Origin of the sequence: Streptomyces bambusae, assembly GCF_020532645.1 — a bacterium.
In the GTDB taxonomy this organism is placed as follows: domain Bacteria; phylum Actinomycetota; class Actinomycetes; order Streptomycetales; family Streptomycetaceae; genus Streptomyces; species Streptomyces bambusae.
On sequence record NZ_JAJAUZ010000006.1, the window covers coordinates 56,800 to 112,693 of the forward strand.

Here is a 55,894-nt window from a genome sequence, read left to right on the forward strand (position 1 = left end):
TCCTCGTCAAGGACGCCCCCGCGGCCCGACTGGCCGATGCCGTACGACGGGTCCTGGCGGGCGAGCGGGTCATCGACCCGACCCTGGCGGCAGCCGCCCTGGCCGAAGGCGCGAACCCCCTGACCGACCGCGAACGCGAAGTCCTGCGCGCCGCGGCCGGCGGCGCCACCAACGCCGAACTCGCCGCCGCCCTCCACCTCTCCCAGGGCACGGTCCGCAACTACCTCTCCACAGCCATCCGGAAACTCTCCGCCCGCAACCGCACGGAAGCGGCCCGGTCGGCCCGGGACAAGGGCTGGCTGTAACGCCCGGGCGGCCGGTGTGGGAGACGCCCGCTGCCGGGGCGATCCGGCAAGGTGGGTGTCTGCCGGAGAAGGAGGAGCAGGCATGGGGATTCGGCGGATGGACAACGTGGGGATCGTCGTCGAGGACATGGACGGCGCCGTCGCGTTCTTCGTGGAACTCGGGATGGAAGTGGAGGGAAGGACCGAGGTCCAAGGGCTCTTCGCCGACCGGTGCACCGGGCTCGACGGGGTGCGCTGCGACATCGCGATGCTGCGAACCCCGGACGGCCACAGCCGGATCGAGCTGGCGAAATACCACACCCCCGCGGTGATCGACGACGGTCGGCGGAACCGGCCGCACAACGTCCTGGGCACGCACCGCGTCATGTTCGCCGTCGACGACATCGAGGACACCGTCGCCCGCCTGCGCCCCCACGGCGCGGAACTCGTCGGCGAGATCGCCCGCTACGAGGACAGCTACCTCCTCTGCTACCTCCGTGGCCCGGCCGGCATCATCGTGGGGCTCGCCGAGGAACTGGGCCGGTGAGGGCCGCTTCAGGACCGGGTGGGCGCCCGGTGAGGAAGTCAGCCACCGTCGTGGTGAACGTCGACGGGTCGTCCAGCCAGGGGTAGTGGCCGGCGTTCGGCTGGACGGTGAGCTGTGTGCTGGAGAAGAGGGGGGACGCGTCCGCGGCCGACCGGGCGGTGGGCCACAGGTCCAGTTCGCCCGCGAGGAGCAGGACGGGGCAGGGCAGGGCGGCCAGGCGCTGCCGGAGGTCCTCGGTGTCGGGTGTGTAGTCCTTGTAGTAGTGCTCGCTGACCGGCAGTGAACGCTGGGCGGGGTCGGCGGCGGCGTGCGCACGGGCGGCATCGTCCCAGCGGCCGTACATCAGCGGCTCGAAGGCGAACCGGTACGGCGCGGCCTCGGAGGAGGTGCGCGCGGACCTCATGTGCCGGTGCGCGGCAACGGCGTCGGCGTGCCAGGGCTCGCCCGCACGGGCGGCGATCACCTCGGCCGCGCCGGTGTCGGAGGGCAGCCCGACGGCGGCGAACGAGGGGGTGACCAGGGTCAGGCTGTCCAGCCGGTCGGGGTGGGCCGCGGCGTAGAGCATGGCGAGGCTCCCGCCGGCGGAGTGGCCCAGCAGGTCGAGGCGTTCCAGGCCGAGGTGGCGGCGGAGCGCCTCGACGTCGGCCACCAGGCGGTCGACCCGGCAGGTGGCCGGGTCGGCAGGCATCGCGGAGGCGCCGGTGCCGCGCGTGTCGGGCAGGATCAGGGTGCGGTGGGCGGACAGGCCGCCGAGATCGCCGAGGTAGTCGGCGGCCCGGCCGGGGCCGCCGGGGAGGCAGAGCAGCGGCGGCCCGGCGCCGAGCGTGCGGAAGGCGAGCGCGGTGCCGTCGTACGAGGTGAAGGTCTCCATGGCGGACAGCCTGCGGGGCCGCGGCCGGGTCCGGCTATCGTTCAGCCACGGCTAAACGATCGGGGGACGGACATGCCGGTGGAGATCCGCCTCTCGGCGGCCGAGGTGGCGCGGGTCCGGCTCGCGGTGTCGCCCCTCGCGGAGACGGTGTTCGGCGTACGGGCGGCGCTCGGCGCCGGCGGGCACGAGGTGCACCGGCCGTGGGTGGGCGAGGCGCAGCCGGTGCTGGCGGCGGAACCGGAGCTGCCGTTGCTGCGGACGCTGCTGGAAGGCTGCCTGCCGTCGTTCCTGTTCCCGGTGCCGCAGGAGCGCCTGCCCGCTTTCGACGCCGAGCTGGCGGACCTGCGGGCGACGGACCCGGCGTACGTCGCGGCGGAGTGCGCCGCGCTGGGCGTCCGGGCCGGGCAACTGCCGGAGCCGGCGGAGCTGGTGGAACGGGTGGCCGGTGCCCTGGCGCGCTGTCACGCCCGGCTGGTGGCCCCGCACTGGGGCCGGATGCGGGCCGTGCTGGAGGCGGACCTTGCGCGGCGGGCGGTGGCGCTGGTCGACAGCGGGGTGGCGGGCCTCTTCGCGCAGCTGCACCGCGATGTGGTGTGGCGGGAGGGCGAGTTGGTGGTGCACGGGCGCCGCCGTGCGGGTGCGGTGTGGACGGTCGAAGCGGGCGGGCACGGGCTGGTGCTGATGCCGTCCGTGTTCGGCTGGCCGGACGTCGTCGTCGACCACTCGCCGCGCACCGCCGCCTCCATCCGCTACCCGGCGTCCGGCGTCGGGCTGCTCTGGGAGCAGCCCCGTCCGACGCCCGCAGGGCTCGCCGCCGTCCTCGGCCGCACCCGCGCCGCACTGCTGGCCGAACTCGGCGAGCCGCTCGGCACCCCCGACCTCGCCGCCCGCCTGGGGGTCACCGCGAGCGCCGTCTCCCAGCACCTGGGCGCGCTGCGCGGTGCGGGCCTGGTGACGACCCGCCGCACGGGCCGGTCGGCCGTACACCTGCGGACCCGTACGGGCACGCTGCTCATGGACGAGGGAGCCGATCCGGTGGGCGCGGCCTAGAGTGCCGGCCGTGCTGACGGCCTTCAACGACATCGCGATCAACAACAACGCGATCAACAACAACGTGAACAGACCTGGCGGCACCCGCCCGACGTGCCCTTTCGGTGCCTCCGGGGTTCCTCTATGACTCCTCCTTCGGACCACGACAAACGCACGGGACCGGCGGAGACTCATGAGGCAAGGCGGCCCCACGGGCCCCTTCGACCACCCCACCTCATGAACAGGCACCGGCATGACCTCACCGCCCCCGCCCTCCCCGGCAGCCGAAACGGAAACCCTCGCGATCACCGAAGAGGGGGTGGTCCGGGCCGCCACGGCGAAGCAGCGAGCCGTCGAGCTGGGCAAGGCGGCAGTGCTGATCCGGGAGATCGAGAAGTGGCAGCAGCAGGGGATTCCGGAGCTGGTCACCAGCACCATCCCCTCGCTCCAGGAGGCTGCCGAGGCCTTCCAGTCGATCGTCTGGGAAGAGAAGCGGAAGGTCATGGAGACCCGGCGGCAGGCCGAACAGCGCATCGCCGACGCCGAATCTCCGGCTCCCGAGACCGGAGCGGACCAGCCCACTGGTGCGGAACCGGACGGGCAGCGCGCATTCGACGACGAACTCTCCCGCCGTCTCTGGGAGCTGAGCGAGCTCCAGGCGCAGGAGCAGAAGGCAGGGCAGCGGGTCGCAGCCGCCGCCGAGCAGCTCGTTCTGGTGCAGGAGATCGTCGACACCGCGCAGTACATCCTGAAGTACTACGCCGAGCGCGACGGGGCGTCGGCGGTCGCCGAAGTCCTGTCGAAGGTGCAGGGCACGGAGAAGATCCTGGACGCCGTCATCGGCATCGGACCGCACCCGACGCACAAGGGAATGCTGGTCCGGAAGGCGTGCCTGGAGGGCTATGCGACCGCACGTGAGGTCCGTTCTCTCCTCTCCGGGGGATGGCTGGGCAAGTCCCCGGAGCTCCAGAACGAGTTCACCCTCCGGCTGGCCGTGCTCGAGGAAAGCCTGGAGAGGTTCCGGGCTTGCCAGGAACTGATCGAAAGCGGGGACCTGCGGTCCGCCGCCCTGCCGCTCGTGGAACAGACCCTCCAGACCGTGCGGGAAGAGGTCGTTCCTGCGGAATCCCGGTGGAACGACCTGGTCGACGGTGCCAGGAGGACCGCGGCCGAGATCGAGCAGGACGTCAAGAAGCTCGTCGCCAAGGTCTCCGCAGGCACTCCGCCCCCGCCCCCAGCTCGCGCGGAGACGATCTCGTTGGACCCCGACGAAAAGTACCTCCTCAAAACACTGGCCGAGCACCTGCTGGAAGAGACGCTGACCGACGACAAGTACAACGCCATGGTGCGGAGCGTGGGGCTCGACTCCCTCATGGTCGACGGATCAGGGCACAAGCGGGCCAGCGTCGAAGTGGCCCTCGCCCGGGTGGGCATCGCGGCCGGGGCCAAGGCCGAACAGGTGGGTGCGGAAATCGACAGGACCATCGGCGACGCCAAGATCGCACTCGCCGAGGTGCGTCGCCAGGCCGGCACCGGGTTCTCCAACTTCGGGAAGATCTTCAAGGAGACGCTCGACGACCTCGCCGACAAGGTGAAGGAGAAGAAGTAGGGACAGCCGCCGGGCAGCGGGGTCCCGAGGCGCGCTCCCAGGACGTCCCGGGCCGGGCGTCGCGGATCATGGAGTCCGGCTCCTGACCCGCACCGCCCCCCTGGAGGAGAAATGAACCGTCGCGTCCTGACCGCAGCGCTGGAGGTCCCGCTGCCGCCCGAAGAGGCTTTCCGGCTCTTCACCGCGCGAGGCGAGCGTGACTGGGTGCCCGGCTGGGAACCCGTCTTCCCCGTCGACACGCCGGACGACTCCGCCCCGGGAACCGTCTGGCTCACCTCCACCCCCGAAGAGGAGACCACCTGGCTGGTCACCGCTCGCGACTTCCCGCACACGGTTTCCTACGGCCGGATCACGCCGGGCGTCCGCGCCGGCACGGTCACCGTCGCCCTCGCGGCAACCGTGTCGGGCAGTGCGGTGACGGTCACCTACGACATGACCCCCCTCACCCCGGCCGCTGCCGACGCCCTCGACGCGTTCGCCGCCGACTACCCGTCCTTCATCGACTCCTGGGAACAGCTCATCACTGCCCACCTGACCTGACGCGACCCGCCCGGGGACCGGAACGCGGTCGGGCCGGTGGCGGCCGTCATCGGTCTGCACCGGCACCAGAGGCCGCCGTGGTCACGGGAGGAAGCGGATCCAGTGGCTCGCCGTCGCGGCGAGGCCGCTCATGCCGACGCCCCAGGTGAGCAGCGTGAGCGACACCCGCACGCGCAAGTGCCGGCCGGCACCGACCCGAAGGCCCGTGCGGTTCAGGTGGAGGTGCCAGTCGTGTCGGGCTGTGACGGTGCCGTGCTGCGTCTTGGTCATGTCCGTTCTCCGCTCCGGTCCGACCGGCGTGCCGGCCTGGTGGTCAACTTCCGCAATGGTGGCCGCCGTTGGGTTGTCCATGCAGTGCGGTCGTGTCCTCGCCGCTAAGGTCGGGACAAGCCCTGGTTGTCCCGGTGTTGTCCCGACTGCAGCCGAGGGCGGGCATCGGACCTGACGGGGGATGATCTTTGGCGAACACGCAGCGCGGCCGGCCGTGGAGCGACCTCGGTGCCGACGCGGACGTCACCGAGGAAGCAGCCCGGCTGGCCCGGTTCCTACGTGAGCGGGTGACCGCGGCAGGGGTCGGCCTCCGTTCGCTGGAAGGAAGGATCCCGTACTCCCGGTCCCAGATCAGCCGCGTCCTGGCAGCGAAGGCCCTTCCGGACGGAGCCTTCGTCGACGCACTGCTCGCGGCGACCGCCGCCAAGGACGCCCGGACGCACGAGATGCACCGCCAACGGGCCGCGGCGCTCCTGGCCGCGGTGCGTGCCCCCCGGCAGGCGGCTCCACCGCCTTCGCCGGAAGTGGTGGCCGAAGTCGCCGCCGTGCAGGCCGGGCACCTCCAGACCTACGAGCGGCTGACGCAAACCCTCGACCAGCGGAACGAGTTGCGCGAGGCCCTCACCAGGTCGGAGAAGATCGTCTTCGTTCTGACGGCCATGCTCCAGTTCCAGAACCAGCACATCGAGACGCTCACCCGGGAACGGGACGGCCTCCTCGGCAGCCGGGCCGCCGAGGCCGCCGGAATCCAGGAAAGACTGGACCTCGCCCGTGACCAGGAAACGCGGACCCGCGAGGAGTTGCTGCGCGCACAGCACCGACACCAGCGAGCCGAAGCCCTGCTCCGCCGGACACGGGCCGAAGTCGGACACCTCAGAGGCGAGTTGCGGCGCGGCGACGCAGAAGCGACCGCCACCGATGGGGACAGCGCCGACGAACCACTGCCCGTTCCGGTTCCGCTGCCGCCGGGCGTGGCGTCCCTCGGTGACTCGCCGGCCGGAGCCGACCTGGCCGGAGCGCTCGACCGGGCGGCGGCGCTCGGCGAGGAGGACAACGAGATCCTCGATCGGGCAGAGCACCGCCTCGCCCACTCCCCGGCCTCGCCAGGTGCGCGCGCCATGCCGGGACGCCGCCGCAGGCCGGTGGTCCAGGGCGTGGCCGCCGTCGTGATCGCGCTTTCGGCGGGCCTGGCGCTGAGCACGTACCTGGCACCGGCCGACGACGACGGCAAGGAGGGGCCCGCGGCGAAGCCGAGTGCTTCTGCCGCGCCCCAGCCCTCTTCCCGTCCGTCCCCGGGCTGGCTGAAACCCGCGCGCACCATCGTGACCCTGCCCATGGAACTCTGGACGCCGGCGGACGGCACAGGGCAACGCACGGCAGAAGTCCGCCGGCAGATTCCCCGCATCGATACGGCACTGGCCGGCCGGCTGCCCGCCGTCGTGCGCATTTTCACGAGCTCGCCCGCAGACTCGCGCAGGGAGGCCCAGGCCATGTCCCAGGAAGTGGCGCGGCTGCTGCGCAAGGAGATGCCCGTCATGGGTATGGCACAGTTCAGCCACGCCTGGCAGGGCGGCCCGGCCGGCAGGGTGAGGCTGGAGATCTACACACTGGAGGCCGAACTGGCTGCGCTGGGCGGTCCTGCGCGCGGCGGCGTCACCTGAACCGGGTGAGGTGCGCCCGGACCCAGTCGTCGTACGTGAGGGGGGTGCGGCCGATGAGCTCGGGGACGGTCGGGTGCTGGTCGAGGGTCCAGCGGACGAGTTCGTCGTAGCGGTCGGCGTAGGCCTCCAGGGCGAAGAGGGTCACGTCGATCGCCCCGTCGGGCCAGCCGAGGGCCCGCCAGCGGGCCCGGCCCTCGTCCGGGGACAGGTCGACCGTCGCGATGTCGCGGCCGAGGGCGGCGGCGAGGGTGCGGATGCGTTCCTTCGTGGCCAGGGGGAGTCCGACGGCTTCCAGGATGCGGCCGTTGTGCTCGTCGCCGGTCAGGGCCGCGGCGGCGACGGCGGCGAGGTCCTCCTCGTGGATGAACGGGTAGTGACCCCGCTCGGCGAAGGCCTCCCGTACGACGCCCTCGGCGCGGACGGTGCCGAACCAGTCCGACCCCGTCGCCGGGTACGTGCCCTCGACGGCGGCGCCCATCACGGCCGACGGCCGGATGTGCGTCCAGGGGATGCCCGAGGCCTCGACGGCCTTTTCGATCGCCAGCCAGTACCAGGTCTCGGGCGGGTTGGCCGCCTCGTACTCCGGGCCGTGCGAGGACAGGAGGACCACCTTGCGGGCGCCGCCGTCGCGGGCGAGGGCGAGCGCGTCGGGGACCGAAGACGGCCGGGCGCCGGCGAAGAAGACGGAGTCGACGCCGTCGAAGGCCCGCGCGCACTCCAGGGGCCGGGTGACCGAGCCCGCCACGACCTCGGCCCCGGCGGGCCAGCCGTCGCCCACCTCCGGCTCGGCCAGGACCCGTACCGGCCGGCCCGCTGCGACGAGGAGGCGCGCCAGGTGCCGGCCGACGATCCCCGTCGGGCTGTTGCCCTCGTCCTTGCGGGGAGCGACGGCGGTCAGCAGACAGACCCCACCGGCTTCGGGGGCCGTCCCCACACCGTACCGCCCGTGCTCGTACCCGTATCCGTGCATGGCAAGACCCTTCCACATGTCAGCGGAGATCTTGCGCCTGCCCCTGTGCCGGGACGAGGTTGCGGATCGATGGCCAGAGCCTAGCGGACGACCGGTGATGCGGTCCCGTGAATGTGACCAACCGATCGACCGATCAACGGCCCGCGTCCTAGCATCGATCGGAGGTCACTTCGACGGCGGGAGACGCGGTGCAGCACGAGGTACGCGAGGGCGATGCAGTCCGGCAGGAAGGCACCGTCCGAATCTTCGGGTGGTACGGCGACGAGTCCCTCGCCGCCCCCGCCGCCGTGTTCGCCGAGGAGTTCTACGCGACGGCCGGCGACCTGGGATTCAACGTCGAGCCCGACCCGTTCGACGACGATCTCCTGCCGTTCGGCACGGCGGGCGACTACGCCGCGCAGCACACGGTGCCGGACAAGGGCGTGGCCGACCAGGATCCGGTCGCGCTCACCGTGGCCCTCTTCGTCGCCCTGGAACTGGGCAGTTGGGCCGTCGGCAAGGTCGCCAACGGGGTCTGGGGCAAGCTCGCGCCTGCCTTCGGCCGCCTGCGCGATGCCGTCGCAGGCCGCCCGCGTACCGAGGCCGCGTCACCGTCGCGGCTGGTGGTGCGCACGGTCTACGCCGCGGACCAGGTCGTCGTCGAACTGGCCGTCGATCTCGCCGACGTCGACGCCGACCGCCTGGGCAGCCACCTCGTCGAGGCCCACCACCGGGCCGTCGCGGCTGCCGCCGCGGGCGACGGTGGCGTACGGGTGATCAGGTTCGAGGCGACGCCGGCAGGGCTGTCGGGCCCGGCGGAACTGCCGGCCGCCGACCCGCACCCGTGATCGGCTGGGGCGAGAAGGCCGAACGTCCGCCGGAGGACGACGGGCTGTTGCGGCGCTTCTGCGGGACGCTGTCCCCGCGCTACGCCCGTGACCTGCTCGCCGCCCACCCGCAGCTGCTGATCATGCTCGGCGGCAAGGCCTACAAGACGATTCTGCGGGAGATACCCGGGTTCGACCCGGACGAAGGCCCGCGATGGAGACAACGGCTGGACGTCCTGTACGCCGCGGCGACAGCCGGACCGGACACCGCGTTCGGTGCTTTCGTCGCGCCCGGCCCGGACAATGGCGAACGGCTGCGAAGAGCACAGCAAGCGGTACGTGCCGTCCGCTCCGCCAAGGAGTTCGCCGCCGCCCTCTACGCGTATCCGGAGCTGCTCTGCGACACCATCCACCGCCGGCTGGTCTGGGAGGCGGAGCAGACGGAGGCAGAGCTGCGGCAGGGGCCGGAGGCGTCGGCCTTCCTGGTGCACCGCTGCATGCGGGTGGGAGTGGCGGCCGGGACGGCGCAGGGCGATGCCCAGCACCGGATCGAACTGGTGCCCACGGTGGCGCTGCCCCACATCGGCTGCGACACCGTTGCCGAGGCCCGGGAACTCATGGACGTCGTAGGCGACTTCATCGGACCCGAGTGCGGGCTCGCCGAACGCGTCCGCCTGCTCGCCGAGCACCCGGTGCTCCTCACTGAGGAGGCGGTGCGGCTGATCGACATCGTCGGCATGCTCGACATGCCGGAGTCCGTGCACACGGAGTTGCTCTTCGCCAGGTCGATCCTCACGACCGCGGAGACTCACGGTGTGGAAGAGGCGCTGCTTGCAACGGCGTTCGGCCGCATCCTGCTGGAGCCCGACCCCGTGCTCGCGGCGGCACGTGCCGACGAGTACCTGACACAGTTCGGGGCGCAGTCGTCCCAGCACATCGCGCTCTTCTTCCGCGACAGCAGCATTCAAGAACCCCAGCCCCATGAGTGGGAACGGATGGCAGAGCGGCATGCGATGTTCAACGAGCGGGCCGACCGGCGGCTGCGCCACGTCGGTGATCTCCTCGACGACCTCGTCGTGACCGACGCCCGACTCGAGGACGACCAGCACATCGGCCCGGTGGTCCTGCGCCTGCGCGGCCTCCTGTTCGGCAATCCCGACCTGCTGGGACCCCTCGCGCAAGGGCTCCTCGACAAGCGGGCCCAAGACGCCGGGCAGGAGGATGCCGGCCGTCGGCTCTCCGGCCTGAAGGTCCTGCTGCTGGAGGTTCCGGACCTCGGATTCGACATCGCCATGGGCCGCTTCCTCCACCGTCGTGCGGCCCTGGCCACGGCCGCACCGCGTACGAGTGCCGAGGACGCCGTGGGGCAGTCGGAAGCGTACGTGGAGGAACTCGAATCGTCCGGCGAGCCTGCCGCCGCACCGGTCGTCGAACGTCTGCTGCGCGATCTCGTCCTGGCCTCGGGCCTGCCCGACACCTCGCCCCGGCTGCGGATACGGCTCCTGAACTCACAGGCGGCACTGCTGCGGTGGCACTTCGCGGCGACCCGTCAGATCGACCACCTGGACCAGGCGATCATGCTGTTGGAGGAGGTGGTCGCTTTCCACGACCGGGTGGCCCCCGACATCGATGACGGCTCCTGGCTGCTGGGCAACCTCGGCGAGGCCCTGCTGCAGCGCTACGCCCTCACCCGTGACGACGCCGACCTCGGCCGGGCGATCGCCGCACAACTCGATGCCGTCAACCGCGCCCGCGCGAACGGCACGGTGTCCGCAATGCTCTTGAGGCAGTTCGCGCACGGCACGGCGGACGCGGCCATCCGGACCGGGCTGACCCTCTTCATGGAGTCGGCCGTCGACGCATTGCGTGAGGCACGCCTGCTCGCCCGACAAGGGACCGTGCCGCACCTCGTCATCACGGAGCTGCTCGCCACCCTCCTCTTCATCGATGCCCAGGCCGATGGCGATCACGAGGGAGTCGAGGAGTCGTTCGCCCTCCTGAGGGAGGTGCTTGCGGACAGCGCCGACCTCCCCGGACACCACGCGATGGTGCGCTACAACCTCGCGCGGAACCTGGGCATGAAGGGCGGTCCGTACCTGGCGGAGGCGATGACCCTCATGCGGGAGGCGCTCGCCGACGCCGAAGGCGTGAACATCCCCCTGGCCACCGTCTGCGCGACCTGGCTGGGCGAATGGGAAGGTGCGAGCGGCAACTGGGAGCAGGCGGCGTCCCACTACGTGGCCGCCTGGGCCCAGACCCGGCAGGTCACCGACTCCCAGGCGACCCGCGCCCACACGGAACTGCACCTGCGCGGGGTGACCGGACGGACCGCAACCGCGGCCTTCGCGCTCGTCCGCACCGACAAGCCCATGGACGCGGCGGTCCTCCTGGAGCAGGGCCTGGCGGTGCTGACCGGTAACGCGCTCACCGACGACCCGCAGTGGCTGGACCGCCTCACCGCGGCCGGTCACCCCGAACTCGCACGCAGCTACGCAGAGTTGGCGGCGGCGCTGCGTCGGCAGGACGGGCTGGACCTGACCCGGCTCGGTGGCGGTCTCGGGGGCGGCGCCCCGCTGAGCGTCACATCCACCGCGACCGGCGTGCGCAGCATGCGGCAACGCCTCGGCGAGACCGTCGAGGCCATCCGGAACATCGACGGGTTCGCCGACTTCCACCGCGCCGCCCGGGCGTCCGACGTCCTCGGCGCCGCCTGCGAGGCCCCGCTGGTGTATCTGGCCGCCACCGCATACGGAGGGTTCGCCCTGGTCATCGGCCGGGACCGGTCGATCGAATCGTTGGTCCTCCCGGAGCTGACCGAGGCTGCCGTACGAGCGCAGGTCCAGAAGGTCTTCGGCGACCCCGTGCGCGGAGTGGAATCGGCCGGTCAATGGCTCTGGACGGCGGCGATGGGGCCCGTCCTGGCCGCCGTCCGGGGCGCCGACCGGATCTGTCTCGTGCCCGCCGGCGGCCTGCACCTGCTGCCCCTGCACGCCGCCTGGACCCCCGACCCGCACCGGCCGACCCGCCGCCGGTACGCACTCGACGACCTGCTCATCACCTACGCACCCACCGCCCGTGCCGTCACCGTCACCCGCGCGCGTGCGCAGGCGGCGCGGCCGGGCCGGCTGCTCGTGGTCGACGAGCCGACGCCGGTCGCGGGGCCCCCGCTGCCGCACTCCGCAGCGGAATGCGCGGCCGCACTGGCCGGATGGGACGGGGAATCGGTGTACCTCAAGGGGGAGGCCCCCACCCGTGACGCCGTCCGCGCGCACCTGTGCGACGCGGCTCTCGCCCACCTGTCGTGCCACGCACAGGCGGACGTCGTCAACCCGCTGGCGAGCCGGCTGGAAGTCGCCCACCACGGCGCGGTCACGGTCGCCGATCTCCTCGGCGACCGGCTGGACGGCCTGCGGCTCGCGGTCCTCTCCGCATGCAAGACCGGCCAGGTGGGGACGACGGCACCCGACGAGGCCATCGGCTTTCCCACCACGCTGATCCAAGCCGGCGCGGCCGCCGTCGTCAGCAGCCTCTGGGCCGTCCCGGAACTCGGCACCACCGAGCTGATGGTGCGGTTCGCGCGCGAGTGGCGGACCGATGGGACCACGTACGGCGAGGCGCTCCGCACGGCGCAGCAGGAGGTCCGCGACAGCACCGTCGCCGAGAAACGCCGCCTCCTCGCCGACGTCATGCCCGCCGGCACCACCCCGTTCGCCGTGCAGGCCGCCACCGCACTCGCCCACGCCCGCCCCTACCACTGGGCCGCCTTCGCCTTCCACGGCGCAGACGGCCCCCCACTGCGCAGCAGGCCGTGACGCTCAGTGGTCCGGGTCTCTGTGCGGAAGCGGCGCACGAACGCATGCCGATTGTGGGGGAGTTGACGTGAAGTCGTGGGCGGGGTGTGGAGGGGGTTTTAAGAAACCTTGTTGAATAACCGCTACCGCCGGTTCGCTCTTGATTTGCTCCTGTCAAACGGAACAGGGTTGATCAGAAGTTTGACGCCCCCAACGTCACGACGAGGAGCAACCTCTCCATGGCAACTCACAAGCGGCCCAACGGACTTCGCAACACGGCCATAGCCGCAGGTGCTGCGGGCACACTCGCCGCCGCCTTCTTTGCAGGCCCCTTCGCCGGAGCCGCCGCCCCGGCCGAGGGGACCGTGCACGGACTCGGCGCCCCGGGTGCCGTGTCCGGAAGTTTCGTGGTGATCCTCGACGCATCCGCGAACAAGGAGGACCTGGCCAAGAAGTATGGAGGCACCCTGCAGCGCTCCTACGGCTCCGCCGTCAACGGCTTCTCGGCCTCCGGTCTGACGGTGACGGAGGCCAAGCGGCTGGCCGCGGATCCCGCCGTCGGCCAGATCGTACAGAACAAACGATTCAGCATCAACGAGACACAGGAGAACCCCCCGTCCTGGGGCCTGGACCGGATCGACCAGCCCGGCACGGCCGGCGACGCCAAGTACACGTATCCCGACGGCGGCGGCGAGGGCGTCACCGCGTACGTCATCGACACCGGCGTCAGGATCTCGCACGAGGACTTCGCGGGGCGGGCCGCCCACGGCTTCGACGCCGTCGACAACGACGAGACGGCCGACGACGGCAACGGCCACGGCACGCACGTCGCGGGCACCATCGCGGGCACCGCCCACGGCGTGGCCAAGAAGGCCAGGATCGTGGCGATACGCGTCCTCGACGACAACGGTTCCGGCACCACCGAGCAGGTCGTGGCCGGCATCGACTGGGTGACGCAGAACCACTCCGGGCCGTCCGTCGCCAACATGAGCCTGGGAGGCGGAGCCGACGAAGCCCTGGACGCGGCCGTCCAGCGTGCCATCGCCTCGGGCGTGTCCTTCACCGTGGCCGCCGGCAACGACTCCGCCGACGCCGGTCAGGGCTCGCCCTCCCGGGTGCCCGAGGCCATCACGGTCGCGTCCAGCACCGGGGGCGACGAGCAGTCCGAATTCTCCAACTTCGGCCCGGTGATCGACCTCTACGCTCCCGGCTCGGACATCACCTCCACATGGAACGACAGCGACACCGGCGTCAAGACGATCTCCGGCACCTCCATGGCGGCCCCGCACGTGGCCGGCGCGGCCGCCCTCTACCTGGCCGCCAACCCCACGGCGACCCCCGCCGACACGGCTGCCGCGCTGACGGGGGCCGCCACCGCGGGCGCCATCAAGAACCCGGCCTCCGGCACCGCGAACAAGCTCCTGAACGTGACGCCGTAGCCTGACCGGCGGCACCCCACGATCCCGCGGCGGGCGGTCCTCCACACGGCTGGAGGGCCGCCCGCCGTGCGCAGGCGCCCGGGCGCGACCGCTCCCGTCAGCTCCCCGCCGGCTCCACGGCCGCGACGGTTCGTGCCGCGTGCCCGGGCCAGTCCACGATCCGCACCGCCGCACCGGCGGCCTCCTTGCCGCGGCAGTGCGCGTGGTGCCGGTCGGCGATGGCGTCCAGGTCGAGGTGGGACGCGAAGGCGGGATGCGCCGCCAGTCGTCGCGCGTACGACCACAGGCGGGGGTGGTCGGTGATGCGGTACACCGCGGCGGCGTCCAGGTGCCAGCGGTGCACGGTGTCCAGCTGGACCAGCGTCACCCACAACTGCACGTCGGCGGCGGTGAGTGCGCTGCCGAGCACGTACTCGGTGGAAGCGAGCCGCCGATCCAGTGCCTGCAGTGTCCGCGACAGGGTGGTGAGCGCGGCGTCGCGCGCCACCGCGCCGATGCCGGACCGGCCGGCGCGCTGCGCCGCCGCGTTGACGCCCTGCTCGCAGAGCCGGCCGACGGCCTCGATCCGCCCGTCCGCGCCGTCCGGGTACAGGCGCGGGCCGGAGCCGCCGAACAGCCGGGCGAGGTCCTGGAGGATGTCGGGCGCGTGCGTGCTGACGATCCGGCCGGTCCAGTCGTCGCTGAGCACCGGGGCGAGGGCCGGTCCCGGATGCCGGTGCGAACTGGCCTCGTACCGTGGGCGCAGGGCCAGGTACCCGCCGCCGGGCGCGTCGGGCAGGGCGGGCAGCATCGTCACCGGGACGACGTCCTCCAGGCCGGCCAGGCCGTGGGTGACGGCGATCCGCAGACAGCCCGGACAGGACGGGGCGAGGTGCAGCCGGTAGCGGTGCGGCACGGCGGGGTAACCGCTGCGCGCGTCGCTGCCGATCCTGCCCCGGAAGGAGGGCACGGCTTTCGGGGAAGTGGTGGCGGACATACATCTCCTTGGGAGTGCTCGGTCACCTGACTTCTTCCAGGAGGCCCCCGCCTTCAGGCGGGGGAGGAATGGATCCTTGGCGCGTAGGTGCGGAGCGCCGGAGTTCTCTTCGTTTCTGTTCTGAGCTGTGCTCTCTTCGGTTGTCAGTGGGGGGTGTTAGTTTCCGGATCGTGACGACAGCGGCGATGGCCGAGACGGTGGCCGGGCACGCCCGGTACACCTACCGGCTGCGTGTGTCGTCCGGCGCGCTGGGCCGGCTGGATGCCGAGTGGGCGCGGTGTCGGTGGGTGTGGAACGAGTGCGTGGCGATGTCCCGCAAGGTCCACAGGCACAACAGGACGACCGGCGGGCAGACGACGTGCGGCCCGGCCCGGCTCGACAGGATGCTGACCGAGGCCCGGCGGTCGATGACGTGGCTGCGCGAGGGTGCGTCGGTGCCGCAGCAGCAGGTCATCCGGGACTTCGCCAGGTCCCGGACGAAGGCGCTCAAGGACATCAAGGCGAAGCTGCCGATGCGGCGGCGGGCCGGGATGCCCCGCATCAAGCGCAAGCGCGAGGCCGCGCCGTCGCTGAACTACACGACCCGGGGTTTCCGGATCAAGGACGGCCGTCTGCACCTGGCAGGCGGGATCGTCCTTACCGTGGTGTGGTCGCGTGAGCTGCCCAGGCCGGCGTCCAGCGTGCGCGTGTACCGGGACAGTCTCGGGCACTGGTACGCGTCCTTCGTCGTTCCCGCCGTGACCCAGGCCCTGCCGGAAACCGGTGCGGCAATCGGTGTCGACTGGGGTGTGAAGGAGACCGCGACCACCACGTCCGACGCCCACGACCTGCCCCACGCGCAGCATGGCAGGACGGCCGCCGCGAAGCTTGCGCACTACCAGCGGATGATGGTCCGGCGCGGGACCCCGAAGAACCGTCCCGACACCAAGGGCTACAAGAAGGCCCGCCGAGCGGCGGCGAAGATGCACAAGAAGATCGTCCGGCAGCGGCAGGACACCGGCCGCAAATGGGCCAAGACCCTCGTCCGCGACTTCGACACACTCGCCGTCGAGGACTTCAAGCCGAAGTTCCTCGTCAGGACCACGATGGCCCGCAAAGCTGCCGACGCCGCGATCGGCGCCACGAAGACAGTCCTGATCGAGATGGCCCGCAAACATGGCCGGACCGTGCACCTGGTCCACCCCGCGCACACCACCATGGACTGCGCACACTGCGGAGCGAGAACCAAGCACCGCCTACCCCTTTCCCAGAGGACGTATACGTGCACCGCGTGCGGCGCGGTGTCCCCCAGGGACAAGAACTCCGCACGCGTGATGCTCGTCCGGGCTGGTCTCAACCCGGCTAGTGCTGATCTTGTAAGCCCCGCCACCTGCTAGGTGTCAGGCGAAGTGAGCTAGGAATCCCCTCCCTTCAGGGAGGGGAGGATGTCAAGGCCATACGACGACGGCACGCGGCGGCTTCGGCGCGTGCGGGACCCGGTGGTGCGCGGGGGTGAGTGCGCGGAGGGTGATGTGCAGCAGGTGGGTGCGCGGAGGGTCAGCTGACGGCGGGCGCGGGGCCGCCGTGGGGCGGGAGGCCCGCCGCGCTGCACACACGAAGGAGGTCGATGTGGCGGCGGGACGTCAGCAGCGGCAGCCGCAGCAGAAGGACGGCGAGACGGACGCCGTCGGTGCCGCGGTCCAGCGCAGAGCAGCCCATGATTCCCTACCGGTTCACCAGGATTTGCCGTGTCTGGAGTGTCGACGCCTGTCCGGGCGCTGTCAAGACGGCCGCCGCGCCCGGCGGCGGCCGTCCTTGCGCGCGCGGGGTCAGATGCGGGAGTTCCGGAGCGACTGCCATACGGCGCCGGCCAGCGCCCGCGTCGCCCGCGGGACCGACAGGTGCTCGTGCTCGCGGTACAGCTCCCAGTTGTACTGCACGAGGGACAGCTTGTTGGAGGACAGCGATCCGGCCTGGTGGGCCCGGTAGACCGCGAGCGGCTCGGCCAGGCCCCGGGCGTCGGCGCCGTCGCGCATGATCGACAGCCAGAGCGCGTAGTCCTGGCGCTTGCGCATCTCCGGCATCAGCCTCGTGCCCAGGGCGTTGCGGTCGTACATGGCGGTGAGTGCGCCGATGTAATCCCGGACCAGCATGGCGCGGTAGTCCACGTGCTCCCGTGCACGGACCACCCGCCCGTTCGGGACCCAGTCCGTGCTCTCGCCGGCGTAGTCGGCGTCCATCTTGAAGTACGAGGTGAACGTCAGCGGCGCGTCACCGTCCGCGGCGAAGGCCAGCTGCTTCTCGGTCTTCTCCGGCAGCCACATGTCGTCGCTGTCGAGGAAGGCGACGTAGTCCCCGCGTGCCCGCTGGATCGCGAGGTTGCGGGCCTTGCCGGCACCGCCCTGCTCGGGCGCCCGCTGCGGCAGGACCCGCTCGTCCTGCTCGGCGAACTCGCGGAGCATGTCCATGGAGCCGTCCGTGGACTGGTCGTCGGTGACCAGCAGCTCCAGATCGCCGTGCGTCTGTGTGAGCACCGATCGGACGGCCGCGCCGAGAGTGGCTGCCGAGTTGTACACGGGCATCACGACAGAGACCAGGGGCACAGCGTTTCTCCTTGTCAGACCAAGTGCGACGGTCCATTCAAGCATTGCGAACCGCGGGGCCCGCCGCCGACCTGGTCGTCGGCGGCGGGCCCCGCGGGATGGCAGCCGGCCGTGGCTATCGCGCGGCCGGTGCGTAGCGGTTCGCCGGCCGGGGGAGCCCGTAGTGGTCGCGCAGGGTCCGGCCGGTGTATTCGGTGCGGAACAGGCCGCGCTGCTGCAGGATCGGCACGACGTGGTCGACGAAGTCGGAGAGCCCGGTCGGCAGCACCGGCGCCATGATGTTGAAGCCGTCGGCCGCGCCGTTCTCGAACCACTCCTGGAGCTGGTCGGCGATCTGCTCCGGGGTGCCGGCGAACACCCGGTGGCCGCGGCCCGCGCCGAGCCGGGCGATCAGCTCCCGCAGGGTGAGGTCCTCCCGCCGGGCGAGTTCGGCTACCAGGGTGAAGCGGCTCTTGTTGCCGTTGATGTCCCGTTCCTCGGGCAGGTCGGGCAGCCGGCCGTCCAGCGGCAGCCCGGTGAGGTCGACACCGAGCATGCCGGAGAGCTGGGCGAGCCCGTACTCGGGCACCTGGAGTTCGGTGAGCTCCTGTTCCAGCCGCCTGGCCTCGGCCTCGGTGGAGCCGATCACCGGCGCGATGCCGGGGAGGACGAGCAGCCCGTCCTCGGCGCGGCCGTAACGGGCCAGTCGCGACTTGAGGTCCTTGTAGAAGGTCTGGCCGTCGGCAAGGGTCTGCTGGGCGGTGAACACCGCCTCCGCGTACCGGGCGGCGAACTCCTTGCCGTCCTCGGAGGAGCCGGCCTGGACCAGCAGCGGGCGGCCCTGCGGGGAGCGGGGCACGTTGAGCGGGCCGGCCACCTGGAAGTGCGTGCCGCGGTGGGCGGCGGGGTGGAGCTTGGCGGTGTCGGCGTAGACGCCGGCTGCCCTGTCCAGGACGATCGCGTCGTCTTCCCAGCTGTCCCACAGCTTGCCCGCCACCTCCAGGAACTCGCGGGCCCGTTCGTAGCGGACGGCGTGTTCCAGGTGCTCGTCCCGGTTGAAGTTGCGGGCTTCGTCGACGGTGCCGGAGGTGACGATGTTCCAGCCGGCGCGGCCGCCGCTGATGTGGTCGAGGGAGGCGAACTTCCGGGCCAGGTTGTAGGGCTCGTTGAACGTGGTGGAGACCGTGGCGATCAGTCCGATGCGCTCGGTCACGGCCGCGATCGCGGACAGCAGCGTGAGCGGTTCGAAGCCGCCGAGGGCGTTGTGGCGGGCCTTGCCCCACAGTGCGACGCCGTCGGCGAAGAAGATCGAGTCGAGCCTGCCGCGTTCCGCGGTCCGGGCGAGCTCCTGGAAGTAGGCCAGGTCGGTGATCCGCTCGGGCTGCGACCCCGGGTGGCGCCAGGCGGCGTCGTGGTGGCCGGCGTTCATCAGGAACGCGTTGAGGTGGAGGGTGCGGGGCGTCTCGGTGGTCATCGGGGTTCCTGTCGCAGTACTAGGAGGAGGCGGGGACGCGCCACAGGCTGAGGCGGCGTTCGACGGTGACGAGGAGCTGGTTGAAGGCGACGCCGATGGCGGAGATCGTGATGATGCCCGCGTACATCTGGGGGATCGCGAAGTTGAACTGCGAGGCGTTGACCAGGTAGCCGAGCCCGGCCTTCGCGCCGATCATCTCGGCGGCGACGAGCACCAGGATGGACACCGCACCGGCCAGCCGGACGCCCGTGAAGACGGCCGGGACGGACGCCGGGAGGATGACCTTCTGGAACAGCCGGGGCGTGGAGAGGTCCATCGAGCGGGCGAGCCGTACGAGGGTGGGGTCGGCGTTGCCGACGGCGCTGATGGTGTTGAGGAGGATCGGCCACACGCAGGCGTAGACGACGATGGACACCTTCGAGGTCTCGCCGATGCCGAGCAGCAGGACGAAGACGGGCAGCAGGGCGAGGGCCGCCGTGTTGCGGAAGACCTCCAGCAGCGGCCCGAGCACCTTGGCGACCGGCCGGTACCAGCCGATCAGGAGCCCGAGCGGGACGGCGACGACGACGGCGATGCCGAAGCCGCCGAGCGAGCGGGTCAGGCTGGCCTGCGTGTGCTCGGCGAGCTGTCCGTCACCGGCCAGCTCCCACCAGGCGACGGCGACCTCGCTTATGGGCGGCAGGAAGGTGGCGTCCACCAGGCCCGCTCGTGGAGCGACCTCCCACAGGGCGATCAGGGCCAGGACGGCGACGGTCCGGACGAACACGGCCTTGAGGGCCCGTACGGCCTTCAGCGCGGCGGCGGCACCCCGGCCCGGCGCACCGGCCTCCGGGGCGGCCGTTGCAACGGACCCGCTTTCGTTCCCGGACCCGGACCCGGACCCGGACCCGGCCTCCGTCTCGGACCCGGTCCCGAATTCGTCCCCGTTCCCGGTCCCGTTCCCTGACAGGTCCCGGGGTACGGATTCCGGGACGGTCCCGGCACGGGGTGCCGGGGTCCGGACGCCTGCCGCGGCCATGGCGGTGATGTCGGTTCCGGTGGTCATGCCGCCACCGCCTCCTTCTCCAGTTGCCGGGCGCGGGCCACTTCGTCGTGGAGCAGCGTCCAGATCTCGTGCCGGAAGCGGGCGAACTCCGGGCTGGACCGCAGGGCCTCGCCGAGCAGCGCGTCGCACTCACCGAACGAGACCGGGACGACCTCCTTGATCCGGCCGGGCCGGGAGGTCATGACGGCGACCCGCTGCCCGAGGTAGACCGCCTCCTCGATGCCGTGCGTGATGAACACGACGGTCTTGCCCGTGCTCTGCCAGATGCGGCGGAGTTCGTCCTGGAGCGATTCGCGGGTCTGCGCGTCCAGTGCTGCGAACGGCTCGTCCATCAGCAGGACGTCCGGGTCGTAGGCGAGGGCGCGGGCGATGGCCACGCGCTGGCGCATGCCGCCGGACAGTTCGTGCGGGTGCCGGTCCTCGAATCCGGAGAGCCCCACCAGGTCCAGGAACTCCCGGGCCCGCGCGCCCCGTTGGCGGCGCGGCACGCCGGTGGCCTCCAGCCCGAACTCGACGTTGCCCTGCGCGGTCCGCCACGGCAGCAGTGCGTACTGCTGGAAGACGATGCCGCGGTCCAGCCCGGGGCCGGTGACCGGCTTCCCGTCGAGCAGGATCCGTCCGCCGGTGGGCCGGGACAGACCGCCCAGCAGGTCCAGCAGCGTGGACTTGCCGCAGCCGCTGGGCCCGACGACCACCAGGAACTCACCGCTGCGGATCTCCAGGTCGATGCCGTCGAGGGCGGTGAACCCGCCGAACGACTTGCGCACCCCCTCGATCACGATCTTCGCCATGGCGGCCGTCACCCCTTCCCGTAGCCGTTGAACTCGTTGGTGAAGAGCTCGGACGCCTTGAGGCGGCCCTTCTTGACCTCGCCGCGCTCGCCGAGCCAGTCCAGCCACAGCCGGAAGTGCTTGTCCTCGACCCGGCCACCCGTCTCGGCGATGCCGTAGGAGCGCCAGTACTTGAGGTTCGAGGCGTCCTCGTTGCGACCGCGCTTCTTGACGATCTCGGTCTGCCGGGCGATGACCTGCTCGCGCGGGGTGGTCCGGGACCACTCGATGGCCTTGGCCACACCGGTGACGAAGGTGCGTACGGTGTCCGGGTTCTCCTTGATGAAGCGCTGGGTCATGATGTACGTGCCGGCGCTGAACGGGCCGAGCAGCTGGGTGTCGGTGAACAGCGGGCGGAGGCCGCCGGCCGCGAGGGCCTTGTCGCGCAGGATGCCGCTGAGCACTCCGACCTCGATCTGCTTCTGCCTGATCGCCTGTTCGGTGTTGACGGGCGGCACGACGAGCGGTTCGACCTTGCCCGCCTCCGCCTCGGAGAGCCCGTTGCGGCTCAGGTAGATGTCGAGCAGGGCCTGGTAGTGGGCGCCCAGGGTGTTCATGCCGACCTTCTTGCCGATCAGGTCCCGGGCGGAGCGGATCGGGCTGTCCTCCAGGACGAAGTAGCCGCCGTAGGTGTGCTGGTCGGAGCCGTAGGAGGAGATGACGGCCTTGATCGGCGCCCCGCCTGCGGCGAGCTTGATGACCGCTCCGTTGAACGCGCTGCCGAAGTGGGTCTGGCCGGTGGCCGCGGACTGGATGTCCTGCGGTCCGCTGATGGTGTTGCCGACCCACTCCAGCTTGACGTCGCCGAAGTAGCCGAGGTCCGCGGCGAGTTCGGGCAGGGTGACGGCGCCGACCGCGCCCTGGTACTTGAGGGTCTTCACCTGGCTGCCGGAACCGGCGCCGGAGCCGCCGCCGGCCGTGGCCGTACCGCAGCTCACAGCGGCCGCCGAGATGCCGAGCAGGGTGAGGAACTGGCGCCGGGAGGTGGTGGACGGGGTGAGTGCTGCGGGCATGTTGCTGGTCCTTGGTCGCTGCGAAGGTAAGGGGAGGGTCAGCCGGCGGCGGTGACGGCGGTGGTGACGGCGGTGGAGCCGGCACGCACGGCGTCGGCGAACTCGTCGACGGCCTGGTAGAGGTCGAGTTCCGCCTCGGGGCGGAGCCGGTCCGGCCCCGTGCCCCGCTCCACCGAGGAGTCGAGGACGAACCGGCCGGCGGTGACGTGCCGGGCACCGAGCACCGAGAGCACCGGCCGGAGGGCGTAGTCGAGGGTGAGGACGTGGGCGAGGCTGCCGCCGGTGGCCAGCGGCAGCACCGTCTTGCCGTCCAGGCCGTCCTGCGGGAGCAGGTCGAGGAACGCCTTCAGCAGACCTGTGTACGAGGCCTTGTAGACCGGGGTGGCGATGACCACGCCGTCGGCTTCGGCGACGGCCGCAAGGGCGCGGCGCAGCTCCGGCTGCCCGGTGCGGGCGGCCAGCAGGTCGGCCGCGGGCAGGTCCCGGACGGCCAGGTGGGCGGTCTCGAAGCCGGCGTGGGCCAGACGGCCGAGGGCGTGCTCGGCGACGACGGTGGTGCGGGAGTGGAGGGAGGGGCTGCCGGTGAGGGCGAGGATGCGGGGCACGGTTTCTCTTTCCGGGACGCGGGGATCGGGACGGATCGGGCCGGGGTTGATCAGGCCGTCGCGGCGGCGGGCTCGGCCTCGGCCTCGGGCGCGGCTTCGGCCTCGGGCGCGGCGGAGGCGCCGGAGGGGATGCCGAACGACGGCGCGGGCACCGTCTCGGGGCTCAGCAGGACGGAGTGGCGTCCGTCCGTGCCGACGGGGACGTCGCCGTCGACGGTGACCCGGCGCAGGGTGCGCTCGTGGTCGCCGGAGTCGTCCACGCCGTAGTGCTGGGTGGCGCGGTTGTCCCAGATGGCGACGTCACCGGGCTGCCACTGCCAGCGGACGGTGTTCTCGGGCAGCTCGATGTGCGCCTGGAAGAGGTCCAGCAGCGCGCGGGAGTCACGGCCGGTGAGGCCCTGGAGGCGCTGGACGAAGTTGCCCAGGAGCAGGGTGCGTTCGCCGGTCTCCGGGTGGACGCGGACGACCGGGTGCTCGGTCCGGAACCGGGTGGAGGTGAAGACCTCGCGGTACTGGGCGAGGGCCTCGGGCAGGGCGTCGGGCTTGAGGGCCGCGTAGTCGTAGTCGTTGGAGTGGACGGCGCGCAGGCTGTCGGCGAGGGCCCGGAGCGGCTCGGCGAGGTGGGCGTACGCGGTGGCGGTGTTCGCCCAGAGGGTGTCGCCGCCGTAGGGCGGGATGGTGACGGCCCGCAGGATGGAGAAGGCCGGGTAGGCGGGCACGAAGGTGACGTCGGTGTGCCACTGGTTGGCGCGGGCGCCGTGGTGGGAGTCGATGCCCAGGGCGTAACGGCCGTCGGCGGAGGGGACGGTGGGGTGCGCGACGGGCGTGCCCAGGAGCCGGGCGAACGCCTCGTGGCTCTCCTCGTCCAGGTGGTGCTGGCCGCGGAAGAAGACGACCTTGTGGGCCAGGAGGGCGTCCCGGACGGCGGTGACGGCGGCGGGGTCGAGGTCCCCGCCGAGCCGGACGCCGTCGATGACGGCGCCGATGCGGCCGCCGACGGGCGTGGTGGTGATCTCGGTGCCGGTGGTGTGCCGGGTGGCGGTGGCCATGGTTGCTCCTCGGGACGGGCGGGCCGGGGGCCCGGGGTGGTGACGTGCCGGACGTACGGCACGGGGACGGGGTGGAGGTGCGGCGCGGTCGCGCGCTGCTGGGGTCGTACGCGGGGAACGGCGTAGGGGAAGGACGGGCGGGCTGTAGGGCCGTGCGGATCGAGCGGCCTTGCGGGAGAGCGGTCGTACGGGACGCCGGACTCGGGACGCGGCTCGGGGTTCGGGCTCGTACCGGCTGGTCCGGGCCGGTACGCACGGACCGGGTCGCGGTGAGACGTACGGCGGTGGGACCGGCCGCACGGGACGCCGCCGCGGGGATGACCGGAGCGGGACCGGAACGGGACCGGAGCGGGAGGGGCGTGACGGAAGGGGACGCAGGCGCTGCTGCGGACGGGCCGTCCGGTGGTGCCGGGTGCGGCTGGTTACTTCCTCAGCGGAAGAAATGCGGTGCGACGCGGGCCCCGCCGTGGTGCGCAGTGCGCGCCGGGCCGGTGGCCGGTCGTGCCGGATGCGCTCAGGCGGAGCAGGAACAGGCCGGACAGCGGCCCGGACACGCGGCCGGCACGGTGGAGGTGCCGCCGGAGGTGCGGAGCCGCTCGGCGAATCGCTCGGTTGCGGACATGGCAGGAGCCTCGCAGCGGGCCCGCACCCGGTCAAGGGCCCGCACCCCGGCCCGCCGGCCCGCCGGCCGGGTTTCCCGAGCAGCCGCGAAAAGCCCTTCAAGCCCGCGCTGACCTGCGATTTCTCCAGACCTACGCGGGGTGGGCGGACCCGTGGCCGACCCCGCCGGACCGTGGCCTGAATTCATGGTGCCGCAACGCGCCCGCCACGCCCGCACACGCCCCGCCATGCCCTGTACACACGGGAACCGGCCATCGGGGCGGCGCCAATCGGCCACCACGGGCGCCTCTCGGCCGGTCGCGGTTACTGTCGTCGGCTGTGACCGACCCCCACCACGACCACCCCGCCGCCCCGGCACCGGCCCGTCGCCCGGGCCCCGCGATGACCGGTGACGACCGGGCCGCGGCCAATGCCGCCACCGTGCTCCGCACGGTCCTCGACCACGGCCCGGTCGCCCGCAGCGCCATCTCCCGCCTCTGCGGCCTGAGTCCGGCGGCGGTCTCCCGGCAGACCACCGGTCTGCTCCGGCGCGGCCTGCTCCGGGAACTGCCCGAACCACCCCCGCCCGGTGGAGTGGGCCGCCCCCGCGTCCCGCTCGACCTGCACACCGGCCCGGTCGGCGGGGCGGTCGTGGCCGGGCTGCACATCGGTGTGCCCTCGTCCACGTTCGGGCTGGTCGACCTGCGCGGAAGGGTCCTCGCCGGCCGCAGCGTGCCGCACGACGGGGACCACGACCCCGCCCGGATCGCCGCCGGGCTGTCCGCCTTCCTCGCGGAGTCCGCCGCGGGCCGGCCGCTGCTCGGAGTGGGGGTGGCGCTGGGCGGCTGGATCCGCCCGGACGACGGTCTGGTCGTCCGGCACGAGCGCCTCGGCTGGCGGGACCGGCCGCTGGCCCGGGAACTCTCCGAGGCCCTGGGCCTGCCGGTCCGGATCGACAACCACGCGCGCGCCGTGGCGGGTGCGGAGATCCTCTTCGGCCGCCCGGAGGCCCGCCGGAGCCTGGTTCACCTGTTCGTGGGCAACGTCGTCGACGCGGCCTTCGGCATCGAGGGCACCCTGCACCAGGGCCCCGACGCGGCGGCCGGCGACGTCGCGCACCTGCCGGTACCCGGGTCGACCGTGGGCTGTGCGGCCTGCGGGCGGACCGGCTGCCTGCAGGCGACCGCCTCCGACACCGCGATCACCGCCGAGGCGGTCCGCCGGGGCATCGTGCCGTCCCCCGCGATCGCGCTGCTGGTCGACGCGGCCGCCGCCGGCGACCCCCGGGCCGACCGCCTGCTGCGGGACCGCGCCCGGCACGTGGGGCGGGCCACCGCGCTCCTCCTCGACGTGTTCAACCCCGCCGTCATGGTCGTCACGGAGCTGTCGAGCGTGCTGCACGAGGAGTACCTCGAAGAGATACGGGCGGCCGCGGTGGCGTCCTCCCACGTGTCCACCGACCGCGGCCGCATCGTCATCCCGCACGCCGGCCCCGCCGTCCTCCCCGAAGCCGCCGCAACCGTCCTGCTGAGCCCCCTCTTCACGGACCCGTCCGGCTCACCTGCGCTCGGGCTCGGGCCCTAAGGGGTGGTCCGGGCCGCCGTGACGGTCCTCCGCGGGGGCGGGGCCGGCCGCCGGGTCAGCGGGCCGGCAGCCGCGGCGTGCGCGGCGGGGTGGTGCGGCGGCTGCCGGTGGCCTCGAAGGCGGCGGCGAGGGTCAGCAGGGCGTTGTCGTCGTAGGCACGGCCCGCGAAGGTCAGGCCGACGGGCATGCCGGTGTCGGTCATGGTGCCCATGGGCACGGTCACCGTCGGGATGCCGAGGTGGCGGGGGACCAGGTTGCCGTTGGCGACCCAGACGCCGTTGCGCCAGCCGAGGTCGGCGGACGCCTCGTTCACGTCCATGTCGGCCGGGCCCACGTCGGCGACCGCCGGGAAGACCACCGCGTCCAGGCCCAGTCCGTCCATCCACAGCTCCAGGTCCACGCGGCGCGTCTCCTCCAGTCCGCGCAGCCCCTGCTCCAGGTGCGGCATGTCGGTGAGGGCGGCGTACGGGCGCTCGCGCACGAAGCGCGGGTAGTCGCCGATCGTGTCGTCGAAGCCGTCGTAGCGGTCGGGCAGCTCGCCCTCCTGCTTGGGCCAGATGCGGGTGCCGTCGACGTCGGCCAGGGTGGCGAGCGCGGGGTCGCCGTTGGCGCGCAGGAAGTCGTCCCAGGCCCAGGCGGACAGGTCCTCGATCTCGAACGTGAGGTACTCGCGGCCGACCAGACCGCGGGTGAGGAGCGAGGGCGCTCCGGGGCGGTCGGACTCGTAGTTCGTCACGACGGGGAAGTCGACCTCGACCACCTCGGCGCCGGCGGCCTCCAGGTCGCGGCGTGCGGCCTCCCACAGGGCGATGACCGAGGGCCTCGTGTCGATGCGCTGCCCGGTCTGGCCGCCGATGCCGCCGGCGGGGTTCGTTCCCGCGTCGGGATCGGCGTTGACGTACATCCGGGGTACGCCGACCCGCTTGCCGGCGAGCGCGTCGGATGCGGCCCCGGCGTCGGCGGGCGCGAGGGCCGGGTACGAGGCCGGTCGTACCTGCGACGCCGGGGGCAGCTGCACCCACGGCTGTGCGCGCCACAGGTCGCCGCGCGTGTGGGGATCGTCGGCCACGACGACGTCGAGCAGTTCGAGGAGGTCGGCCATGGTGCGGGTGTGCGGGACGACGACGTCCATGGTCGGCACGAGCGGCCAGTTGCCGCGCACCGAAATCACGCCGCGGCTGGGCGTGTACGCGCACAGCGCGTTGTTCGACGCGGGGGCCCGGCCCGAGGACCAGGTCTCCTCGCCGAGGCCGAACGCGCCGAACGACGCCGCCGTCGCCGTGCCGGAGCCGTTCGAGGAGCCGGAGCCGTAGGCGCTGGTGAGCCAGTCGGCGCTGTACGGGCTTTCCGCTCGGCCGTACACACCGCGCTGCATGCCGCCGTTCGCCATCGGCGGCATGTTGGTCAGGCCGATGAGGACGGCCCCGCCCGCGCGCAGCCGCTCGATCGCGAAGGCGTCGCGCTGGGCGACCAGGTGCTCGAACGCGGGGGAGCCGGACGCGGCGGTCAGCCCCTTCGCGAGGTAGCTGTCCTTGGCCGTGTAGGGGATGCCGTCCAGCGGGCCGAGCGTCTCGCCGCGGGCGCGGCGCGCGTCGGAGGCTTCCGCGTCCGCGCGGGCGTCCGGGTTCATCACGACCATCGCGTTGAGGGCGGTGTCCGTACCGGGCCGGTCGTAGGCGTCGATGCGCGCGAGGTAGGCGTCGAGCAGCTCGACCGCGGTGGTCTCACCCTTCTCCAGCGCTGCCCGCAGGTCGGCGATACAGGTCTCCACGACATCGAATCCGCGCGTCATCGGGGTGTCTCCAGGTGGTGGGTGGTACGGGCGGGCCGCCGGCCGGGACGGCGCCGCACACGGGCGTCCGTCACGCTCCCCAGCGTCCTAACTAGATTTTCAGTCTAGACTAACGGTCTAGATTTTCGGAACCTAGACTTGGGACCTGGATTTCCGGAACCGAAGGTGAGCTCATGCCGACGTCACAGCCCGGGCCCGGCGTGCCCGGCGCCGCTTCCCGGTCCGCCGTACGGGCCCCGGTCGACAGGAAGCGTCAGCCCAGCGGCGACGAGGCGCGGGGGCGGGCGATGCGGGCCGCGATCAGCATCATCGCGGAGAAGGGCACGGCGGCCCTGCGGATGTCGGACATCGCGGCGCGGGCGGGGATGAGCACCGGGCACATCCTGTACCACTTCGGCAAGAAGGACCGGCTGCTGCTGGAAGTCCTCGCCTGGAGCCAGGCGGACCTGTGGGAACGGTTCCGGCAGGCCGCCGACGAGGCGGCCTCGCCCGCCGAGAAGCTGGACCTGTTCGTCCGCTTCTACCTGCCCGGCCACCAGGGCGACGAACGGTACGCGCTGTGGACGCAGGTGCTGGCCCAGCGCCACGACGAAGCGGGCCGGCAGGTCCTCACCGGGCTGCTGGACGGCTGGGACGAGCGCCTGGAAGCCATCGTCCGCGAGGGCCGGGACCTGGGGCACTTCGCCGACGTGGACGTCACCGAGTTCACCATCCGGGCCGTGGCCATGCTGAGCGGGATCTCCGAGGACGTGATGTTCGGCCGGTCCCGCTGGCAGCACGCCTCCGCGCACGCGTTCGCCCTGGCCGCCCTCGAACGCGAACTGCGTCCCGCCGGCCGGGCGTGACGACGCACGGAGCCTTCCCGGGGCCGGCCGGTTACGACCGGCCCCCGGCTGCCGGATCCGGGGCGAGGGCCAGGAAGTCGTCGTAGGTGCGGACCCGGACCCCGGGCCGCTCCTCGGCCAGTGCGGCGATCATCGCCGCGGCCAGCCGGCCCGCGGGCACCGGCCGGTACGGGCGGGCCGGTCCGGCCATCAGCGGGGCCAGCACGGTGGCGGCGGAGCTCCCGAGCCCTTCGCCCCGGCGGTGCGAGGGCCGGCGGCCCAGGATGAAGGAAGGCCGGAAGAACTCGGTCTGCGGGTAGCCCAGGGCCGTCACCTCCGCCTCCATGTCCCCCTTGACCCGCAGGTAGAACGCCCGGGAGCCGGATCCGGCGCCGACCGAGGAGACCACGGCGATCCGTGCGGCGCCGGTGTCCCGGGCCAGCTCGGCCACCCGCACGGTGTGGTGCTGGTCGACCTCGCGGAAAGCCTCCTGGGAACCGGCCTGGCGGATGGTGGTGCCCAGCGCGCCGTACACGTCCGTCCCGCCCGGCCCGGCCGGCAGGTCGTCCGCCCCGAGCTTGGCGAAGTCCACGACCCGGGCGTCCAGACGCGGATGCTCCAGGCCCAGCGGGCGGCGGGCCAGCACGGTGACGCGGTCGTAGCGGGGGTCGCGCAGCAGCCGCGCCAGCAGTTGCCCGCCGACCAGCCCGGTGGCTCCGACCAGAAGTGCGCTGCGGGTCACGAGCAGTCCTTTCCGCGATCGGCGGCCGCCCCGCCGGAGTCCCCGCAGAATGCCACACCGCCCGGCGTCCACCGGCGCGGCCCGCAGGATTCGGCCGAGGTCCGGCGGCCGTCGCGTCAGCCTGGGCGGGCAGCCGGCCGGAGCCGGGCGCGCAGGTGCCGGCCCCGGCTCCGGCGGGCACGGGCGTGCCGGTCGAGTTCTTCCATCAGCCGCTGGCTGCGCTTCTCGACCCCCAGCTCGTCCAGCACCCGGTCGATCTCCGCCAGCAGCGCCCCGTACAGCTGCCACTGCGCCGGATGCTCCCGCACCCGGGCCAGCAGCAGTGCGGCGAACCGGTCGCGGCTCGCCCGGGCGACGGCCAGCTCCCGGGCCAGCCGGGCCTCCGCCTCCTCCGCATTCGAGCTGACCTGGGCCGCGATCAGCTCCGCGAAGCTCTCCACGGCCACGGCGGTGTGCTCCGTCACGCTCCGCAGCGCCTCGTGCACACCGGCCGGCAGGTCGGGGCCGGTGTTCCCGGCCGGCCGGGCCCGCGCGAGGTCGGTCAGCGTCCGGCAGGCCACGCGCAGCACCACGGCGCAGATCTCCAGGGTGTCCAGCCCGGTGCGCAGGACCAGCCGGAACAGCAGCCCTTCCTTGACCCGCGGGTTGAGCCGGAGGCTGTCCTCGGCCTGCCGGAGGGCGCCGTCGACGTCGGCGACGTCGTTGTCGAGGCGGCGTGCCTCGTGCAGGCGGGCGGTGGCCTGCCCGACGTCGGTGGCTCCGAGCGGGGTGCGGCCCATGTGGGTCAGCAGGCGGCTCATCCGCGCGGCGAGATCGGTGATCGCCTCCCCGGCCGGTCCCACCCAGACGGGCGGGGCGACGAGGAGGTTGACCAGCAGGCCGACGGCGGCTCCGATCAGCGTCTCCAGGATGCGGTCCCAGGCGGTGTCGGCGACCTGGGTCACGCCCAGCACCAACATCGCGCTGATCGCCACTTCGGGCACGAACTCGTCGACCCGCACCAGGTGGCCGACGACCAGCGAGGCGAGGATCAGCAGGCCCAGGCTCCACCAGCTCAGCCCGACCAGGACGCTGAACCCGATGGCGATGAGGACACCCGCCACCACGGAGTTCATCCGCCGGACCCCGGTCGTCAGGGTCGAGTACAGGGTGACCTGGACGACGAGCAGGGCCGTCAGCGGCGCGGTGAGCGGGGCGGGCTCGCTGCTCAGACGCAGGGCGACGACGTACGCGAGGACGGCGGCCAGGGTCGAGCGCACGGCCTGGACGACGACGGGCCGCCGGTGGCGGCGGGCCAGGCGGGCGAGCCGGGCGATCGGTTCCGTCATGATCGGGCGTCTGCCCGCTCGCCGGCCCGGTACGCGGCGGCCGTAGCCGGGCGGGCGCGCGGCTGCCCGCGGCCGGCCGCTCAGGACGAGGGGCCGGCCGCGTGGACCAGCAGGACGTGGCGTTCGTCCGCGGTGAGGCCGCCGCGCACGCCGTACGGGATGCGGTGGGCCAGGGCGTGGCGGCGGCACGGGATGCGGACGGGGCAGCTCCCGCAGATCTCCTTGGCTGCCGCCTCGACCGCGAGGGCGGCCGCGCAGTGCTCCGGCGTGGCCGCCGTGAACCGCTCGGACTCCGGGACCCGGCAGGCCCGTTCGTCTGTTCGGCCGGCACGGCTTCCGGGTGCTGCGGTGAGAACGGTCTCGGCCATCGGGGCAGGTGTCCTTCCGGTGGGGGCGGCCCTGCCGGTCGGCCGCCCGATGCTGCCCGTATGACCCGGAACGCTGCGTTCATGCGCCCCCGGGCCGGGGAATTCCGGCCTGATCCCGATCTTCTCTCCGTCCTCGGCCCATGGGGTAGCCTCCGGACCGGTACGGGCCCGCGTCCCGACCCAGTTGGCGGATGCCGGCCGTGGACGGAGGCACGGGGCGACGCGCAGGATCGATGCCGGCCATGGCCCGGCGGGGTACGGAGGCGACGTTCGATGGCTGGCGCATCACCGGCTGACACCGCAGGGCCGCAGGGGGCCGGCGGAGCCGCCCAAGTGGGTGAACCCGAACTCCGGCTGCTGCTGGCCGGCCTCACCGCCGTCCGCGACGGCGACTTCGGCATCAGGCTGCCCCGTGAGGCCGACGGCCTGCTCGGCGAGATCGCCACGGTCTTCAACGGGATGGTGGACCAGCTCTCGCGGTTCACCTCCGAGGTGACCCGGGTGGCCCGCGAGGTCGGCACCGAGGGACAGCTCGGCGGGCAGGCACAGGTGCCGGGGGTCTCCGGGACCTGGGAGGATCTCACCGATTCCGTCAACGCGATGGCCGGGAACCTCACCACCCAGGTCCGGGACATCGCCCAGGTCGCCACCGCGGTCGCCAAGGGCGACCTCTCGCAGAAGATCACGGTCGACGCCCGCGGCGAGATCCTGGAGCTGAAGAACACCGTCAACACGATGGTGGACCAGCTCAGTTCCTTCGCCGGCGAGGTGACGCGCGTGGCGCGGGAGGTCGGCACCGAGGGCATCCTCGGAGGACAGGCCGACGTGCAGGGCGTCTCGGGCACCTGGCGCGATCTGACCGACTCGGTGAACTTCATGGCCGGCAACCTGACCAGCCAGGTCAGAGCGATCGCCCAGGTGGCCACCGCGGTCGCCCAGGGCGACCTGTCGCAGAAGATCACCGTGACCGCGCGCGGCGAGATCCTGGAACTCAGGGACACCATCAACACGATGGTGGACCGGCTGTCCTCCTTCGCCGACGAGGTGACGCGCGTGGCCCGCGAGGTCGGCACCGCCGGAAACCTCGGCGAACAGGCCACCGTGCGGGGGGTCTCGGGCACCTGGAAGGACCTCACCGACAACGTCAACGTGATGGCCTCCAACCTGACGGGACAGGTCCGCTCGATCGCGCAGGTGGCCACGGCCGTGGCGCGGGGCGACCTCTCCCAGAAGATCACCGTGGAGGCGAAGGGCGAGGTGGCCGCCCTGGCGGGCGTCATCAACACCATGGTCGACACACTCTCGGCGTTCGCGGACGAAGTCACCCGCGTCGCCCGCGAGGTCGGCACCGAGGGCATCCTCGGCGGCCAGGCCCGGGTGCCCAACGTCGCCGGCACCTGGAAGGACCTCACCGACAACGTCAACTTCATGGCGCACAACCTGACCAGCCAGGTGCGCAACATCGCCCAGGTCACGACGTCCGTCGCCCGGGGCGACCTCACCCGCAAGATCGACGTGGACGCCCGCGGGGAGATCCTGGAACTCAAGACCACCATCAACACCATGGTCGACCAGCTGTCCTCGTTCGCCGCCGAGGTCACCCGCGTCGCCCGCGAGGTCGGCAGCGAGGGGAGACTGGGCGGACAGGCCGAGGTCGAGGGCGTCTCCGGCACCTGGAAGCGCCTGACCGAGAACGTCAACGAGCTGGCCGGCAACCTCACCCGGCAGGTCCGTGCCATCGCCGAGGTCACCGGCGCCGTCGCCGAGGGCGACCTGACCCGCTCCATCACGGTCGACGCCTCCGGCGAGGTCGCCGACCTCAAGGACAACATCAACTTCATGGTGGAGTCGCTGCGCGAGACCACCCTGGCCAACGAGGAACAGGACTGGCTGAAGACCAACCTGGCCCGCATCTCCGCCCTGCTCCAGGGCCGGCGGGACCTCACCGTCGTCGCCGAGTCGGTCATGGACGAGCTGACGCCGCTGGTCTCGGCCCAGTGCGGAGCGTTCTACCTGGCCGAGGAGGACAGCAGCGGGACGGTCCTGCAGCTCGTCGGCTCGTACGCCTTCCCGGACGGCGCCCGCCCCACCCGCTTCCGGCTCGGCGAGTCCTTCGTCGGACAAGCCGCACGCAGCAAGCGCCCCATCGCCGTGGACGCCCTGCCCGCCGGCTACCTGGCCGTCTCCTCCGGCCTCGGGCAGACCGAGGCACTGTCCCTGCTCGTCCTGCCGATCGTCGTCGAGGGCCAGGTCCTCGGCGTCATCGAGCTGGCCTCCGTACGGCCGTTCACACAGGTCCACCGGGACTTCCTGGACCAGCTGATGGAGGCCATCGGCGTGAACGTGAACACGATCATCGCCAACGCCCGCACCGACGAACTCCTCGGCGAATCCCAGCGCCTGACGGCCGAACTGCGGACCCGCTCCCAGGAGTTGCAGGCCCGCCAGGAAGAACTCCAGGCTTCCAACGCCGAACTGGAGGAGAAGGCCGAGCTGCTCGCCGCCCAGAACCGCGACATCGAGACGAAGAACCTGGAGATCGAGCAGGCCCGCCAGGAACTCGAGGCACGCGCCCACCAGCTGTCGCTGGCCTCCACGTACAAGTCGGAATTCCTGGCCAACATGAGCCACGAGCTGCGCACGCCGCTCAACAGCCTGCTCATCCTGGCGCAGCTGCTCGCACAGAACCCGAGCCGGAACCTCACCGCCAAGCAGGTCGAGTACGCCGGCATCATCCACTCGGCCGGCTCCGACCTCCTCCAGCTGATCAACGACATCCTCGACCTGTCCAAGGTGGAAGCCGGCAAGATGGACCTCAGCCCCGAGGTGGTCCCGCTGACCAGGCTGCTCGACTACGTCGAAGCCACCTTCCGCCCGATGACCAGCCAGAAGAACCTGTCGTTCACGATCCGCACCTTCCCGGAGGTGCCCGCCGAGCTGTTCACCGACGACTACCGGCTCCGCCAGATCCTGCGCAACCTCCTCTCGAACGCGGTCAAGTTCACCGAACAGGGAGGCGTCGAACTGCGGATCGGCCCGGCCGAGGAACCGCAGATCCCCGACCTCGTCCGCCGCACCGGCCGCGTGCTCGCCTTCCAGGTGACGGACACCGGCATCGGCATCGCCCCGCAGCACCTGGAAAGCGTCTTCGGCGCCTTCCAGCAGGCCGACGGGACCACCAGCCGCAAGTACGGCGGCACCGGCCTCGGCCTGTCCATCAGCCGCGAGATCGCCTTCCTCCTCGGGGGCGCGATCGTCGCCGAAAGCACCCTCGACAAGGGCAGCACCTTCACCCTCTACCTGCCCGTCGCCCGCCCCGACTCCGCCGGGACCACCGCCGGCGAACCCCGCGGGACCGCCGGCACGGGCCGTGCCGGCACGGCCCGCGCACCACAGGGTCCGCACGAGGCGGAGCCCGCCGCGCCCGGGACCGGCCCCCGCCGCCTGCTCATCGTCGAGGCCAGGCCCAACGGCCTGCTGTCACTGGTGGCCGAGAACGCCCTCGCCGACCTCCCGCGCCGACAGGACGGGTCAGACCGCCGCGACGTGGAGATCATCACCGCAGCGGGCGCCCAGGAAGCGGCGGCCACCCTGGCCGCCGGCCCCTGCCACTGCGTCGTCCTCGAACTCGACCTGCCCGGCGGCGCCGCCGTCGCCCTCCTGGAACAGATGGAACGGGACCCGGCGCTGCACTCCGTACCCGTCCTGGTCCACACCGGCCGGGGCGCCACCCCCGGCGAACCGGCCCTGAGCGACCCCGGCCGGTCGGTGCAGCCGGAGGTCATCACCGGCCTCGACGAACTCCGCGAGCGCATCACCCTGCACATGAGCGCCGACCGGCCCGGCCACGTGCTGCCCCTCCCGAGCGCCGCGGACTCCGGGGCCGACCGGGGCCCTGCGCCCGACCCCTCGCTCGCCGGCCGCACCGCACTCGTCGTCGACGACGACGACCGGAACCTGTACGCGCTCACCGGGATCCTCGAACTCCAGGGCATGCGGGTCCTGCAGGCCGAGAACGGGCGGGCCGCGCTCGACACCCTCGCCGCCCACCCGGACGTGGACGTGATCCTGATGGACGTGATGATGCCGGAGATGGACGGTTACGCCGCGACCGCCGCGATCCGGGCCATGCCGGAGCACAGCAGCCTGCCCATCATCGCGGTCACGGCCAAGGCGATGATCGGCGACCGGGAGAAGAGCCTCGCCTCCGGGGCCAGCGACTACGTGACCAAGCCGGTGGACGCGGGCGAACTGCTGGCCCGCGTCACCCGCCAGCTGGCGCTCTGACGCCGGCATGACGTCACCCGGCCGACAGCGACCGCAGGACCGAGGAGCCGAGCCAGTGCACCCCCACGACCCGCCCGACGGCGTCCGCGCCGACCGGCCCGCCGCCCCCGGCGCCGTCCGGGTCGGACCCCAGCGCGCCGCCGGCACCGGCCGGCCCCACGCGCCCGACCACCCGTCCGACGACGACGGCGGCGCGGCGGTCGGCCGCCTCGCGAGCACCGTCGAGCGGCTGCGGCGCGAACTGGAGAAGGCCCACGCCGACGCCGCCGGCCGTGCCCTCGTCGACCTGGCCTCCGGCGTCCTGGTCGAGCGGCTGCGCTGCGGCCCGACCGAAGCATCGGCCCAGCTGGCGGACCTCGCCGAGCGGGCCGGCGTCCCCGTACTGTCCCTCGCCGCCGACCTCGTCAACCAGGCCGCCGCGGACCGCATCTCGGCCGTCGCCCGCGACTTCGTGGCCGCCTCGGCCGCCGGCCCGGCGGGCGGAGCCGTGGCGGTCCGGCTGCGCAGCGCCGAAGCCGACGCCCTCGCCGGACGGGACACCGAAGCCGTCGCCCGGTCCATGCTGGAACACGCCCTGCGGCCGCTGGGCGCCGCCGCCGTCGCCATCTGGGCGGCCCACCCCGATCGGTCCCTGTCCCTGGCGGGCAGCGCCGGATTCGGCCAGGACGAGGCCCACCGCTGGCGGCACGTACCCCCCGGCGTACCCACTCCGGCCCGCCGGGCCCTCGACGAGCGGGCCACGGTCGCGTACCCGGCGCTCGCCGACGCCGGCCTGCCCTCGATCGGCCAGCAAGAGATCGGCGGCGGCCGCCTCGCCGTCCCCGCGGGCACCGGCGGCCGGCTCACCGGCGTGCTGGAGGTCTGCTGGCCGGAGGAGGCGCCCGAGCAGTCCCAGCCGCTCCAGCGGCAGTTCGAAGCCCTGGCCGAACTGTGCGCCGCGACCCTGGAGACCTGGGCGGGCACCCCCGCCCCCGGCGAGGAGCAGCAGGACGTGTACCTGGAGGGGCTGCGGCCCCTCACGGACGGACTGATGGACCCCTGCCTCGTCCTGCAGACGACGCCGGGCGGCGGCGAGTCCCCGCTCCAGTTCACCATCAGGCACGTCAACCCGGCCTTCGTCGACTTCGCCGGGCGCCCCACCGGCGCCATCGTCGGAGCCAGGCTGCTGGAGGCGTACCCGCTCGCCGCCGAGCCCGGCGGACTGCTGGAGAAGGCCGAACACGTCTTCGTGACCGGCGAACCGTTCCACACCGGCGCCATGACCCTGTCCGCCACCGTCGACGGCGTGCCGCTCAGCACCCAGGCCAAGGTCAGCATCAGCCGGCACGGCACCGGCCTGGTGGTGGTCTGGCGTCTCGACGAGGGCACCCCCAGGGTCGCCCGTCTGCTCCAGCACGCCCAGCGGCTCGGACGGATCGGCGGCTTCGAGGAAAACCTGCGGACCCGCCGGATCGCCTGGAACGACGCCGTCTACGAACTGCACGGCCTGCCCCCCGGCGCCCTGCCGATCCCCCTCGACCAGCTCGGCGAGCACGCCCACCCCGACGACCGCCAGACCATCGGCCGGTTCCTGCGCAACCTCCTGCACCACCAGCGGCCCGCCTCCACGGCCTTCCGGCTGCTGCGCCCCGACGGGGTGGCCCGGCACATCCGTGTGGTGGCCGAGCCCGTCCACGACCCGGACCACCGGCTGACCCTCGTCCGCGGCGCCTACCAGGACATCTCCGCGCAGCACTGGACCGAGGTGGCGCTCGCCGCCACCCGCGACCAGCTCGCGCAGAGCGAGCAGCAGGCGGCCGAACGCAGCCGGCTGGCCCGCCAGTTGCAGCACGCGATCATGCCGCCCGTCCACAGTCCCGTGGGCCTCGACGACCTGCACGTCGCGGTCCGCTACCGGCCCGCGGAGAAGGACCACCTCGTCGGCGGCGACTGGTACGACACCCTCACCCTGCCCTCCGGCGAGATCCTGCTGTGCGTCGGCGACGTGGCGGGGCACGGCATCGAGGCGGCCACCGGCATGGTCGCCCTGCGCAACGCCCTGCGCGGGCTCGCCGCCACGGGGGCCGGCCCGGCCCAGCTCCTGACCTGGCTGAACAGCATCAGCCACCAGCTGACCGAAAGCCTCACCGCCACCGCGGTGTGCGGGCTGTACGACCCCGCGACGCGCCGACTGCGCTGGGCCCGCGCCGGCCACCTGCCGCCGGTCCTGCTGCGCGCCGGACGTGCACAGACCCTTCCCCAGCCGTCCGGGATCCTCCTGGGCGCCCTGGACCACACCGACTACGAGGAGCACACGGTCCAGCTCAGGCCGGGCGACCTGCTGGTGCTCTACACCGACGGCCTCGTCGAGCGCCGCGACCAGTCCCTGCAGGCCTCGCTCACCAACCTGATCTCGCTGGCGGAGCGAGCGGGGGACGGTGGCGGGCCGGCCGGGCTCGAAGCCCACCTCGATCACCTGCTGCGATACAGCCGTGCCGACACCGACGACGACACCTGCCTGGTGGGCGTGTCCGTACGGGAGGGGGAGGGGGAGGCGGACGGGTGAGACGCGAGGGCCCGCACCGGGACGGACCCCGGCTCCGCCGCCGTCCGCTACGCCGCCGCCCGGTACGCCGTACGGGCTTGGCCGCGGGCAGCCGAACTGCGTAAGGTCGAGGGCACTTCTGCGGACGGAAGGACGACAATGCCAGGCGAGAACGAGCAGGAAGCGGGCACGGCGGCCCGGTACCCGCACGAGGCGGCGCTCACGGTGCAGGTCCGGTCGCAGAGGGGCCGGGAAGCGGTCTGCCGGATCGCGGGGGACCTCGACATCGAAACCCTGGCGCCCGCCCAGGAGGCCCTGTCGACCCTGGTCGGGCAGGGCCCGCCGGTCCTGGTGGTCGACCTCGGGCAGGTCGGGTTCTGCGACTCCTCCGGCCTGAACCTGCTGCTCAGGACCCGGGCGGCGGCCATGGCGGCGGGCACCGAGTTCCGGCTGGCTGCGGTCGCGCCGTCGGTGATGCGCGTGCTCGAACTCACCGGTGCGCAGACCGTCTTCGCGCTGTACGAGTCGGTCGACGCCGCTGTCACCGGATGAGGGCCACATGGCCGGCCGAGGGCATCATCCGGACGCAACGGGGCATCTGACCGAAAGCAGCCGCATCGGCGGCGACGAAGCGACACCGAAGGGGTTCCCGCACATGACGACCAGCCCGGGCATCCTGGACGACGGCCGGAGCAAGCCGGGTGCGCCGCCGGCCGGCGGCAGGCGGCGCCGCATGCCCCTGGCCGGGCTGCCGCAACCGGTCTCGCGTGCGCGGGCCTTCACCACCCGCACCCTGGAGGACTGGTGCTGGCCCGCGGCCGACCCCTGGACGACCGGACACGGCGTGGACGACATCGTCCTCGTCGTGGCGGAACTCGTGGCCAACGCCAAGCTGCACGCCGGCGGTCCGCTGGAACTCGTCCTCGACGTCTCCGACACGCGCCTGCGCATCGAAGTCAGCGATCCCGCCCCCGAGCCGCCCGCCCCGCGCCGGCCCCACCTGCCGTCGGTGCCCGGAGGCCACGGGCTCTTCATCGTCCAGCGGACCTCGGACCGGTGGGGGCACGAGCGGCACGCCCAGGGCAAGTCCGTGTGGGCGGAGTTCGACATCGACGGGCGGGCCGGCCTGGAGTAGGGCGGACCGGCCGGCACGCCCGCGCAGCTGCGGGCACGGCAAGGCAGCTGCGGGCACGGCAAGCCCGTCCGGCCCCGGGCCCGGTGCCCCGGCCCGTACGGACTCGGTCGCCCCCGGCGGTCCGCGACTACGCGAGCATGCCCTCACGGAGGCGGGCAAGGGTCCGGGACAGCAGCCGCGAGACCTGCATCTGGGAGATCCCGAGCTCGGCGCCCATCTGCGCCTGGGTCATCTCCTCACCGAAGCGCATGACGAGGATCTGCCGGTCCCGCGCGCCGAGTTCGGCGAGTAACGGGCGCAGGGCGCTGCACTCCTCGAACAGCTCCAGCGCCGGGTCGTCCTCGCCGAGGGTGTCGCTCAGCGCCCGGCGGCCGGGACCCGTGTCCCCGCCGCCCTGCGGGTCGGCCGCGGCCGCGTCGAGCGACTCGGAGGAGTAGCCGTTCGCGGCCACCATGCCTTCCAGCACCTCCTCCTCGGTGAGGCCGAGGTCCGAGGCGAGTTCGGCGACCGTCGGCGTACGGCCGAACAGGTCGGTGAGGGCCTCCTGGCTCTTGGCGAGTTCGGTGCGCAGCTCCTGCAGGCGGCGTGGTACGTGCACCGCCCAACTGGTGTCGCGGAAGTACCGCTTGACCTCCCCGACGATGAACGGAAGGGCGAGCGTGGTGAATTCGACGCCGCGGCCGGGGTCGAAGCGGTCGATGGCCTTGATCAGTCCGATCGTGCCGACCTGCACGATGTCGTCCGGATCGGTCCCGGTCCGGCCGGTGCGCCCGCGGAAGCGCCGTATGGCGTAATGGACGAGAGAGATGTTCATCTCGATGAGCGTGCCGCGGACGTACCGGTACTCGGGGGTGCCCTCCTCCAGCGAGCGGAGCCGGATCAGGAAGACCTTCGACAACTCCCGCGCGTCCGCGGGTGCCAGCTCGCGGGCCGGGACCGACGGCGGCAGGTCCGGCACGCCGGCCCTCGGGGGCGGGACCTGCCTCGCCCCCTGGCCGGACGGGCGTGCGGTGCGGGCAGCGGCGGAAGCGCGAAGCATGACGATGCGTTCCTCTCGGCAGACGCGGGACGACCCTCTGCCCGCGTTTGCCCGGCATTCCCGTCCCTACGCGCGGCGAACCGGTCCTGCCGGTCCCGGTTCGCCGGTCAGGACCGGGGGCTGCCCTGTTCGGGGTCGTCTGCAGGGGTCTGCCAGGAGTCCTGGCGGGGCTGCGGGCTCTGGCGGGGTGAGGCGGACGGCCTGCGGCGACGGGCCAGGCGCCTGCTGCCCCACCAGAATCCCGCGAGCAGCAGAGCCGCGACGGCGACCCCCACGATGATCAGGAAGAGGGGAGCCGTCTCCGTCTCGGTGGCGGCCAGAAGGGTGGAGATCATGGCACCTTCTCTCGGGGACCGGTGATGCCGTGGGTACGGCACGGGCTCGGCTACCCGGGATCGCCCGCGGCATCCCTGCTGCCGGACGAAGGCGTGCGGTGCCGGGGCCGGAGCCGGCGTCGCGGACGGCGTCAGCGGGATGCCGGCCCGCCCCCGCCGTCCCGCCCGCCGGCGTCCGCGGGAGCGGCCGGGTCCGGCCAATCCCGCGCCGCAGGGCATTGGCTGGAGGCGTGCGGGCAAGAGCGCGCCATGCTGTTCACTCTGCTCACCGTGCTCCCGCTCGGCATCGCCATGGTCCTGACCGCCTTCGCCGACCTCAGTCCGCACGGCCGCCACCGCGACCGCCGTTGACGCCTGCCAGCCGGCCGGCCACCCGGAGGCGGCCACGCTCCCGGCCGGACCCTCCTGCGCCGGGCGGACGACGCTTGCTACATGTCCTCGTCGCGCCACCCGTCGTCACGGCTGCGCTGCAGATCTTCCTCGTCCTGACGGCGCCGGACGTCCTCGGTCTTCTCGCCGGGCCGGCGCGAGCGGGACGGGTCCTGCTTGCGGACCTGCTCCTCGCGGCCCTTTCCCGGCTGCTGCTGCTTGTCCTGCATACCGCCCATGATGACTCCTCGCGTTGCGGGAACTGTGCCGCTCCACCGTGCCACGCACTGTGACATTCCGCCTGCCGGAAACTACGGGAGGTGACGATCGGGGACGGCCGACAGCTCGGCGAGCAGCTCGGGCAGCGTCCCCGGATAGTGCCACAGACGCGGCACGAACGCGGCCCACCGTTCGGCGGGGACGCCGCCGGCGCACCAGCGGGCCACGAGGGCGGCCGTCTCCACGTGGAGGGCGGAGCGGCCGCTCCACGGCGCGCGCGAGACGTCGGCCCAGCCGGACTGCTGACCGACCCACGAGGTCAGCAGGCTCGCGGGACGGATCAGTGGCGCGGCCTCCGATGCGGACAGCCGGCCGTGTTCGAGGACCGCGCTCAGGTGGCCCAGGTGGGGTGCGTGCGGGTCCCGGTGCGCGTCGTGGACGACCGCGGTGGTCCGCAGCACGCGGAGGGCCGACTCGGCGGTCCCGCCGAACGGCCCGGTGTCGCCGGGCGGCTGCCACGGGGGCACCCAGTGGCTTTCGGGCTGCCGGTACGGCGGCGGAGCCTCCGGCCCGGGGTCGGGCGGCGGCAGGGGGCGGCCGGGTACGGCGGGCCGGCCGGTCCGGAGGACGACGGCCACCTCGGGCGGGCAGTCCGGGTGCGAGCGCAGCACCTCCGCGGCCGTGCGCGGCAGCCGGTGGCCGAGCCGGGCCGCCGACACCAACCGCCAGTCGATGCGGTACGGCTCCCGGAGGACCGACCGCATCGTGCGCCGCACCTCCGGCGGGGTGGCGCCGGCGCGGTGCACGGCACCCAGCCTGCGCAGCAACGCGCCCGTGCCGAGCCTGAGTTCGGCCGCAGAGTCGAGGTACGGTCCCGGATCGGCCTCGGCGCAGGCAGCCCGGACGCCGGCGTCCACGTCGCAGTCGCCGCAGGCATCGCCGTCGCCACCGCCCGGATCCCCGCCTCCCGGCAGCAGCGCCACCAGTTCCCGTACCCGCGCCGTGCCGCCCGCGGTGCGTACGGTCTCCCAGGCCGCCGCGCGGGCCGTCGGCGGGTGTTCCCCGCGCCGGTCCAGGAGGGCGGCCGCCGCGAGGTCCGGGTCCGCGGAGCAGAGGGCCCGGCGGTGGTGGTCCGGGTGGTAGGCGGCGCCCGCCGCGGCGGCCGCCGGGTCCCGCAGCTGCAAAAGGCACCGCGTCTCGTACGACAGCCGGTGGTTGTCCAGCAGGGCCGCGTCGATCCCGCGGACGCCGAGGCCGGCGAGGGCGCGCTGGGTGTCGGCGCTGCCGGCCGTGCGCGCGAGGGCGGTCTGCAGACGCGTGCCGCCCAGCCGCAGAACCGCCTCCGTGACGGGAGCCGGCGGGTCGAAGCCCATGAAGAACAGGGACGGGTCCACGGCCAGCCAGGCGTCCAGTGCGGCGGGCCGCTGGTGGTACGGGACCAGGACAGCCAGACAGGCGAGATGGAACCGGTTGGTCATCAGCTGGTGCGGGGTCAGCTCCTCGTAGGCGCGCACCCCGGACCGTCCCTCCGGTACCCCGCTCACGGTTCCCACGCCCCCCGCCCGCCCGGCCGCCCCGGCTTCCCGCACCCTACCTCCCGCCCGCGGCCGGACCGTGGGGCGCGGAACCCCCGCCCGTACCCCGCCGTGGAACCACCGGTGTACCGCGCTGGTTGGAGGGGCGCCCGCACTACCGCACGGGTTGACGCCAGGATCAGCTCCCTGCTGGATGGAAAACCTCCGCGGCGTCCCTAGATTTCCCTTCCGTGGACGTCACGGACTCCGTCGATTCCACGGAAAGGGCACCGGCACGCACGGGGGCCGTGCCGGCGTCCTCACCCCAACGTCAGGCGACGACAAGGAGATTCCATGTCCAGGATGCGGCGTTCTCTCACGGCGTTCGCGGTCGGGGCGGCGCTCGGCGCCGGCGCGCTCGCCGTCACCCCGGCCGCGGCGGCCGCACCCCGCGACTGCCCGGACCGGGCCCTGTGCGCCTACTGGCTGAAGGACTACAAGAGCACGCCTGCGCACCCGCGGCAGAAGGTCTTCGAGAACAACCGCGACCTCAGCCGCTACGCCAACTTCAACCACAGCGCCGGCGGCTCGCTGTTCAACAACGGCCGGCGGTGCCACGTGAAGGTGTACAAGGAGAAGAACTACCGCGGCCGCGGCTGGCAGCTCAACCGGGGCACCGGGTGGCGCGAGATCGGTGCCTGGAACCTCCCCCACATCTGGTCCAACAAGTGGTGCTGACGGCGCCCTGATGAAGACACGGCAGACCCGGCACACCCGGCAGACCCGGCGCCCCCGGCACCTCGCGGTCCTCGGGGCCCTGCTCCTCGGAACGGGCGTCGGCGCCGGTGCCGGTCTGGGTGCCGCCGGATTCCCGCCGTCCGCCGCCTCCGGCCCCGAGCGGGCAGCGCCGCTGCCCCGCCCCTTCGGCGGAGTGACCGCGCCCGCCGCGGGACGCGCGGCGGCCGCCCTGCACGCCGAGAACGAGAAGCTGGTCGCCGACTGCATGCGGCGGCGCGGATTCACCTACCGTCCGGAGCCGTCCGGCCCGGGGGCGGAGCGGGCGGAACCGAATCCGTACGGCCTGCTCGGACCGGCCGAAGCGGCGGCCGACGGCTACGGCGTCACCGGCGCCGCACTGTCCGCCGGTGAACTCCCGGACCCCAACCGGGAGCCGGCCGCGGACCCGAAGTGGCACGCCGCCCTGGTCGGTACGGAGGCGCACGAGGAAGGCGTGCGGATGCCCGACGGCAGCGAGTTCCTCCTCCGCTCCGACGCGTGCGCGGTACGGGCCGACCGGACCCAGTACGGGCCGGATCACCTGCGGCTCTCCGCCACGTTCGCCGTCCTGGGAAACCGGGTCGTCGACGAGGTCGAGAAGGACCCGCGCTACCTGCGGGCGCGGGAGCACTGGAGCGCGTGCATGACGGAGGCCGGCCACCCCGCCCGGGAGCTCGCCGACCCCGTCACGGCGATCGGCGAGGCGCTCGACGCGGCGGGCGCGGACCCCGGGCGGGTGCACGCGGTGGCGGGCCGGGAGCTGGAGGTGGCGCGGGCCGACGCGCGCTGCCAGTCGCGCGCGGACCTGGCCGCAGCGGTGGGGGCCGCCCAGGCGGACGCCGAGCAGCGCGTGATCGGCCGGCACGCGGGGGACCTGGCCAGGTTGCGCGACATGAACGCGAGGGCGCTGGCCGCCGCCCTCGCCGCCACCCGCTCGTGACGGGTGCCGGACAGCAGGTGCGGAGCGCCCCGGACCGGGCGGTGGCGTCCCGCTCGGACGTCCCGCTCGGACGTCCCGCTCGGACGTTCCGCCCGGACGTTCCGCCCGGAGTCCCGCTCGGACGCCCGGCGGCGGGACGTCCCGCTCAGACGCCCCGCGCCGGCCGGACCAGCCCGCTTTCGTACGCCGTCACCACCGCCTGCGCCCGGCTGTCGAGGCCGAGCTTGCTCATGGTCCGGTTGAGGTGCGTCTTGACCGTGGCCTCGCTGATGGACAGCCGGCCGGCGATCTCGCAGTTGGACAGTCCCCGCCCGGTGAGCTGGAGGACCTCCCGCTCCCTGGCCGTCAGCGCGCCCAGGTCCGCGGGCGGCTCCGCGGCCGGCGCGGGCTCCGGGTGCGGGGCGTACGCCTCGATCAGACGCCGGGTGACGCTCGGCGCGAACAGGGCGTCGCCGCCGCGCACGGCCGCCACCGCGGTCAGCAGCCGCTCCGGCCCCGAGTCCTTGAGCAGGAAGCCGCTCGCCCCGGCGCGCAGCGCCCCGTACACGTACTCGTCGAGGTCGAACGTGGTCAGGATCAGGATCCGGGGCGGCGGGTCCTCGGCCGCGGCGAGGATCCGGCGGGTCGCCTCGATGCCGCTCATGCCGGGCATGCGGATGTCCATGAGGATCACCTCGGGCCGGGTCCGGGCGGCCAGTTCCACGGCCTCGGCGCCGTCGGCGGCCTCGCCGGCCACCTCGATGCCGGGCGCCGCCCTCAGCAGTCCCACCAGCCCGGCTCTGATCAGGAACTGGTCGTCCACAACGAGCACCCTCGTCATCGTGCGGTGTCGTCCCCCTGCCCGGTGGCCCGTGCGGCGGTCGGCAGGGTCAGGCTCACTGCGAATCCCCCCTCGCGCCGCGGGCCGATGCGGATCGTCCCGCCGTAGAGCTTCGCCCGTTCCCGCATGCCGATCAAGCCGTGCCCGCTCCCGGCGGGCAGGTTGGCCGGAATCGTTCCCCCGCCGTCGTCGGTGATCTCCACCCGCACCTCTCCGCTCCCGAAGGTGACTTCCACGGTGGTGCGGGCACCCGGGGCGTGCTTGAGCACGTTGGTCAGCGCCTCCTGCGTCACGCGGTAGAGGCACAGGCCGACGCCGGGAGCCAGCGGCCGGGGCATGCCGGTGATCCGCAGGTCGACCTCCGCGCCGCCGGCCCGGACGCGGTTCACCATGTCGTCGAGGCGGTCGAGGCCGGGCATCGGCGCCGACGGGGCGGCGTCCGCGTCGTCGGCGCGCAGGAGGGCGAGGATGCGCCGGAGCTCCTCCATCGCCTCCCCGCTCGTGCCGTTGATGGTGCCGAGGGCGGTACGGGCGGTCTCGGTGTCCGAGTCGAGGACGTACCAGGCGAGACTGGACTGCACGGATATCACCGCCATGTGGTGGGCCACCACGTCGTGCAACTCCCTTGCGATCCGCCCGCGTTCGGCCGCCACCTCGCGGCGGGCCCGCTCCTCCTGCTCGGCCCGCAGCCGGCGGGCGAGCTCGGCGGAGCGCCGGGAGAGCCAGCCGAAGCGCCACAGGACGGCGGGGAAGACCAGCGCCTGGCCGGCGACGGAGACCATGTTCGCGTCGGCATGGAGCAGCCCCGCGTACAGCCACACGGCGGCCATCAGGGCCGCGCACCCCCCGGTGGTCCGGGTCCCCCGCGTCGACGCGACGGTGTACAGGGCGAGCATCGGACCGAACGAGCTCACCACGGGCCAGTAGCCGGCCGTCACGTACGCCGTCCAGACGGCGTCGACGAAGAGGCAGACCGCGACGGGGTGCCGCGTGCGCCGGACGAGCGGCAGGTGCAGGGCGGCGACGAGCGCGTACCCGGCGCCGTCCAGCGCCGGCCACCCCTGCGCGGGCGCCTCCTGCGCGAGCATCAGGGCGAGGCCGGCGATGGCCGCGGCGACCAGCGCGTCGGCGAGTGGGGGGCGGATCCGCATCGCCGCAGGGTAACCGGGCCCGCCCGGCCACGCGTCAACCTCGCGCGGTACCGCAGGAGGTTGACCCGACGGCGGTGTCGGCGCCGGAGATCCACGTCCGTCGGGCAGGACGGCAGCAGGCTGGACGGGGTGACCGGTTCCGGCTGAATCCGGGGCGCCGGTGCCGGCCGAACCCAAGGCGACGGACGGCGCGGCCGGACCTCGCGCCCGAGTGCAAGGAGCCTGCGATGACAGACAGCGGTGGCGACTCCCGGAGCCCGCTCGAACGGCCGTCCACCTGGGCGGTGCTGCCCGACGGCGGGCGCCCCGAAGGACGGGCCTGCTCCCACCTGGCGGCACTCTCCGGCCTGCCGGGGCCACCGGCCGCCGTGTGCGCGTCGTGCCGCGCCCGCGGCTGGTCCTGGAGACGGCTGCGGTGGTGCCTCACGTGCGGGCACGTCGGCTGCTGCGACAGCTCGAGGGGCCGGCACGCCCACGCCCACCATGCGCGGACCGGGCACCCGGTCGTGCTCTCCCTGGCCGGCGACGAGCCGTGGGCCTGGTGCTTCGTCGACGAGGTCTTCCTCGTCCGGGCGCGGTGACCGCGACGGCCCGACCCGCCGGCCCCTTTTGGTGCCGGCGGCTGCATCCGTTGCGGCCGGAACGGCGGAAGAGAGGACGGAGATGCGGTGTGGAAGGGGGCCTCAGGCGGAGGCGGCCGGTGAGAGACCGTGCCGTCAGCGTCCGACCTGCATCAGCTGCTGGTTCATCTCGTGCAGGAAGCGGACGACGACGTGGAGTTCGTCGGCTTCGAAGCGGGTCCGTACGGCGTCCGTGGAGCGGGCCAGCGGTCCGAAGTACTCGCGCGCGACCTGCCGTCCGGCCGGTGCGTAGTGCAGGTGCACGACCCGCCGGTCGCCGGCGGCGCGGGAGCGCTGGATGTGGCCCGCCTTCTCGAGCCGGTCGATGCAGGCGGTCACCGCGCCGGAGGTGAGGTTCATACGGGCGCCGAGCCGGCCGGGGGTCATCGGCTCGCCGTCCTCGTCCTGGTCGGCGTCCAGTACGGCGATCAGGGCCTGGACGTCGGTGAGGTGCAGGCCGTGGGAGTGGGCGAACTCCTGGGCGATCCGGTTGAACTCGGCGTTCAGGCGGCGCAGGAGAACGGCGAAGGACTGCAACCCGATCGGGTCCTCGTCAGGAAGCGGGGGCGGAGGTGTGGCGGCGCTGCTCATGACGTCAGTCTATGATCTCTCAATCATCGAGATACTTTCTCGTTGAGTTATTGCGTCGTCGGGTCTTTGGAGGCCGTCCATGAGAAGCACATCCCGCAGGGCCCGGTGGCTGGTGCCGCTGGTGCTGCTGCTGGTCTGGCTGGGGATCGGCGGGACGCTCGGCCCCTACGCCGGAAAGCTCGGCGAGGTCGCGACCAACGACCAGGCCGCGTTCCTGCCGGAGAGCGCCGAGTCCACCCGGGTACTCGAAGCCCGCAAGGCCTTCGAACGTGCCGAATCGGTACCCGCGATCGTCGTGTGGCAGACGGCCGGCACCAGCCGCGTCAGCGAGTCGCAGCAACGGGAGGCGACGCGGGCCGTGGCCGGCCTGGCGGGGCAGGACGGCATCGCCGGACAGCCCTCTCCCGCGCTGCTCTCCGAAGACGGCCGGGCGCTGCAAGCCGTCGTTCCCCTCGCACCGGACCTCGGCGACGAGCTGCCCGCGGTCCTCGCGGAGGTGCGCGCTGCCGTCGGCGCAGTGCCGGGCCTGACCTCCGGGATCGCCGGACCGGCAGCCACCCAGGCGGACCTGTCGGACGCGTTCGCCGGCATCGACGGTCTGCTCCTCGGCGTCGCCCTCGGAGCCGTCCTGCTGATCCTGCTGCTGGTCTACCGGAGCCTGCTGCTGCCCCTGGTGATCATCATCAGCGCGGTCTTCGCCCTCGGCCTGGCCTGCGCCGTGGTGTACGCGCTCGCCGACCGCGGGATCGTGCGCGTGGACGGACAGGTCCAGGGCATCCTGTCCATCCTGGTCATCGGGGCGGCCACGGACTACGCGCTGCTGCTCGCCGCACGCTTCCGGGAGGAACTCGCCGCCCGGGACGACCGGATGGCCGCCGCCGTCGCGTCCGTGCGCCGGTCGGCCGGTGCGATCACCGCCAGCGCCGCGACCGTCGCCCTGGGCCTGCTCGCGCTGCTGGCGAGCGACCTGACGAACAACCGGGCGCTGGGCCCGGTGGGCGCCATCGGCATCGTCTGCGCGGTGCTGAGCACCCTGACCTTCCTGCCCGCCGTACTCGTCCTGCTCGGCCGTACCTCGTTCTGGCCCGCGACACCCAGGCCGGCGGACGCCACGACCGACGGCCACCGCATCTGGCGCCGGATCGCGGCCGTGATCGACGCCGCCCCGCGCCGGGTGTGGGTGGTGACGGCGGCCCTGATGCTCGCGCTGGCCGCCTTCGCGCCCACGCTGTCCTCCAAGGGGGTGCCTCTGGACGAGATCTTCGTCAACGACGCCCCGTCGGTCGCGGCCCAGCGCACCCTCAGCGAGCACTTCCCGGCCGGCTCCGGCCAGCCCGCCGTGATCCTCGCCAATGAGGGGAAGGCCGCCGAGGTCGCCGCAGCCGCCCGGGCCACCGAGGGCGTCGCCTCGGCCACCCCCCTCTCGGCCCCGGGCCGCCCGGACGCGAAGACCCCTCTGGTCGTCGACGGCCGCGTCCGCATCGACGCCACCCTGGAGGCGGCCGCCGACAGCCGGGCCGCGCAGCGGGCGGTCGCGGAACTCCGCGCCCGCGTGCACGCCGTCGCCGGAGCCGACGCCGTCGTCGGCGGCTACACCGCCCAGCGGTACGACACCGAGCGGACCGCGGCCCGCGACCGCACGGTCATCGTCCCGGTCGTCCTCGCCATCATCCTGCTCATCCTGGTCCTGCTCCTGCGCTCCCTGCTCGTACCGGTCCTCCTGGTGGCGACGGTCGCCCTGAACTTCCTGGCCACCCTGGGCGTCTCCGCCCTCGTCTTCCGGCACCTGCTCGGCTTCAGCGGCACGGACGCCTCCGTCCCCCTGTACGGATTCGTGTTCCTCGTCGCCCTCGGCGTGGACTACAACATCTTCCTCATGTCGCGCGTACGGGAGGAGAGCCTCGTCCACGGCGTCCGCGAGGGCGTCCTGCGCGGCCTGACCACCACCGGCGGTGTCATCACCTCGGCCGGCGTGGTCCTCGCCGCCACCTTCGCCGCCCTGATGGTCATCCCGCTCGCCTTCCTCGTCCAGATCGCCTTCATCGTCGCCTTCGGCGTCCTCCTGGACACCCTCGTCGTCCGTTCCCTGCTCGTGCCCGCCCTGGTCATCGACATCGGCCCCCGTGCCTGGTGGCCCGGCGCCCTGTCCCGCCCGCACCCCGTGTCCCCTCCCGGCCCCGAACGGGAGGCGGCCACCCGCTGAAGACGGCCGGTCTGCGGATCCGGGCGCTGCCGTGGCGGGCGGTTCACCGCCGGACGTTCCTGCTCTCCAGCAGCCGTCCGAGCGGCCAGGTCGTGATCAGGCGGTCCGCTCCCAGACCTGCCCGTGCCGCGCGGGCGTATCCCGTGCTCTGCCAGTGCAGCTGCCCGGGGGCGTGCGCGTCGGTGTCCACGGCGAAGCGGCAGCCCGCGGCGGCGGCCTGCGCGAGCAGGTCGTCCGGCGGGTCCCGCCGCTCGGGCCGGCAGTTGATCTCCACCGCGGTGCCGGCCTCCGCGCACGCCGCGAACACGGCCCCGGCGTCGAAGCGGGACTGCGGGCGCCCCCGGCCGGTGATGAGCCGGCCCGTGCAGTGCCCGAGGACGTCGACGCGCGGGTTGCGTACCGCAGCCAGCAGGCGGGCGGTCATCGGTCCGGGCTCCGAGCGGAGCTTGGAGTGGACGGACGCCACGACGATGTCGAGCCGTCCGAGCAGCTCTTCGTCCTGGTCGAGGGAGCCGTCCTCGAGGATGTCGCACTCGATGCCGGTCAGCAGCCGGAACCCCGGGCCCATGGTGGAGTTCACTTCCGCCACGGCCTCCAGCTGGCTCCTGAGCCGGTCCGGGCTGAGTCCGTGGGCGATCGTGAGCCGCGGCGAGTGATCCGTCAGAACGGCCCACCGGTGGCCCAGGGCGCGGGCGGCGGCGGCCATGTCCTCGATCGGGCTGCCGCCGTCCGACCAGTCGGAGTGCAGATGGCAGTCACCGGTACTCGCCGCCGCGAGGTCCCAGCCCGCCCGGGCCCCGGCGCCTGCTTCGGCCTGCAGGCGGGCGAGGTAGCGCGGTACGGCGCCGGCCGACGCCTGGGCGATCACCTGGGCGGTGACCGGGCCCACCCCGCGCAGCTGCGCGGCCTGCGCGGCGTCCACCGGGCCCGGCGGAAGGCCGCGGACGGCGTCGGCCGCCGTGTGGAAGGCCCGCACCCGGTAGGGGGAAGCCCCGCGCCATTCGAGGAGGAAGGCGATCCGGCGCAGGGCCTCGTCCGGGGTCATGGCAGCGGGGTTCCGCCGGTGGCGTTGACGATCTCGCCGGTGATGTAGGAGGCCCGGTCGGAAGCGAGGAAGACGAAGGCGGGTGCCATCTCGGCCGGCTGCGCGGGCCGGCCCAGTGGTGACTGCTCGCCGAAGTCCGTCGGGTCGGGCATCGTTGCGGGGATCAGCGGGGTCCAGACCGGTCCCGGCGCGACGGCGTTGGCCCGGATGCCGCGCTTGGCGAGCATCCGGGCCAGGCTGTGGGTGAAGGAGATGATCGCGGACTTGGTCATGGCGTAGTCGAGCAGGTGCGGGCTGGGCCGGTAGCCCTGCACGGACGAGGTGTTGATCACGGAGGCGCCGCGGGGCATGTGGGCCAGGGCGGCCTTGGTGAGCCAGAACATCCCGTACAGGTTGGTCTTCATCACCCGGTCGAACTGCTCGGTGGTGATCGCCTCGATCCCTTCCGGCTGGGACATCTGGTAGGCGGCGTTGTTGACGAGCAGGTCGATGCCGCCCAGCTCGTTCACGGTCCGGTCGACGAGGTCCGTGCACGCGCGCTCGTTGCGGATGTCGCAGGAAACGGCCACCGCCGTGCGGTCGGCCGCGCGGATCAGGCGGGTGGTCTCCTCGGCTTCCCCGGCCTCCTCGGGCAGGTGGGTGAAGACGACGTCGGCCCCCTCCCGGGCGAAGGCCAGGCAGACGGCCCGGCCGATCCCGGAGTCCCCTCCGGTGACCAGCGCCTTGCGGCCCGTCAGCAGGCCGTGGCCCCGGTAGGTGTCCTCGCCGTGGTCGGGGCGCGGATCCATGGCTTCGGTCGAGCCGGGATGGTCCTGGTCCTGCTCGGGAAACGGGGGACGCGGGTGGCGCGATACGGGATCGGTGAGGCGGGTTTGGTCGTGTGAGGGCATCGCGGACTCCTTCCGGCGAAGGTCGGGCGGGGGTCAGGCAGTGGGCGGGTAGGCGGCGGCCTCGAGGCGGCGCGCGAGGTGGGCGGTGTTCGCGGCCAGGGTCCTGGTGGTCGCTGCGGTCTTCTCGGGCGTCTCGTCGAGGTCCTGGTAGTCGGTGCGCTGCATGGCCTCGCCGACCCAGTAGGTGACCGCGTTCGGGGCAAGGGAGAAGCCGACGCCGTTCAGGCCCTGGAAGAGTTCGGCACTCACGTGGTGGGCGCCGTCCTCGTTGCCGACGACGCACACGGCCGCGGCCTTGCCGTAGGTGAGCATCCGGCCCTCGTCGTCGCTCTCGCCGAGTTCGGCGTCCAGGCGTTCCAGGACGCGCTGGGCGACGCTGGAAGGGTGTCCGAGCCAGACCGGCGTGGACAGGACCAGGATGTCGCAGCGCAGGAGCGTGTCCCGGATCCCGGGCCAGGTGTCCCCGTCTCCCATGTCGACCCCGACGCCGGCCTTGACGTCGTGGTCGACGATCCGGATCACCTTTCCGGTGACGCCGTGATCGGCCAGGGCCGCCATGGTCTGCTCCGCCATGAGCTGGGAACCCGACGGTTTCGGGGAGGGCGCGAGCGTGCAGACCAGCGCGAGGGCGCGCAGCGGCGTGGTGTCGGTCGTGGGGTCCATGGGGCGCGGCTACCCCGGACCGCCGATGCGTACCCCACCTTCCCGGCCGACCGGGCCCAACCGGCCCACTCCGCAGCTCGCGGTCCGCCCCGCCCCGCCCCCGACCGGGCCGGTCCGTCCGGGTGCGCATGGTCCGGGGACGGGCAAGGGTGGGGGGATGACCGCACGGCTGGTGATCCATCCTCCGGACGAGAACGGGTGGCGGCGGGTCCGCTACGACGGCGTCGCGATCGGTGTCGCGTACAAGCCGTCCGACGTCGTCGCGTTCCTGGAAGCCGCGGGGATGCAGGACCCGGAGACCTTCGACCTGACGGACCCGGCGCTCGTGGAGTGGCGGGGCGGCGGCCCGGAGACGTGGGCGGAGTCTCCGCCGTGAGCGGCCCCTGACGTCCGCGTGCCGCAAGCGCACGGGCGCGCCGCCGAGGGGGCGCCTGCGAGGGTCCGACGCACGGTCGGCCGTACGGCGGGACCCCGGCCGCCGCCGGTCCCGGCCGTCCGTCCCCGGGGCGCGCGGCGCCGGGCGGGGTCTTCTTGCCGCCGTCTAGTAATACGTATAACCTCGCCGCAGCGGTCCCGACCGGGCCGCGTGCCACCCTGCGGTCGCCCGCTCGGCCGCAACCCTTACTTCCTGCCGGAGAACCAGCCCGTGACCACCAGCACGCCCCTGCGCACGTCGCCGTCGTCGCCCCTCACCGACGAAACGATCCGCCGCCTGCCGAAGGTCGTGCTGCACGACCACCTCGACGGCGCCCCGCGTCCCGCCACGCTGGTGGAACTCGCCGCCTCCGTCGGCCACCGCCTGCCCGCGGACACCCCCGAGCAGCTCGCCGACTGGTACGTCGCCGCCGCCGGATCCGGCGACCTCGTGCGCTACATCGGCACCTTCGAGCACACGCTGGCCGTCATGCAGCACCGCGAAGGACTGCTGCGCATCGCCGAGGAGTACGTGCTCGACCTCGCCGCGGACGGCGTCGTCTACGCCGAGGTCCGCTACGCGCCCGAGCTGATGCTGGGCGGCGGCCTGTCCCTCGACGAGGTCGTCGGGACCGTCCAGGAAGGCCTGGCCAACGGCATGGCCAAGGCCGCCGCGGCCGGCACCCCCGTACGCGTCGGCACGCTGCTGTGCGGCATGCGCATGTTCAGCCGTACCCGCGAGATCGCCGGCCTCACCGTGGCCCACCGCGACGCCGGCGTCGTCGGCTTCGACATCGCCGGCGCCGAGGACGGCTTCCCGCCCGCCGACCACCTGGCCGCCTTCGAGTTCCTGCGCGCCTCCGCCATGCCGTTCACCATCCACGCCGGCGAAGCACACGGCCTGCCCAGCATCCACCAGGCCCTCCAGGTGTGCGGCGCCCAGCGCATCGGCCACGGCGTGCGCATCACCGACGACATCGTCGACGGCCGCCCCGGCCCGCTCGCGGCCTGGATCCGCGACCGCCGCATCCCCCTGGAGATGTGCCCCACCTCCAACCTCCAGACCGGCGCCGCCACGACCATCGCCGACCACCCCATCACGCTGCTGCGCGACCTCGGCTTCCGCGTCACGCTCAACACCGACAACCGCCTCGTCTCGGGCACCACCATGACCCGCGAGATGTCCCTGCTGGTCAACGAGGCGGGCTGGCACGCGGACGACCTCAAGACCGTCACCGTCAACGCGGCCAAGAGCGCCTTCCTGCCGCACGACGAGCGCACCGCCCTGATCCGCGACGTCATCCTCCCCGGCTACGCGGCCGCCCTCTGAACCCGGCCGCGGCCACCCCCCCCCACCAGGAGCACATCCATGACCCCGCCCGTCAAAGCCGTCCCGGAGCTGCGCCTCGGCTTCATCGGCCACGGCCGGCACGCGCGCGCCAACCTGTACCCGTCGCTCGCCCTGGCCGGCGCCCGCCTCGCCTGCATCGCCACGCGCGACGAGCAGGCGGCGCGGGCCGCGGCGAACGCCCACGGAGCCGGCAGCGGCTACGGCGACCACCGGCAGATGCTGGCGCAGGAAGCCCTCGACGCCGTCTTCGTCAGCGTCGCCCCCGAAGACCAGGCCGGCATCGCCGAGGACTGCCTGAAGGCCGGCGCCCACGTCTTCGTAGAGAAACCGCTCGGACTCGACGAAGCCGACGCACGGCGGGTGGCCGCGACGGCGCAGCGGTACGGCCGCCAGGTGATGGTCGGGTTCATGAAGCGCCACGCCCCGGCCTACCGCAAGCTGGCGGAGGTCATCGCCGACTCCCGGAACTTCGGCCGGGTGCTGTCCTTCAACGGCTTCTTCGCCTTCAGCCCGTGGACGGACACCCTGCGCGACGACACCTACCTGAAGTTCGGTGCCGTCCACATCATCGACCTCGTACGACACCTCTTCGGCGAGGTCACCGAGGCCACCGGGTTCCGCAACTCCCGGGACGCGGACATCAGCATGGCGCTGGCGCTGCGCTTCGACAGCGGGGCCGTCGGCAACCTGACCCTCGCGGCGGCCCCCTCCTGGAGCCGTGAGCAGGAGGAGCTGACCGTCACGGGGCAGCACGGATTCGTCCGCACCGAGAACCTCACCACGGTGGCGCACCACCACGCGCGACCGTCCGGCCCCGCCGAGCCGTGGCAGGGCCTGCACGAGGACACCGTCGTCCTGAAGTCCGCGAACTCCCCGGCCTCGGGCGGGCACCAGGACCTCTACCTGCGCGGGTTCGCCGGCGAGGTCGCGCACTTCCTCGACGCGGTCCGCCACGGCGAAGCGCCCGTCGGCTCCGCCGCCGACAACGTCGCCACCATGGCCCTGTGCGACACGATCCTCCGCCTGCCGCACCACTGACGGCGGGCAGACGCCGGTTCCCGGGAGGAAGCCGGAACGGATCCGGGCTGCGGCGCGTCCGGCGCCGCCGCCCGGCTGTCCGCACGTAGCCTGGCGGCGGCCGCTCCCCACCCGGTCGGGCAAGGATTGCGAGGGCACGCATGGGCAAGACGCCAGGCGACGGGCACGACGTGGCGGTCATCGGCGCGGGAGCCGCCGGGCTGGCCTGCGCATCCGACCTCGTCAGGGCCGGTCTGAGGGTGCGCCTGGTGGAGGCGGAGGACTCGGTGGGCGGCCGCATCCGCACCGACCGGGTCGCGGGCTTCACCACCGACCGCGGCTTCCAGGTCTTCAACACCTCCTATCCGCAGGTCAGGCGCCGCCTCGACCTGCGCGGCCTGTTCCTGCGGCCGTTCACCCCGGGGGTCCTGGTCCACACCGACAGGGGGAGGCTCCGCCTCACCGACCCCACGCGGCGCCCGCGCGACGGCATCGCGCTGCTCGGGAGCGGGTGGGTCAAGCCGCGCGATCTGCTGGCGTTCGGCGCGCTGTCGGGACGCGCCGTCCTCGCACCCGCCTCCCGGGTCCGGGCCCGGCCCGACGGCACCACCCGCACCGCCCTGGCCGACGCCGGGTTCTCCGAGGACTTCGTCGAGACGTTCTTCCGGCCCTTCCTCTCCGGGGTCTTCCTGGAGGACTCGCTGGAGACCTCGGCCCGCTTCTTCCACCTGGTCTGGCGCAGCATGCTGCGCGGCACCCTCTGCCTGCCCCGCGACGGCATCGGCGCCGTGCCGGAGCAGCTCGCCGCCGGGCTGCCCCCGGGAGTGCTCCGTACGTCGTCGCCACCGGCGCGGGCGCCGCCGCGCGCCTCCTGCCCGGCCTCGCACCGCCCGCGGGCCGGACCGTCACGACGCTCTACCACGCCGTCGACCGCTCGCCCCTGCCCGAGCCCACCCTGCTGGTCGACGCCCGCCGCAGGTTCCTGAACACATGCGTCCTCACCGAGGTCCAGCCCGGCTACTCCACCGACGGCAGGGCCCTGGTGTCGACCTCCGTGCTCGGCACGCCCGGCCCGGTGGAGGAGGCCGTCGTGCTCACCGCCCTCGCCGAGGCCTACGGCACGGGCACCGGAACCTGGGAACCGGTGCACCGCGTGACGGTGCGGAACGCCCTGCCCGCCATGACCCCGCCCCTGCGCCTGAGCCGCACCACCCGCTTCTCCGCGGGCCGCTACGTATGCGGCGACCACCGGGCAACGGGTTCGCTGCAGGGCGCACTGGCGTCGGGAGCCCGCGCGGCCCGCGAGGTGATCGCCGACCTCGCAGCCACCGCGACGCACTGACGGGACGAGCGCCCTGCGCCGGGTCCGCAACGCCCGGCGG

The 55,894-nt window shown here is 73.2% G+C and carries 49 protein-coding genes and 1 pseudogene (1 of these 50 cut by a window edge); 24 read left to right on the forward strand and 26 right to left on the reverse strand.

Going from position 1 to position 55,894, the window contains the following annotated elements:
• A protein-coding gene (locus LG634_RS06215) for a response regulator transcription factor (RefSeq protein ID WP_226732610.1) crosses the window boundary here: on the forward strand, positions 1–305 show its 3' end. 319 nt of this gene lie to the left of the window's left edge; only the last 305 of its 624 coding nucleotides appear in the window; the start codon falls outside the window, past its left edge; it ends in the stop codon at positions 303–305.
• 82 nt (positions 306–387) lie between these two features.
• On the forward strand, positions 388–831 hold the full coding sequence (locus LG634_RS06220) for a VOC family protein (protein ID WP_226732611.1): 444 nt from the start codon (positions 388–390) through the stop codon (positions 829–831).
• Here LG634_RS06220 and LG634_RS06225 read toward each other — a convergent pair.
• The gene (locus tag LG634_RS06225; RefSeq protein WP_226732612.1) at positions 797–1,702 is read right to left on the reverse strand and encodes an alpha/beta fold hydrolase; all 906 of its coding nucleotides are present in this window, start codon (positions 1,700–1,702) and stop codon (positions 797–799) included. The genes LG634_RS06220 and LG634_RS06225 overlap by 35 nt on opposite strands.
• A 72-nt stretch (positions 1,703–1,774) precedes the next feature.
• Between LG634_RS06225 and LG634_RS06230 the strand changes: the two genes are divergently transcribed.
• The 3 genes from LG634_RS06230 to LG634_RS06240 all read left to right on the forward strand — a co-directional run bounded on the left by LG634_RS06230 (position 1,775) and on the right by LG634_RS06240 (position 4,880).
• On the forward strand, positions 1,775–2,752 hold the full coding sequence (locus tag LG634_RS06230; RefSeq protein WP_226732613.1) for an ArsR/SmtB family transcription factor: 978 nt from the start codon (positions 1,775–1,777) through the stop codon (positions 2,750–2,752).
• A 232-nt stretch (positions 2,753–2,984) separates the two neighbouring features.
• Positions 2,985–4,340, forward strand: coding sequence for a hypothetical protein (locus LG634_RS06235; RefSeq protein WP_226732614.1), 1,356 nt, complete (start codon positions 2,985–2,987; stop codon positions 4,338–4,340).
• Between the two features lie 111 nt (positions 4,341–4,451).
• Positions 4,452–4,880, forward strand: a complete 429-nt coding sequence (locus LG634_RS06240; protein ID WP_226732615.1) for a hypothetical protein — start codon at positions 4,452–4,454, stop codon at positions 4,878–4,880.
• 81 nt (positions 4,881–4,961) lie between these two features.
• Here the strand turns inward: LG634_RS06240 and LG634_RS06245 are convergent, their stop codons facing one another.
• Entirely contained in the window at positions 4,962–5,150 is a 189-nt protein-coding gene (locus tag LG634_RS06245) for a hypothetical protein (protein WP_226732616.1), read from the reverse strand.
• 188 nt (positions 5,151–5,338) lie between these two features.
• Here LG634_RS06245 and LG634_RS06250 point away from each other — a divergent pair, with 188 nt between their 5' ends.
• Positions 5,339–6,811 carry a helix-turn-helix domain-containing protein gene (locus LG634_RS06250; RefSeq protein ID WP_226732617.1) on the forward strand — a complete coding sequence of 491 codons (1,473 nt, stop codon included), beginning with the start codon at positions 5,339–5,341 and terminating at the stop codon, positions 6,809–6,811.
• On the opposite strand, the gene LG634_RS06255 is transcribed toward LG634_RS06250, so the two are convergent.
• The gene (locus tag LG634_RS06255; RefSeq protein WP_226732618.1) at positions 6,804–7,781 is read right to left on the reverse strand and encodes an NAD(P)H-binding protein; all 978 of its coding nucleotides are present in this window, start codon (positions 7,779–7,781) and stop codon (positions 6,804–6,806) included. The genes LG634_RS06250 and LG634_RS06255 overlap by 8 nt on opposite strands.
• Before the next feature lie 188 nt (positions 7,782–7,969).
• Here LG634_RS06255 and LG634_RS06260 point away from each other — a divergent pair, with 188 nt between their 5' ends.
• The 3 genes from LG634_RS06260 (at position 7,970) to LG634_RS06270 (ending at position 13,817) form a co-directional block, all read left to right on the forward strand.
• Entirely contained in the window at positions 7,970–8,608 is a 639-nt protein-coding gene (locus tag LG634_RS06260) for a hypothetical protein (RefSeq protein ID WP_226732619.1), read from the forward strand.
• Positions 8,605–12,399, forward strand: a complete 3,795-nt coding sequence (locus LG634_RS38175) for a CHAT domain-containing protein (protein ID WP_226732620.1) — start codon at positions 8,605–8,607, stop codon at positions 12,397–12,399. Before LG634_RS06260 ends, LG634_RS38175 begins: the two co-directional genes overlap by 4 nt.
• A 218-nt stretch (positions 12,400–12,617) precedes the next feature.
• On the forward strand, positions 12,618–13,817 hold the full coding sequence (locus LG634_RS06270) for a S8 family peptidase (RefSeq protein WP_226732621.1): 1,200 nt from the start codon (positions 12,618–12,620) through the stop codon (positions 13,815–13,817).
• Between the two features lie 97 nt (positions 13,818–13,914).
• On the opposite strand, the gene LG634_RS06275 is transcribed toward LG634_RS06270, so the two are convergent.
• The gene (locus tag LG634_RS06275; protein WP_226732622.1) at positions 13,915–14,793 is read right to left on the reverse strand and encodes a glutathione S-transferase C-terminal domain-containing protein; all 879 of its coding nucleotides are present in this window, start codon (positions 14,791–14,793) and stop codon (positions 13,915–13,917) included.
• A 185-nt stretch (positions 14,794–14,978) separates the two neighbouring features.
• On the opposite strand from LG634_RS06275, the gene LG634_RS06280 reads away from it, so the two are divergent.
• On the forward strand, positions 14,979–16,169 hold the full coding sequence (locus tag LG634_RS06280) for an RNA-guided endonuclease InsQ/TnpB family protein (protein WP_226732747.1): 1,191 nt from the start codon (positions 14,979–14,981) through the stop codon (positions 16,167–16,169).
• A 160-nt stretch (positions 16,170–16,329) separates the two neighbouring features.
• Here the strand turns inward: LG634_RS06280 and LG634_RS06285 are convergent, their stop codons facing one another.
• The 8 genes from LG634_RS06285 to LG634_RS06320 form a co-directional block, all read right to left on the reverse strand.
• Positions 16,330–16,491 carry a hypothetical protein gene (locus tag LG634_RS06285; RefSeq protein ID WP_226732623.1) on the reverse strand — a complete coding sequence of 54 codons (162 nt, stop codon included), beginning with the start codon at positions 16,489–16,491 and terminating at the stop codon, positions 16,330–16,332.
• Between the two features lie 110 nt (positions 16,492–16,601).
• The gene (locus tag LG634_RS06290; RefSeq protein WP_226732624.1) at positions 16,602–17,375 is read right to left on the reverse strand and encodes a glycosyltransferase family 2 protein; all 774 of its coding nucleotides are present in this window, start codon (positions 17,373–17,375) and stop codon (positions 16,602–16,604) included.
• Positions 17,376–17,490: 115 nt separating this feature from the next.
• A complete protein-coding gene (locus tag LG634_RS06295) occupies positions 17,491–18,828 on the reverse strand; it encodes an LLM class flavin-dependent oxidoreductase (protein WP_226732625.1) in 1,338 nt (445 codons plus the stop codon).
• A gap of 19 nt (positions 18,829–18,847) precedes the next feature.
• Complete coding sequence (locus tag LG634_RS06300; protein WP_226732626.1) at positions 18,848–19,873, reverse strand: ABC transporter permease; 1,026 nt, start codon at positions 19,871–19,873, stop codon at positions 18,848–18,850.
• Positions 19,870–20,664 carry an ABC transporter ATP-binding protein gene (locus LG634_RS06305; protein ID WP_226732627.1) on the reverse strand — a complete coding sequence of 265 codons (795 nt, stop codon included), beginning with the start codon at positions 20,662–20,664 and terminating at the stop codon, positions 19,870–19,872. The genes LG634_RS06300 and LG634_RS06305 overlap by 4 nt, the downstream gene beginning before the upstream one ends.
• A gap of 8 nt (positions 20,665–20,672) precedes the next feature.
• Positions 20,673–21,716 (reverse strand): ABC transporter substrate-binding protein, encoded by a 1,044-nt coding sequence (locus tag LG634_RS06310; protein WP_226732628.1) that lies wholly within the window; start codon positions 21,714–21,716, stop codon positions 20,673–20,675.
• Between the two features lie 38 nt (positions 21,717–21,754).
• Positions 21,755–22,321 (reverse strand): NADPH-dependent FMN reductase, encoded by a 567-nt coding sequence (ssuE, locus tag LG634_RS06315; protein ID WP_226732629.1) that lies wholly within the window; start codon positions 22,319–22,321, stop codon positions 21,755–21,757.
• Between the two features lie 50 nt (positions 22,322–22,371).
• Entirely contained in the window at positions 22,372–23,370 is a 999-nt protein-coding gene (locus LG634_RS06320) for a TauD/TfdA dioxygenase family protein (RefSeq protein WP_226732630.1), read from the reverse strand.
• Positions 23,371–24,372: 1,002 nt separating this feature from the next.
• On the opposite strand from LG634_RS06320, the gene LG634_RS06325 reads away from it, so the two are divergent.
• Positions 24,373–25,554: an ROK family protein gene (locus LG634_RS06325; RefSeq protein WP_226732748.1), complete on the forward strand. Its 1,182-nt coding sequence runs from the start codon at positions 24,373–24,375 to the stop codon at positions 25,552–25,554.
• A 55-nt stretch (positions 25,555–25,609) separates the two neighbouring features.
• Here LG634_RS06325 and LG634_RS06330 read toward each other — a convergent pair whose 3' ends face one another.
• The gene (locus LG634_RS06330) at positions 25,610–27,346 is read right to left on the reverse strand and encodes an amidase (RefSeq protein ID WP_226732631.1); all 1,737 of its coding nucleotides are present in this window, start codon (positions 27,344–27,346) and stop codon (positions 25,610–25,612) included.
• A gap of 173 nt (positions 27,347–27,519) precedes the next feature.
• On the opposite strand from LG634_RS06330, the gene LG634_RS06335 reads away from it, so the two are divergent.
• Positions 27,520–28,191 carry a TetR/AcrR family transcriptional regulator gene (locus LG634_RS06335; protein ID WP_226732632.1) on the forward strand — a complete coding sequence of 224 codons (672 nt, stop codon included), beginning with the start codon at positions 27,520–27,522 and terminating at the stop codon, positions 28,189–28,191.
• 31 nt (positions 28,192–28,222) lie between these two features.
• Here LG634_RS06335 and LG634_RS06340 read toward each other — a convergent pair whose 3' ends face one another.
• The 3 genes from LG634_RS06340 to LG634_RS06350 all read right to left on the reverse strand — a co-directional run bounded on the left by LG634_RS06340 (position 28,223) and on the right by LG634_RS06350 (position 30,608).
• On the reverse strand, positions 28,223–28,912 hold the full coding sequence (locus LG634_RS06340; RefSeq protein WP_226732633.1) for an NAD(P)H-binding protein: 690 nt from the start codon (positions 28,910–28,912) through the stop codon (positions 28,223–28,225).
• A gap of 116 nt (positions 28,913–29,028) precedes the next feature.
• Positions 29,029–30,240, reverse strand: coding sequence for an aromatic acid exporter family protein (locus LG634_RS06345; RefSeq protein WP_226732634.1), 1,212 nt, complete (start codon positions 30,238–30,240; stop codon positions 29,029–29,031).
• Between the two features lie 80 nt (positions 30,241–30,320).
• On the reverse strand, positions 30,321–30,608 hold the full coding sequence (locus LG634_RS06350; RefSeq protein WP_226732635.1) for a WhiB family transcriptional regulator: 288 nt from the start codon (positions 30,606–30,608) through the stop codon (positions 30,321–30,323).
• Between the two features lie 273 nt (positions 30,609–30,881).
• Between LG634_RS06350 and LG634_RS06355 the strand changes: the two genes are divergently transcribed.
• The 4 genes from LG634_RS06355 (at position 30,882) to LG634_RS06370 (ending at position 38,554) form a co-directional block, all read left to right on the forward strand.
• The gene (locus LG634_RS06355) at positions 30,882–34,895 is read left to right on the forward strand and encodes a HAMP domain-containing hybrid sensor histidine kinase/response regulator (RefSeq protein WP_226732636.1); all 4,014 of its coding nucleotides are present in this window, start codon (positions 30,882–30,884) and stop codon (positions 34,893–34,895) included.
• 7 nt (positions 34,896–34,902) lie between these two features.
• On the forward strand, positions 34,903–37,440 hold the full coding sequence (locus LG634_RS06360; protein WP_226732637.1) for a SpoIIE family protein phosphatase: 2,538 nt from the start codon (positions 34,903–34,905) through the stop codon (positions 37,438–37,440).
• Between the two features lie 138 nt (positions 37,441–37,578).
• Positions 37,579–37,971, forward strand: coding sequence for an STAS domain-containing protein (locus LG634_RS06365; protein WP_226732638.1), 393 nt, complete (start codon positions 37,579–37,581; stop codon positions 37,969–37,971).
• 103 nt (positions 37,972–38,074) lie between these two features.
• A complete protein-coding gene (locus LG634_RS06370; RefSeq protein ID WP_226732639.1) occupies positions 38,075–38,554 on the forward strand; it encodes an ATP-binding protein in 480 nt (159 codons plus the stop codon).
• Between the two features lie 127 nt (positions 38,555–38,681).
• On the opposite strand, the gene LG634_RS06375 is transcribed toward LG634_RS06370, so the two are convergent.
• The 4 genes from LG634_RS06375 to LG634_RS06390 all read right to left on the reverse strand — a co-directional run bounded on the left by LG634_RS06375 (position 38,682) and on the right by LG634_RS06390 (position 42,060).
• Positions 38,682–39,593: a SigB/SigF/SigG family RNA polymerase sigma factor gene (locus LG634_RS06375; RefSeq protein ID WP_226732640.1), complete on the reverse strand. Its 912-nt coding sequence runs from the start codon at positions 39,591–39,593 to the stop codon at positions 38,682–38,684.
• Positions 39,594–39,700: 107 nt separating this feature from the next.
• Entirely contained in the window at positions 39,701–39,928 is a 228-nt protein-coding gene (locus LG634_RS06380; RefSeq protein WP_226732641.1) for a DUF6479 family protein, read from the reverse strand.
• Between the two features lie 428 nt (positions 39,929–40,356).
• Positions 40,357–40,536 carry a hypothetical protein gene (locus LG634_RS06385; RefSeq protein ID WP_226732642.1) on the reverse strand — a complete coding sequence of 60 codons (180 nt, stop codon included), beginning with the start codon at positions 40,534–40,536 and terminating at the stop codon, positions 40,357–40,359.
• Positions 40,537–40,608: 72 nt separating this feature from the next.
• Positions 40,609–42,060, reverse strand: coding sequence for a hypothetical protein (locus LG634_RS06390; RefSeq protein WP_226732643.1), 1,452 nt, complete (start codon positions 42,058–42,060; stop codon positions 40,609–40,611).
• A 324-nt stretch (positions 42,061–42,384) separates the two neighbouring features.
• Here LG634_RS06390 and LG634_RS06395 point away from each other — a divergent pair, with 324 nt between their 5' ends.
• Together LG634_RS06395 and LG634_RS06400 are read left to right on the forward strand one after the other, a co-directional pair.
• Complete coding sequence (locus tag LG634_RS06395; RefSeq protein ID WP_226732644.1) at positions 42,385–42,768, forward strand: peptidase inhibitor family I36 protein; 384 nt, start codon at positions 42,385–42,387, stop codon at positions 42,766–42,768.
• Positions 42,769–42,778: 10 nt separating this feature from the next.
• Complete coding sequence (locus LG634_RS06400; RefSeq protein WP_226732645.1) at positions 42,779–43,747, forward strand: hypothetical protein; 969 nt, start codon at positions 42,779–42,781, stop codon at positions 43,745–43,747.
• 145 nt (positions 43,748–43,892) lie between these two features.
• On the opposite strand, the gene LG634_RS06405 is transcribed toward LG634_RS06400, so the two are convergent.
• Positions 43,893–44,567, reverse strand: coding sequence for a response regulator (locus tag LG634_RS06405; protein ID WP_226732646.1), 675 nt, complete (start codon positions 44,565–44,567; stop codon positions 43,893–43,895).
• A complete protein-coding gene (locus LG634_RS06410) occupies positions 44,564–45,718 on the reverse strand; it encodes a sensor histidine kinase (protein ID WP_226732647.1) in 1,155 nt (384 codons plus the stop codon). The genes LG634_RS06405 and LG634_RS06410 overlap by 4 nt, the downstream gene beginning before the upstream one ends.
• Before the next feature lie 227 nt (positions 45,719–45,945).
• On the opposite strand from LG634_RS06410, the gene LG634_RS37755 reads away from it, so the two are divergent.
• Complete coding sequence (locus LG634_RS37755) at positions 45,946–46,299, forward strand: UBP-type zinc finger domain-containing protein (RefSeq protein WP_264202784.1); 354 nt, start codon at positions 45,946–45,948, stop codon at positions 46,297–46,299.
• A 135-nt stretch (positions 46,300–46,434) separates the two neighbouring features.
• Here the strand turns inward: LG634_RS37755 and LG634_RS06420 are convergent, their stop codons facing one another.
• Positions 46,435–46,929: a MarR family winged helix-turn-helix transcriptional regulator gene (locus tag LG634_RS06420; RefSeq protein ID WP_226732648.1), complete on the reverse strand. Its 495-nt coding sequence runs from the start codon at positions 46,927–46,929 to the stop codon at positions 46,435–46,437.
• A gap of 79 nt (positions 46,930–47,008) precedes the next feature.
• Here LG634_RS06420 and LG634_RS06425 point away from each other — a divergent pair, with 79 nt between their 5' ends.
• Complete coding sequence (locus LG634_RS06425) at positions 47,009–49,132, forward strand: MMPL family transporter (protein ID WP_226732649.1); 2,124 nt, start codon at positions 47,009–47,011, stop codon at positions 49,130–49,132.
• Positions 49,133–49,175: 43 nt separating this feature from the next.
• Here the strand turns inward: LG634_RS06425 and LG634_RS06430 are convergent, their stop codons facing one another.
• From LG634_RS06430 to LG634_RS06440, 3 genes are read right to left on the reverse strand one after another with little or no spacing between them, the layout of a single operon-like run.
• Positions 49,176–50,177: a PHP domain-containing protein gene (locus LG634_RS06430; protein WP_226732650.1), complete on the reverse strand. Its 1,002-nt coding sequence runs from the start codon at positions 50,175–50,177 to the stop codon at positions 49,176–49,178.
• The gene (locus LG634_RS06435) at positions 50,174–51,067 is read right to left on the reverse strand and encodes an SDR family oxidoreductase (RefSeq protein ID WP_226732651.1); all 894 of its coding nucleotides are present in this window, start codon (positions 51,065–51,067) and stop codon (positions 50,174–50,176) included. The genes LG634_RS06430 and LG634_RS06435 overlap by 4 nt, the downstream gene beginning before the upstream one ends.
• Positions 51,068–51,100: 33 nt before the next feature.
• Positions 51,101–51,730 (reverse strand): flavodoxin family protein, encoded by a 630-nt coding sequence (locus LG634_RS06440; protein ID WP_226732652.1) that lies wholly within the window; start codon positions 51,728–51,730, stop codon positions 51,101–51,103.
• Positions 51,731–51,887: 157 nt separating this feature from the next.
• On the opposite strand from LG634_RS06440, the gene LG634_RS06445 reads away from it, so the two are divergent.
• The 4 genes and pseudogenes from LG634_RS06445 to LG634_RS06460 all read left to right on the forward strand — a co-directional run bounded on the left by LG634_RS06445 (position 51,888) and on the right by LG634_RS06460 (position 55,854).
• Entirely contained in the window at positions 51,888–52,106 is a 219-nt protein-coding gene (locus tag LG634_RS06445; RefSeq protein WP_226732653.1) for a hypothetical protein, read from the forward strand.
• A gap of 270 nt (positions 52,107–52,376) precedes the next feature.
• A complete protein-coding gene (locus tag LG634_RS06450; RefSeq protein WP_226732654.1) occupies positions 52,377–53,474 on the forward strand; it encodes an adenosine deaminase in 1,098 nt (365 codons plus the stop codon).
• Positions 53,475–53,513: 39 nt separating this feature from the next.
• Positions 53,514–54,533 carry a Gfo/Idh/MocA family protein gene (locus LG634_RS06455; protein WP_226732655.1) on the forward strand — a complete coding sequence of 340 codons (1,020 nt, stop codon included), beginning with the start codon at positions 53,514–53,516 and terminating at the stop codon, positions 54,531–54,533.
• Between the two features lie 140 nt (positions 54,534–54,673).
• Positions 54,674–55,854, forward strand: a pseudogene (locus tag LG634_RS06460) (FAD-dependent oxidoreductase).
• Positions 55,855–55,894: the final 40 nt, after the last annotated feature.

Excerpts from the sequence above, each read along its gene's own strand:
- LG634_RS06220 (WP_226732611.1), top strand. The coding sequence starts at position 388 with ATGGGGATTCGGCGGATGGACAACGTGGGGATCGTCGTCGAGGACATG.
- LG634_RS06225 (WP_226732612.1), bottom strand. The coding sequence starts at position 1,702 with ATGGAGACCTTCACCTCGTACGACGGCACCGCGCTCGCCTTCCGCACG.
- LG634_RS06230 (WP_226732613.1), top strand. The coding sequence starts at position 1,775 with ATGCCGGTGGAGATCCGCCTCTCGGCGGCCGAGGTGGCGCGGGTCCGG.
- LG634_RS06235 (WP_226732614.1), top strand. The coding sequence starts at position 2,985 with ATGACCTCACCGCCCCCGCCCTCCCCGGCAGCCGAAACGGAAACCCTC.
- LG634_RS06240 (WP_226732615.1), top strand. The coding sequence starts at position 4,452 with ATGAACCGTCGCGTCCTGACCGCAGCGCTGGAGGTCCCGCTGCCGCCC.
- LG634_RS06245 (WP_226732616.1), bottom strand. The coding sequence starts at position 5,150 with ATGACCAAGACGCAGCACGGCACCGTCACAGCCCGACACGACTGGCAC.
- LG634_RS06255 (WP_226732618.1), bottom strand. The coding sequence starts at position 7,781 with ATGCACGGATACGGGTACGAGCACGGGCGGTACGGTGTGGGGACGGCC.
- LG634_RS06270 (WP_226732621.1), top strand. The coding sequence starts at position 12,618 with ATGGCAACTCACAAGCGGCCCAACGGACTTCGCAACACGGCCATAGCC.
- LG634_RS06275 (WP_226732622.1), bottom strand. The coding sequence starts at position 14,793 with ATGTCCGCCACCACTTCCCCGAAAGCCGTGCCCTCCTTCCGGGGCAGG.
- LG634_RS06280 (WP_226732747.1), top strand. The coding sequence starts at position 14,979 with ATGGCCGAGACGGTGGCCGGGCACGCCCGGTACACCTACCGGCTGCGT.
- LG634_RS06285 (WP_226732623.1), bottom strand. The coding sequence starts at position 16,491 with ATGGGCTGCTCTGCGCTGGACCGCGGCACCGACGGCGTCCGTCTCGCC.
- LG634_RS06295 (WP_226732625.1), bottom strand. The coding sequence starts at position 18,828 with ATGACCACCGAGACGCCCCGCACCCTCCACCTCAACGCGTTCCTGATG.
- LG634_RS06300 (WP_226732626.1), bottom strand. The coding sequence starts at position 19,873 with ATGACCACCGGAACCGACATCACCGCCATGGCCGCGGCAGGCGTCCGG.
- LG634_RS06305 (WP_226732627.1), bottom strand. The coding sequence starts at position 20,664 with ATGGCGAAGATCGTGATCGAGGGGGTGCGCAAGTCGTTCGGCGGGTTC.
- LG634_RS06310 (WP_226732628.1), bottom strand. The coding sequence starts at position 21,716 with ATGCCCGCAGCACTCACCCCGTCCACCACCTCCCGGCGCCAGTTCCTC.
- LG634_RS06320 (WP_226732630.1), bottom strand. The coding sequence starts at position 23,370 with ATGGCCACCGCCACCCGGCACACCACCGGCACCGAGATCACCACCACG.
- LG634_RS06325 (WP_226732748.1), top strand. The coding sequence starts at position 24,373 with ATGACCGGTGACGACCGGGCCGCGGCCAATGCCGCCACCGTGCTCCGC.
- LG634_RS06330 (WP_226732631.1), bottom strand. The coding sequence starts at position 27,346 with ATGACGCGCGGATTCGATGTCGTGGAGACCTGTATCGCCGACCTGCGG.
- LG634_RS06335 (WP_226732632.1), top strand. The coding sequence starts at position 27,520 with ATGCCGACGTCACAGCCCGGGCCCGGCGTGCCCGGCGCCGCTTCCCGG.
- LG634_RS06345 (WP_226732634.1), bottom strand. The coding sequence starts at position 30,240 with ATGACGGAACCGATCGCCCGGCTCGCCCGCCTGGCCCGCCGCCACCGG.
- LG634_RS06350 (WP_226732635.1), bottom strand. The coding sequence starts at position 30,608 with ATGGCCGAGACCGTTCTCACCGCAGCACCCGGAAGCCGTGCCGGCCGA.
- LG634_RS06355 (WP_226732636.1), top strand. The coding sequence starts at position 30,882 with ATGGCTGGCGCATCACCGGCTGACACCGCAGGGCCGCAGGGGGCCGGC.
- LG634_RS06360 (WP_226732637.1), top strand. The coding sequence starts at position 34,903 with ATGACGTCACCCGGCCGACAGCGACCGCAGGACCGAGGAGCCGAGCCA.
- LG634_RS06365 (WP_226732638.1), top strand. The coding sequence starts at position 37,579 with ATGCCAGGCGAGAACGAGCAGGAAGCGGGCACGGCGGCCCGGTACCCG.
- LG634_RS06370 (WP_226732639.1), top strand. The coding sequence starts at position 38,075 with ATGACGACCAGCCCGGGCATCCTGGACGACGGCCGGAGCAAGCCGGGT.
- LG634_RS06375 (WP_226732640.1), bottom strand. The coding sequence starts at position 39,593 with ATGCTTCGCGCTTCCGCCGCTGCCCGCACCGCACGCCCGTCCGGCCAG.
- LG634_RS06380 (WP_226732641.1), bottom strand. The coding sequence starts at position 39,928 with ATGATCTCCACCCTTCTGGCCGCCACCGAGACGGAGACGGCTCCCCTC.
- LG634_RS06385 (WP_226732642.1), bottom strand. The coding sequence starts at position 40,536 with ATGGGCGGTATGCAGGACAAGCAGCAGCAGCCGGGAAAGGGCCGCGAG.
- LG634_RS06395 (WP_226732644.1), top strand. The coding sequence starts at position 42,385 with ATGTCCAGGATGCGGCGTTCTCTCACGGCGTTCGCGGTCGGGGCGGCG.
- LG634_RS06400 (WP_226732645.1), top strand. The coding sequence starts at position 42,779 with ATGAAGACACGGCAGACCCGGCACACCCGGCAGACCCGGCGCCCCCGG.
- LG634_RS06405 (WP_226732646.1), bottom strand. The coding sequence starts at position 44,567 with ATGACGAGGGTGCTCGTTGTGGACGACCAGTTCCTGATCAGAGCCGGG.
- LG634_RS06410 (WP_226732647.1), bottom strand. The coding sequence starts at position 45,718 with ATGCGGATCCGCCCCCCACTCGCCGACGCGCTGGTCGCCGCGGCCATC.
- LG634_RS37755 (WP_264202784.1), top strand. The coding sequence starts at position 45,946 with ATGACAGACAGCGGTGGCGACTCCCGGAGCCCGCTCGAACGGCCGTCC.
- LG634_RS06420 (WP_226732648.1), bottom strand. The coding sequence starts at position 46,929 with ATGAGCAGCGCCGCCACACCTCCGCCCCCGCTTCCTGACGAGGACCCG.
- LG634_RS06425 (WP_226732649.1), top strand. The coding sequence starts at position 47,009 with ATGAGAAGCACATCCCGCAGGGCCCGGTGGCTGGTGCCGCTGGTGCTG.
- LG634_RS06430 (WP_226732650.1), bottom strand. The coding sequence starts at position 50,177 with ATGACCCCGGACGAGGCCCTGCGCCGGATCGCCTTCCTCCTCGAATGG.
- LG634_RS06435 (WP_226732651.1), bottom strand. The coding sequence starts at position 51,067 with ATGCCCTCACACGACCAAACCCGCCTCACCGATCCCGTATCGCGCCAC.
- LG634_RS06440 (WP_226732652.1), bottom strand. The coding sequence starts at position 51,730 with ATGGACCCCACGACCGACACCACGCCGCTGCGCGCCCTCGCGCTGGTC.
- LG634_RS06445 (WP_226732653.1), top strand. The coding sequence starts at position 51,888 with ATGACCGCACGGCTGGTGATCCATCCTCCGGACGAGAACGGGTGGCGG.
- LG634_RS06455 (WP_226732655.1), top strand. The coding sequence starts at position 53,514 with ATGACCCCGCCCGTCAAAGCCGTCCCGGAGCTGCGCCTCGGCTTCATC.